We start from the raw sequence: 57,671 nt of genomic DNA, 5'->3' as shown, positions 1-57,671 counted from the left end.
TAGATCCCCAGATATCGGAGGTGGCAAATACTTCCCGGTAATTATCCATGATCCATTTCGTGGGAAGCGACAAGGTGAAGGAGGCCGCCTCCCCCTGGGTCTTGAATGAATTCAGAACCACGATGCAGACCGGAACCAGGATCAATAGGCTCAGCAGGAAAATACACAGATTCAATACTCCGGCTTTCACTGTCTTTTTCAATTGTAATCCACCTCTTTCCTCTTGAGCAGAACAATCACGCCGATGCAGATCAGCAGGATCAGCACTGTTAGCACCAGGTTATACGCGGTTCCCACACCCCACAGACCGTTACCGAACATTTTATAGATCATGGTGCTCACTACCTGGGTCGCGTTACCCGGTCCGCCGTTTGTTAATATGTATACCTGGTCGAAGACTTTCAGCCCGTTGATGATGGCGAAGATCAGGTTGATGGTGATTCCCTGTGTGATCAGCGGCAGAATGATATGGCGCAGACGCTGAAAATATCCGGCTCCGTCCACTTTTGCCGCCTCGAAATAATCCGCAGGAATCGATTTTAGCGCGGCCAGATAGATAATCATGTGGAAACCGGCCGTTCTCCACACCTCCACCAGACAAACCGAGCCCATGGCCACTTTCCGGTTATTGAGCCAGTCCATCCCCTGTATGCCGAAGACCGACAGCAATGCGTTTAACGGTCCGGTGGGATACAGGATCGCGGTAAACATCACGCCGATGATTACCATATTTAAAAAGTTGGGCAGGTAAAAGATTCCTCTCATGTATCCGCCGGATAACATGCTGTTATTGCTGGCCAGCAGCGCAAGCGCGAGTCCCACCACATTTTTCAGCACTACGGTGACAACGGCAAAGAAAAATGTATTCCACAACGCCAGCTTTAGATTTGGATCGCTGAATATCTTTTTGAAATTTTCAATTCCCACAAACTGATAAGTATGTATGCTTCTGGAGTTCCAATCCGTAAATGCATAGAACATCCCGCTTAAAGACGGCAGAATAAAGAAGATAAAATAGATGATCAGTGCAGGGAGGACGAAATATAAAGGATAAATCTTTTTCTTATTCTTTAACATGGAAATCCTCTCTCTTTCTCAAATTTTCTTGCTATATGAATTTGGGCAGAAACAGGGCTGTAAAAGGTTGTTGGAATGAAACCTTCTACAGCCCCGTATGTCTTTAGAATCCTTCCATACCCTTGGCTTTTGCCTGATCCGCGAAGGATACGTCCCATTTCTCCATAACTTCTTTCGCTGTAATGCTTCCGGTCAGCATCTCCTGCTGATAACTCCAGAAATCATTCAAATCGATACCGGTCAGCAGGCTGTTGGTCTCAACCGCGGTATTCCCGGTGGTCATGTAGCCGTCGTTTAATTCCTGCTGCCATGCGGGCAGTTCCATCTTCTGGTCTTTGAACAGCGGGTATTCTCCCCACCCTGCCAGGAAGATGTCCATGTGTTCCGGCTGGGACATCCAGTCCAGGAACTTCTCAGCCGCTTTTGCATTCTTGGAATTCTTAAAGATCGAGAACTGTCCGGGGCCTTTGCTGACAGCCAGGATATCCTTCTCATAAGGAAGAACGGCCATACGGATGTCCACGTCGGGATTGATCTTCTGGATATCACCGATGGCGAACTGGCCGGATACATACATGGCCGCCTCGCCGTTGGCCATAGCCGCCTGCGCGCTGTCATAGGTTGCCGCCATAAAGTCGGCGTTGGTGTAACCTTTTTCTCTCAATTCACCCATTTTTGCGATAACGTCTTCAAATTCCGGTACATCGGTCCATTTTAGTTCGCCGCTCATGAGCTTCGCGAAAGTTTCCTCCGGCACTACCTGGGGAGCCGCACCGGTAAACCAAACCTGCGTCGTCCAGGTGTCTTTGTCGGATGCGTATACCGGAGTAATCCCTTTTTCCTTGAATACTTCGCAGGCTTCGTATAATTCCGCAGTATTGGAAGGAACTTTTACATTGTTTTCATCAAATAATTTCTTGTTGTAGAGCAGGCCGACTGCCGTGTCCCCGCTGGCCGGCATACCGTATAATTTTCCGTCGATCATCTTCGGCTCCATCTGGCTTTCGATGGCCCGGCTGTACCAGGGCTGTTCCTCTGTCATTTCCAAAAAGTTATCTTCTCCAACTTCCAGCATCAGGCTCTTGTCGATACGGATGATATCGGGAGTCTCCTCCACCGCCACTTTGGTCTTGACCAGATCGATCCACTGGTTGTCCGGAATCGCCTGGACATCGATTTTGTAACCCGGATTCTCTTCCTCGAATTGAGCGGTCAGCTCTTTTACAAAATCTTTGTAATGGGTCTGGGGAAGCATAAAGGAGAGTGTTACTTCCTCCCCGCTTTCCGGCGCCGCTTCTTTTTCTTCCTGGGGCGCCGCCGTTACCTCGGCGCTTCCGGCCTCATTTTCTGCCGGGGCCTGCGCCTTGCCGCATCCTGTCATCATTCCGGCTGCCATCATCACGGCCAGAGCCGCTGCGAATGTCTTTTTCCACATAACTGATTCCCTCTTTCTTTGTTTTGATGTACCTAAATCGTACACCTCCATCCCCCCCGGGTAAATGTAAGATCATAAACCGGGAAGATGTAAAATACTTAACTGCCGGCTGTTTTCACGGCTTACGTCCGCCCTGTCCCCATGCTATAATAATCTTGGGAGGGGTACTTATGAAAATCAAATCCAAAGCGCGGGCAAAGCAGCATCCGCACAACTATCAGACCAAATTATTCTATACCTATTCTACCTTAATATTTATCATTCTGCTGATCCTGGCAGTCCTGATCTTTACTTTATTTTACCGCTATAATTATGAAAAAGCCATCGACAGCCAGAACCAGATCGCGGAAAAGTCCTCTCAGCAGCTGGACACTCTGTTGTCTTCCATGGACAAGCTGGCCAACGGACTGTTGTTCAACCAGGATTTTATGAATATGATCCGTGATGACACTGCGGCCCGGACTCAGTATAATGAAAATAATAAAAAAATATTATCCATGATCGTCAGCCTGGACGCGCCGCTCATCGAGACATACCGGGTGATGGTCTCCACGCCGCAGGCCTATTACACCTTTGTTAAGTCCGGAGAGGACCAGACTTATATCGCCCAGGCCCTCAAAGACTATCCCTATCAGGATCTGCTCGATCAGGTAAAAGGCCGCAAAATTATCCTTCCCACTCATCCGGACACGTTCAGCCCAAAGGATATCCCTGTCATCTCCGTTCTGCGGAACATCACGGATTATACCGGCCGCAAATACGGCATGGTGGAAGTCCAGAACGAATATGAAAAAGTGGAGGATATCTGTACCATCGAGTCCAGTATCGGGGAAATGGCCGTATTTTCCGAAAACGGACAGCTCATCTACCCCTGGGGTACAGAGGATGCGGATACCGGATTTTTGAATTCCCTCTTTCCGTCCTTGAACGCCAGAGAGGAGGAAGCCGGTAATTACCGTTTTGACCGGTGCGAGGTTGCTTACTCCCGTTCCCATTACAGTGGATGGACTACCGTGATCTACCAGCCGGCCAACCGGATCGTATCATTTTCCAACTATATCTTTCTGGCCATATTTCTCACCTTTCTGGCCATTACCTTTGTGACGCTGGTCCTGGTGAAGAAACTGACCGTACGGCTGACGCAGCCCCTGACAGAGCTGAATGAGTCGCTTCATGAGGTATCCCTTGATCATCTGGCGGTTACCCTGTCCCAGTCCTACGACATTGCGGAAATCGACCAGATCAACGGTTCTTTCCACACCATGTTCTTAAAGCTCAAAGAATCCATCGCCCAGACCGTGGAGTCCAGGGCGAATGAGGAGCGCGCCAATTACCTGGCGCTCCAGTCCCAGATGAACCCGCACACGATCTACAATACGATCGCCATGATCGAATCCATCAGTTACATGCACGGGGATAAGGAAATCGCGGAGCTCTGTGTCTATTTTTCCAGAATGCTGCGTTATATCTCTGATTATACCAGGCATCACTATACCGTCAAAGACGAAGTGGGACATTTGGAAAACTATTCGAACCTGATGAAAAAGCGCTATGAGGGGCAGCTGCAGGTGACCATCGACGCTGACCCGGCCTTGTATCAAAAGGAGTTACCCAAATTCACCCTTCAGCCCCTGTTTGAGAATTCCATCAAGTATGGTTTTTATGAGGCTGACCAGCTTCTGCTGATCGAGGTTCACATCAAACCTTTGCCGGGTGGGTGGTACATTCTGATCGAAGACAGCGGAAGCGGGATTACGCCGGATAAGGTCCGGGAGATTTACCGTCAGTTTAGCCACTGTGACAAGCGTCTGAAAGCCAACGACGAGGTGATCAACATGAAGATCGGCAATCTTTCCCTGAGTAATCTCTATATCCGGATGCGAATTCTATATGGGGAAGGGTTCTCTTTCCAGATCGGGAACCAGCCGCAGGGAGGCTGCCGTATTTACATAGAAATACCGGATTCGCCAAATGAGAAAAAAGAGTCCTAGAAGACTGGTATCGCGAAGAACAAGAGGAAGGACGGAATATATGAAACTGTTATTAGTAGAAGATGAAATCCATGTATTAAAAAGTCTGGAACAGAAAATTCTGGATCTGAACCAGGATTACGAGATTATCGGAACCGCGTCCAACGGGACCAAAGCATTGGAATTGATCCGGAAACAGCCTCCCGATATCGTGTTGACGGATATTCGGATGCCGGGAATGGATGGCCTTTCGCTGATCCGGGAGATGACGGATCTCTGTCCTGACGCCATAGCGGTCATCATCAGCGGTTATCAGGAATTTGAATATGCCAAGCAGGCGATGTCTATGGGCGTCCTGGATTACCTCCTTAAGCCCATCGACATCCGGGAACTGGACGAATGTCTGGCCCACTGCCGGGAACGGCACAAAGAACAACAGGCGAAAAAACGGACAAATATGGTTTCTGTCATGATGAATGAAGAAAAAATGCCTGTTCCCCTGCGCGCGGACGGCACTTACGTCATCCTCTATCTGATCATCGGCAATCCGCTTCAGAGCGCGGATCATATTATTCATCCGTCCGTACCCTATCTCCCATCCGAGGCGGTAGAGGAACGGATACACCGGGTGTTCGCCACCGCCGGCGAATGCTACTGCTTTGACGGGATCTTTACCAATGAAAAAGCGGTGCTCCTGCATTTTTCCCGTTTCCATCCGGATTCCTTCCGCCTCCGCCTGCAGGGACTGCCTCAGGCGCTGGCCGCAGAATTATCCTTTACGGTGACGGTCTACGCCGACTTCCGGGATCAGATCGACAATCTCGGAAACGCCCTGAAAAAATGCCGGGCGGAAGCCGCCCAGAGTGTATTGCTCCAAAAATCCACAGCCCGTTTCGCACAGGATGGTTTCCTGCCGTCCAATAGCAAGTCCATCACCAACGAAGTGATCAGCCGCTATCATCTGCTGTTGGATCAGAAGCAGTTCGATATTCTAAAAAACAGCGTTCATCAGCTGTTTGAGCAGTGGCAGGAGATTACCCGTCCGGTCTGGTTTATGGAGCAGGATCTGGTCTATCTGCTGGATTCCCTGAAATATGCCATGTCCTCCGGCACTGTATTTGAATTTAACAGCCAGTTTTACATAGAAGATATCATCAGCACCGCTTTGGACTATGAGAACCTGGAGGAACATTTTTACCGTCTGCTCCTGGATCTGTTTGAAACATCCGCTCCGGTGAAGGAGACATCCGCGGACCGTCTGCTCCAGACGGTAGTGGAATATTTTGAACGGAATATTTCCTCCAATATCTCTTTACAAATGTTAAGCGAGCGGATGAATGTGTCCCAGGTATATCTGTGCCGAATCTTCAAAAAACAGACCGATCTGACTCCGATCGATTATTTTGTGCGGCTGAAGATCGAAAAAGCCAAAGATATGATCCGGAATTACCCGAATATGCCTTTAAAAGAGATCTCGGAGACGTTAGGCTTTAGTGATTCTTATTATTTCAGTAAAGTCTTCAAAAAGATCATGGGGGTTACCCCCTCCGGCTACAAGAAATCCCTCGGACCGTTCTAACGTTCACGGTCGATGAATCCGGCTGTCCGGAGCATCCCGGCCCTGAACAGCGGGCATACCCAAACCCGGGGAAGAACCGCAGGACCGGGACACCGGCTGTCAATTGGCCAGCCGTGTCCCGGTCCTGCTTTTCATTCCCAAACATTTAAACTTTTCTGTTCACACTCTTATAGCTCTTGCCTGTTTCTGTTGATCTTTCTCCGGATGACCAGTATCCCCGCAGCCGCAGCCAGGATCACCAGAATCACCATACCCGCGATCGGAGCGGTGTCACCGGTAGCCACGGACGCCGTCTGGCTGTCGCCGTCTGATTTCCCGGAACCGCCGGAATGACCCGAGCCTCCGGAATTCCCGTCATTCTTCGACGGATCTCCGTTATTCTCCTGCTTTTTCGCTTCATCCTTATAAGCAATGGCGAACAGGGAATACCGGCTGTTCTCAAATGTAATCGTTCCATCCTCCCGGTCCAGATCCGGCAGCACCTCCGCCTGTCCGTTGTGAACCCGAATGATGGAGAAGGTCCGCTCAACATCCGCGTTCCCGCTTAACTCTCGGGGCACATCCAGTATCAGGCGTACCGGCGAATGGGTTTCGGTTATATTCACATTCTGTCCATCTAGGGATTTGAACAGGGAAATATCCAGCAACGCTCCCAGTGTCTGTCCGTTCAAAGCCGCGTTTACCGCCTCGATGTCCTTCGCGTATTTACCTGTATCAGCCGCCTGTATCTGAAGAATAATACCGATTTCTTTTCCGTCCTGCAGCTGATTGAATTCTTCGTCCGTCAGTACTGCATGGAGCACACTGTTGTTATCTCCGAAGCGGATATTCGGCATCCCTTCTTTGATCTGCACGTCGACCGAGATATCCTTAACCGTTACCAAACCATCGCAGGCCGCTTTCAGTATGCGGTATGCTTCGTCCACCTGTTCCTGGGCCGCCTCCGCATCTTCCAGTATGGTATCCGCACGTTTAAGCGCCGCCGCAAGCACAGCCCAGCTGCTCTGTGTATAATGTTCCTTTTTCCATGTCGACGCTTCCGCCGCCAGTTCCCTCAGGGCATCTTTTTGTACCGGAACCGGCTTCTCTTCCTCTTTTGGTTCTAAACCGTCCACCGCTGACTTAAGCGCATCAAAGGCTTCGTCGATCTGGGCCTTTGTCCCTTCCGGCTTCAACGCCTCCTTCGCCTGATTCAGCGCTTTTACAAAGGCTCCCCAGCTTTCCTCCGTATAGAGGTCTTCCTGCCGGTCTTTATTCTGCTCGTATAAGGTCTCCAGCGCTTCCCTGCTATCGGTCTGTGCCTGAGTGAGATCTTCCACTAAAAGGTTATCCAGAATCAACGGGGTGGGATCCACGGATACGCTGTAGGTCTGCTGCACCCTGTATATTCCGATCCAGTTCTGATCCGAATCCGCCGTAAATTGATAGACAAATTGTTTGGTTTTCGAGGTGGGCTCCAGTATGGACTGGCTCACCAGATTGGCCGGTTTTGACGCATCGCTGCCGGTATCCTTGCCGTCCCCGACCACGAACGCGTAATCCGCTGCCGGCTGAACCTGGTACAGGAAGCTTACCCGGTACTGATGCCCTTTCTCGAACCGGACCGTCTGCGGCGTGGTCTGAATCGCGATACCTCTCTGGGTTCCCAGCACTTTCAGCGAGCGCTCCTGGTCCAGAGTGTCGTCTACCTTCGCCGTATTCGGATCCCAGGGTGAGTCCGCCCCGTTATCCGTATAAGGGCTGTGCCGCATCTGGATCGATATCCTCGTCTCGTGGATTCCGTTGGAACCGCCCAGATTGAACGGATAGTAGCCCTCGTATGTGGCCTTGTAACGGTCATTTCCCGTTACACCATCTCTTTCGGCGATCTCAAAATCCTGGTACAGCACGACTCCCTGGGCGTCATCCGGGGCTTTTGGCGTGGTTGTATCATAGATACGCACATTATCAAATCTTACTTTTCCCTCTCCCGCTTCTGCCAGGAGCCGGATCACCGCCTCATTCGTTCCTTCCGGTACGGTAAAGGTGGTGCGCATGCGCAGCATGTAGGTCCCGATCTTGGAATCATATTCATCGTAATCCAACAGAATGGATTTTGTAGTATAATTCTTCGAAGTCTTTCCCGCACAGTCGACCAGAACCGCCGCTTCCCGCTCTTTGCCCTGCTGCACCTCCACCATGACGGACGCCGCATACTCGCCGGGCGTAAGGCCGGTGATCTTCTGGCTCACCTGGGTTTCCTCTTCGGAATCGATGATCAATTCATAATTTCTCTGTTCTCCATAAGGGGCGTTTCTTCCCCATCCCGGCGTATTGGGATCGTCAAACTCCGTATCATTCTTTTTCACGGAAGCTTCACCCTTGTCCACGGTCCAGCACCTTAAGTCCCCGTAATTAAAGCCGGGATCCTGTACATATCCGCCTTCTCCATAGTCCACGTCCGGTTCTTTGGCCGCCTCGCCTTTATATACGACATAGGCGGTTTTCGCTTTGATATTTTCAAGCGTTACTTTGCCATTTTGTACCGGGACCTGGGTTTTTCCGGTTTTGCCCTGATCCGTAAGCTCGTACAGGTATACCGTGGCTAATCCGTCCCAGCTGTCCGGGAGATCCCATGTGCTGGTCCCGCCGTTTTCATTCCAGTGATAGAGCTTTACTTCTTTATCTTCCCCTTCCGGATTCCCCATCAGTCCCTCATCCCAGGGTATCAGATAGCTGTCCTGATTATAGATGACTTTTCCGTCTTTCTCGATCATGCGTTTTCCGGTACTTTCATCCTTGTACACTTCCACCTGATCCTCAAACCAGATATGGCTGGCCCATCCGTCCGCGTCCTTTTCCATACGCAGGATCGGGAAATGCTGCATATATTTGGTCGGCAGATTATTGTCAAAGACAACCCTTATCGCCTGATTAAAACTGTTATTGGTGGTTTTCTGGGGCCATCCCTCATAGGTGGTGGTGTCGGCTCCCATAAGCAGGTTACAGCTGTTGGGATAACGTCCGTCTACATCCGCGTTATTATCCCAGCGGTCTTTGGTGTGGTTGAAAATGAATCTGGCGATATCGCTTGCATAAGCTTTCAGATTCGGCGGGCTGTATACCTTTTCCACCGCCCAGTGTGACCATACCGCCTCTTCTTCGTTCTGGTACGGCCATTCCACAAAATAGCTGAGACCTGCCGCTTTATAATCTTCCGCCAGACGGCGTCCTTTCCATCCTCCGCCGGAAAAGACATCGCTGTAAATGAAGCCCAGGTCCGGCACTTCATTTTTAAAGCCCACCAGACGATTCTGGCGTTCCAGACTTAAAGCCTCAAAGGTGATATCCGGCGTATATACCTGCTCCAGCCAATATCCATAGGCCTGGTAGCCTCCGTTTTTCGGCGTGATACCGTCGTCCTGCATCAGGATGCTTTCCGGACGGAATTCTCCCGCCTTTGCGAATATCTCCGTATAATTGGTGTGTACTCCAACCCATGAGTTATATAGGTTTGTAGCGTCGCTTACGTATTTATTAAAATCTCTCAAACCGCCCAGGCGGTCATCATATACCGTAAAGTCTCCCCATACCCCCGTATTGTGAAACTTGTTTAATACCAGCTGGCCCAGGCCGTCCGTATTTAAGTAGACCCGTTTCGTCTCATCCAGCGAAGCCACATAGGGATAGTTGCCCTCCCCGGACTGGGGGAAAACCAGCCGCTGTACCACGGCATCGGGAATCTCTTCCATGCCCTGGGCTGTCGGCATGATTTTACGGAATTCCACAGCCGCGTCCTGCCAGTCCACATTTCCGGAACCGTTGACGTCTTCCGCCAGAACCACATACAGCAGCGGAAGCTGCTCCGTATAGTCTGCCTCGTAGGTCTTTGTAACTACTTCCCCGGCCGCGCCGTAATCCCCACGCATATCCTGGAATTTCTTCGTGTAGTCATCCGCCCGGTACCTCCAGGTCCCGTTCCACAGACTGGTCCGGTAACCGCTTCCGTCCTGTACCGTCTGCTTATATACCTTCGTATCCATCCCGTTGCTTCGGATTCCGGCGGCCACCTTTTCATTGTTCAGGAAACCATAAGCGTATTCATCCGGTGTCACGTCCGTACTGTTTGTCTTCGTCAGATCCAGAAAACGGTCTCCCGTTTTGGTGATATCAGACTCCACTTTTGATCCGGCGAACGCCGCGCCCGCCTCATTACTGCCGACAGAGATAATATTGAGGTCCGGAATTTCAAAAGTAAAAATTCTCTTTGCCTTATCTTCGCTTTCCTCAATCCCGGTCACATCCAGTTTCAGGATATTGTCTTCCAGACGTACCGTCATGGTAATCGTGGCTTCCAGCTCCGGTACGGTCAGTTTATATTCCGCCCCGGCTCCTTCTTTTACATAACGGACTTGCGGCGTATACAGCTTACCGTTCAGTTTTATCTGTGTCAGCGCCTTGGAGTTTCCTCCCATAACGGCACCGCTTGCCATGCGGTACTCGATGACTCTTGGAAATGTCTTGTCAATCATTACCGTCATCGTATCATTGGTGAGCGTATCTAAATTTTCATTTTGTACTGCGTGAATCTGTACGCTGTCCGTTATAGATGGATTATAAACCGAAACTGCCGTGACCACGGCGTCTCCGGTCCCGTTTGCCCGGATCGTTCCCTGATCCACAGAAACCATCTCTTCCCCACTGCTGGCCCATCGGATATCTTTTGCATCCGCCGCCTCAGGCGTCAGGGTTACTGGAATATCCAAGCTCTCCTTCTCATTGATCGTTAAAGACTCCGGAAGTTCGATTCCTCTGGCAGGAATTGTCACCTTCTTCGTTAGCCGGATATAATCCAGGCGCAGTAATCCTGCGTCCTGATCCTTTTTGCTGACCTGAATGCTGACCTCGTCGTCCGGTTTCAGGTTCAGTGTCAGGGCGTCGGATTCCTGATAATCGGAATATCCGGTATGCGGCAGCAACGTAATCGCCCCTTTTCTCTCTCCATTGACAAATACCGACATGGTATCGGTTTGAATCAGATAAGAATCTCTTGCATAGCATACGGAGATATCGTACTGGTCCTCAGACGGTATGGCCGGCTTAAACAGGACCCCGGCCCCATTACCGCTGTCGTAGAATCCGTCCACGCTTTTCTCTTGGGAAGCCTTCGCGTCACTGCGCACAAAGACCTGTTTGGCCGTGTTTTCGCCCTGGAGAAGGGTTCCCTCTTCCGCTTCCATCGTCATGGTTTCCGGAACCAGTTCGGATTCCTTATCCACCACTTTTACCTGATACACTACTTCAAACCCGGGATCTGCCGTCCCGGTTCCACGAATCCGGGCCGTTCCCGCCGAGATACCGGTAATCTCACCGGTTATCGCGTCCACAGCCGCGATCTCCTGATGATCCGATTCATAACTTAACACCTCGCCGTCAGGCAGATGCTCCACCGGAACCGTAATCTTGTCCTGGGGCATAATCATAAAATTTTGTTTTCCGTTCACAACCGTATCCGGCTCATCCGGTTCATCGGACTTTTCCGTCACATTCAGATAATCGATCCTCAGCATACCCTGGTCGTTGTCCGCGGCATCCACCTGAATACTGATCGTATCACCCGCTTTTAACTCCAGCTCGAAGGGATCCGAGACGATCGTATCATCCACATTAGACCCCTGGGATACCAGATTGAGATGATGCCGCTTGACCCCATTTACATAGACACTGATGGTATCCGCTTTTTCATAATAATATCTGGCATATCCCAATTTCAGAACGTAAACGCCGTCTTTTTCAATCATCTGCGGATAACAGATGCCGGAGCCGTCACCGCTCTCCTGGAACCCATCCACATATTTTCCGCCGGACGCATTTGCCAGATCCACCGCTTTTACTTCCGTCGCCTGGGGTTCATAGTTATCTCCCTGGATCAGCACCGCGTCTTCCGCCTCATAATTCCCGGTCTGGGACAGTCCGGTTTCCCTCCCGGTCACCCGTATGTAATCCAGTGTTATGGGCTGGTCCCCTTCGTCATACTGCACACGGATCTGCGCATTTTCCGGTATCTGCGCCTGGAATACCTTTTCCCGGAACGTATCGGATGCCGGAAGCTCTATATCCGTCCGGGTTCCGTTAATATACAGGCCGATCCTCCCGTCCCCCTCGCTCGTATAAGAAACCGCAATCTTACCGGCAGCCGGAATATGGGAAAAAGCAACGTTCCCTCCAGGCGTCTGAAGCGGCCCAACCGCTCGGCCTCCTGATGCATGTTCAAGCTCTATTTGGGATGCATCGCTTAATCTGCCGCCCTCGGCCTCGTATTTTATCATATATGGGTCCGCGGTCGCTTCCGGCTCCTCATCCCACAGATTCAACTCATAGACACTGGTTCCCCACTGTCCGTGAGAATCGATCAGAAGCTTTATGTAACGGCCGGTTCCGTTTACCTCGAATTCTTCCACCGACTGAGCCGGCGCCTGTTCGGATACATACAGATCGGTGTAACTGCCGTCTGTACCGTCGGCAGACGCCTGTATCCGATAAGCCTTTGGATAGGTTCCTGTATCTGATCCCCAATTAAGGCGGACTTTCCTGATCTCTTTTACTTCCTCCAGGTCGATCAGCAGCCAGTTACCGTCATTGGTATTGTCCCCGTCATACCACCGGGTGGCGTCGTCCCCGTCATTTGCGTAAGACGCGGTATTCCCCTGGCTGTCCTTGCTGGCCGTCGTCGGCTTCCCCGTTCCGATGCCGTAATCCTGGGCAGCTTTCGCAATGCCCGCGCTGCCTGGGAGCGGCACGGCCGTCAATACACAGGCCGCTGCCAGAAACAGGCCCAGCCACTTTCTGGTTCTTCTGTTGAACATAATAAATAACCCTCCTCCTTTTTCTTCTTATTTTAGAAGACGGGAGAAGGGTCGTAAATGTAATATCATAAACCTCTGAACTGTAAAATAATTAACCTGGCCGCCAGATGCTTCTGGATTTGACCGGCTTTTTAATCTCTATACAAAATTACTCCCACTCATTCTTTAAATTGGAGGGAAGATGGCATCATAGCGGCCTTGTTACTCCAAGGCCGCTATGATTGTAACAATTTCATACGGATTTACTTTTAATATTATCTTGTTATCCGCAATGGACATTTCTTCAATGGTCCGCCCGTCCAGCCGTATTTTACGCACTGCCCGCAGATTTTTATAGAATTGGATTTCTGCCTCCACCACCTCGCTTTGGGGCAGATAGAAGCGAAGCTCAATCTCCTTTTTACCTTCATATGGCTTAAGGGCAGACAATATCAGTTCCCCGCTGCTGCATTTTACAAAGGTTTGGCATACCGGAAGACCGGCATTCGGAGCAGATTTGTTTTGCCCGGTCAGAAGTCCTGACAGATAACCCTGCGCCGTACGTTTGATTTCCCCTCTTAAGGCCTGGGGCGCCGGGAAATAGAGCGCATAGGTACAGTGGTTCTCTCCTTTGCACTGGGCGCCTGAAAATTCGGGATTTTTCCCTCCGGCCCATGCGTACAGGCTACCCTGGCTTCGCAGCAGCGTGACCGCCAGGTAGTTTTGTTCTCTTTGGTCTAACTGATATTGGTGCAGTCCTTTGCCCAGAAATACGAATCTGTTCTTTTCTTCTCCCACGCTTACAAAACTGCTGAACGGATGCAGCGACGGGAATTGATTCCATGGACGATCTTCGATGGAAAATGGGACATCCGAAACGGCGCTGCCGATACCTGCGTCTACCGGGAATAATACGCGGATCCGGTGATCCTCCGACTGATTGCGGATGACGGTATCGAAATGAAGCTGCCTGCTGCCTGCATATAGGGAAACTTCGTAAGTAATCTGGTTGTCTATTTTATCCGAAGCCCCGGCAGAAGCCCGGGCCGCGCCGTTATCCGGGAATGACGCTGCTATCCTTACGCTCAGCCGGTAACTGCATTTTAACGGTCCCTGCTGTATACAGCGTCTGCTCCAACTGCATGATCTGCTGTCCACGACCGTAGGGCGTTTGGGACTGATATGCTCGTATACATCGCCTTCAGAGCTTTCATCTTCAAAGAAATGGAGGCCTTCGTAGTATTGTCCTGTCTCTTTGTCCCATATGTTAAGCGTGCCGTCGGATGGTATCTCCACTTTGAGATATTCGTTTTCCATACCTTCTGCCGTACAGGTAACGGGATGCAGATAGGGCCAAGGCTCTGACTTTGCCGGAGGTTGGCAGGCTGAGCCGGAATCCGTCTGGGATTCCTTGAGCAAGGCTTCGTTTTGGAAAATGATCCGGTAGGAAGCATATCCTATTCCCGGCGTCAAAGGAGCCGGCAGCACGATCTTCCAGCAGATTTCGTGGTACATGCGCTGTACTGCGTCAATATCTGAATCGATCCTGGTTTCTGCTCTTCGGTCCAGAATCTGATAGGGGATTTCCCGGTCTTTGTCATCGTAAATGGAGAAACCGTTATAATTCAGCCGCTGTTCGGCGCGGATCTCACACTCCAGCATGGCGTCGGGTTCGCCGCCGCTGCTGTTTAGTATACATAGGGTGTACTCATTTTCCCTCCGGCGGTCCCAGGATATATTCCGGCTGATATGTTCCATCCCTCTGCGGATCATCCAATTGCAGATCTGTCCTGCCTTGTGATAGCGGCTCATCATTTCTTCTTCGACAGAGTCCTGGCTGCACCCGCAGATACTGTCATGGGCATGATTTGCCAGCAGATATTTCCAAGCCTGTTCCAGGAAACCAAGGGGCAGTTCATATCCCATAGTCCGAAGAAGGGCGGCCAGCGGCTCCGCTTTTCGAATGAGGGCTTCCTGCTGCATTACATTTTCCCTTTTCAGCGTGTTTCTGGCGGCGGCCACATCTTTCAGAATCCTAATATCTTCCCCTTCCCGCAGTTCTCCTGTGACCGTCCGCAGATCTGGGGCCGTCCAGTCAATGGTCTGAAAATATTCTGCCAGATTTCCAACCCTGATCTTATATCCACGTTCCCTCATCACACGGATCATCCGGCCGAACTGCCGGGGCGGAGCCAGATGGTCGCCTCCATATGTGATCAGGAGATAATCCGACCGGGTCGGACAAGTTTCCTGCCGGTCATACCTGTTCCATCTCTCTGCCAGCTCCTCCGGGGTATCCAGAATGGAAACACCATTTTCCATATGCCGCTGGTCGATGCGGCAGCAGTTATTATATTCGTTCTGGATCGTTTTTACCATACTGCCGTCCGGCGACTTCCAGAGAAATTCCTGCGGCTGCCGCTTATCCACTCCCCGCATCAGAAATGCCTCTGTGATGCCGAATCCGTTCAGGATCTGCGGCATCTGGGCGATGTGCCCAAAGGAGTCCGGCAGATAGCCCAGATTCAGACAGGGGCCATACCGGCGCGCCAGCGCCATGCCCATCCGCAGGTTACGGATATGGCTCTCCCCGTCCACCAGATATTCATCCGGCTGGAAAAGCCAGGGTCCCAGAATCAGTTGTCCGGTTCCCGCCAGGCTTTTGATCAATTCTTCCTTTTCCGGGCAGATCTTAAGATAATCTTCCAGCACGCTCATCTGACCGTCCACCATAAACACCCGGAATTCCGGGTCCTGCGCCAGAAGGTCCAAAACCCGGTCGAATATCTGTGAAATCTGGATCCGGAACTCTTCAAATGACCAGTACCACTCCCGGTCCAGATGAGATTGCAAAACCATAAATATCTTCTTCATAGTTTCCTCCAGTGCTGCATTTACTGCAGCTATGTTCAGGTATGGTGTAACCGTTTCCTCCAGCGCTGCATTTACTGCAGCTTATTTTGTCGCTCCCGCGGTCAGGCCGCTGACGATCTGCTTGGAGCCGATAAAGAACACGATAATGATCGGCAGCGTGGTGATAAACAAAGCCGCAAACAGCAGCGGCCACCTGGCCTGGTTTCCCGCATAGAAGTTAGCCAGAGCCAGCGGAAGCGTCCGCTTATCATTATCATAAATCATAATCAGCGATATAAAATAATCATTCCAGACATTGATCGCCGTGATCGTCATCAGGGTACCCAGAATCGGTCTCGCCATAGGCATCATGATTTTCCAGAAAATGCGGAATTCTCCGGCGCCGTCGATCTTGGCCGCCTCATGCACTTCATGGGGCAGGGTTTTGAAAAATCCGGCCAATATGAATACGCTGAAAGACAAGGTCGTCGCCGTGAAGATCACCACCAGGCCCCGGAAGTTATCCACCAGGCCCAGATTACGCGCTACGAGGAACAGCGGGATAATCATAATGGTGGCCGGAAACATCATTCCCAGCAGAAAAAAAGAATTCACCTTTTTGTTAAATTTAAACTTGTATCTGGACAATCCATACGCGGTCAGGGAGGCGATCACCAGAATGGAAAGGGTGGCGCATACGGTTACGACAATACTATTTATGTAATATTTATAAAACTCCGCTGCCTTCCACACCTGTATGATATTTTCAAGGGTCCACTGTCTTGGCAGACCCAGCAGGTTCTGGAAGAATTCCTTGTTGGACTTAAATGGATTGATCAGCGCGTAAGACAAGAATATCAGGGAGCCGATACAGTACAGATACATGGGCAGCGAGAGCAGCAGCGTTACAAATTTTTTCCCGGCGTTATTTCTCTTTCTCAATTTTTCTTCCCCTTTCTCACTCAGGATTTGAACGGTCCGGTTCCTGTTGTTGAAATCGTCCCATCCCAGCATCCTAGTATTCCGTCTCATTGCGCTTTAACAGTGAAATCTGGATCACTGAGACCGTGACCATGATCAGGAACTGGATCACCGCGATCGCCGTCGCCAGCCCCATGTTATTGGTCAGATATTTCGATCCGAAGGCCACCCGGTAAAACATCGTTCCGAGGGTATCAATGGCCCCGGACGGTCCTCCGTTCATACCTCCCAGAAGATAGGGGATATCAAACGTAGCGATTCCATTGATAAAGATCAATACAATAATATTGGTCAGGGCCGGCTTTAACAAAGGCAGCGTGATATACCGGAACTTGTTCCACTCGTTGGCGCCGTCTAACGCTGCGGCCTCCTCATACTCCGCCGGAATCGACTGCATATTGGCGATCAGGAGCATCATGGGTATCCCGATCCCCTTCCACGTCAGGATCACCGCCACCACCAGCTTAAGTATGACCGGGTCGCCCAGCCATCCCCTGGCCCAGCTTCCAAGCCCAATGGCCCGCAGCCCATTGTTGACCACGCCGAAATTCGGGTCCAGGAATAGCAGCACCAGCAGGCCCACCGCCACCTGGGATATCACCTGGGGCATAAAGATCAAAAGCTGGCAGGTCTTTGACAAAAACACTTTCCGGTTGATGACATAGGCAAAATAAAAGGCCAGCGGAACCTGAATGATATAGCACAGGACAACAAAAATAAAACTGTTCTTGAGGGCATTCAGGAACTGGGGCGCGTAGATCGGGTCCGTAAACAGCATTTTAAAATTTGATAATCCGATAAACAGCTTCTCACCGATTCCGTCCCACTGGCAGAAGCTGTTGACGAAGGTGCTGAACATCGGATAAATGATCAATACCAGATACAAAAGGGCACCGGGTGCGATAAAGAAGAGAAACGGGCGCTGCTTTACCATATTCAGTATTTTCTTCAATAAAATCTCTCCTTTTCTTAAAATAAGGGGAACACATGATGTGGAATAAGGGCCGCAGCTTCGCTGCTGTCCTGCTGCGGCCCGCAATCCTTATTTCTGGAAAAGTTTCGCGTATGCGGCCGGATCCCAGGACTTATCCATCAGCTCTGCCAGGGCATTGACATCGATCTTTCCGCTCATGACATCCAGGTAATTGTTCGTAAACACATCCTGGGGATTGGTACTGTTGGTTCCGGCGATATTTAGCGCGATATTGGGAAATGCCGCATAGTCCGGCGCTTTGGCCACCTCCTGCATCACTTCATTATCGCAGGTGACCCCGTCCGTTACCGGTATTCCGTCTACTGCGTCCACCATGGTCTGCATGGCTTCCGCCGTACAGGTATAGTTCAGGAAATCAATAGCTGCATCTTTATTCTGGCTTCCCGTATTCACAGAGAGACCGGAAGCCACAGAACGCACGCCATAGGTTTTTTCCGGCCCGGGGAAAGCGAAAGCGCCTATATTGATCTCTTCATTCTGCTGCATCACCTCGGCGTATCCCCAAGAACCGGTAAGCGTCATGGCCGCATTGCCTGTGGCGAACAGCAGGGTCTGGGCGGTATACGTGGTTCCGTCATAGTTATCTTCATAATAACCGGCTTCTCCCCACTCCTTCATCGCGTTCATAGCCTTTGTGAATCTTTCATCTGTAAATGTGGACACTTTTCCGGAACGGATATCTTCAAAATAATCCGGCGCCAGGGCCTGGCAGCTGACCAGCCACGCGAACATATAGGGAGTCGCTTCCTGCCCGCCCATGGCGATAGGCGTGATGCCTTTTGCCTTAAGGGTATCACAGGCCTTCAGGAATTCATCGTACGTGGCGGGGACCGTTACGCCTGCCTGCTCAAACAGGTCTTTGTTATAGAATACGGTCAGGTACTGGGCGTAAGCTCCGGGCGCACCGTAGAGGCTGCCGTTGATGGTTTCCACCTCCAAAGCGTCGCTTGAAAAAGCGGTGACGTCAAGCTTACCATCCAGATTCTCAGCGTGTCCCGAGTCCACAAAGGTTTGCAAATTGTTCCATCCTGTTGTAAAATAGATATCAGGTCCGATTCCCGCGGAGAGAGCTGATTTCAGTTTCGAATAGTAGTCAGTTTCCGGATAAGAGTAAAATTCGATTTCCACTTCCGGATGCGCGGTCGTGTATGCGTCGATAATCGCCTCGTAACCTTTATCCACGCCGTCAACGGTCACATTCCAAAGTGCCAGCTTCGTCTTTTCTCCCTGGGCAGCGCTCTCGCCAGCGCTTTCCTGAGTGCCGGTCTGTCCGGTTTCCGTCTGCGGGTCGGACTGCTTCGTTTCTTTTTGGGTCCCGCATCCTGTCATCGCCATCATGACTGCCAATACCGGCGCCATCCATTGAATCATTCTTCGTTTCATAAAAATCCTCCTTTTGATGATATGTATTTTTAACGCAGTTATCTGCATTAAATACTGTTTTGCCGTCCCCCGGGGTGATCTCAAAATCAACCTGCTCCCGGTCCTTCAGCCGAATGTAAGCATAGCTCCCTATCTTTCTCTGCCTTTCGCTTTTGCTCTTTCCATACCGGACATCATAGTTTCCGCCCTCCAGAGCCGGTAACAGAATATGCAAGGTGGTATCCTTCGGGCTGCTGCCGGTGAGCCAGAACTTCTCACCCTCACGCCGGATGTCACAGCTTACGTACCCGCCCGGTACAGGCACCCGGACATGGATCTCATGAAGCGTAAACAGATCCGGCTTTAAAAGCGTATCCCGGTATCCCGGTGTCAGCGGCCGTATCCCCGCCACACTGCCTGCCAGCAGGTTAAGAGGCGCCGACGCCCAGCCATGGCACAGGCTTACGTTAGGTATCCCCGGTCTCTTTTCATCAAATATCTCCCACCAAGTCCCGGCGCACCGCTGCGCCATCCGGGTCCAGTATTGGAAACCCTCCCAAAACTTCTCACGCATCCCCAAAATCCGGTAAGTAAGCATTTCATAATTCTTGAAATACCCGGTAATCACTTCTTGGCCCCGGAAATTTTGTAAAAAGTTTCTGACCGCCTGCTTCTCCTCATTGCCCGCTACGCCGGTAAGAACCGCAATGCAATTCGTCTGAATGCTGAACCGGCCCTGCTCCTTTTTCTTCTCATCTGCCAAATCCGGATTGGCCGGAGTGATCAGACAGTCTATAAATGCGCCTTTCTCCGGCCGGTACAGATATTTGCGGATGTTCTCCCGCAGCCTTGCCGCTTTCTGTAAATATCCGTCCCGGTCACTTATTCCGCCGCACACAGAGGATAGTTTGGCCGCAGTCAGTAACGCCCGGTAATAGAGGCATTGAAGCGCGGTTACCGTATCTCTTTTATCCAGATCCGCCCAGTCTATGAATATCCACCAGTCCGGCCTGTTGGTCAGGAATCCTCTGTCATCTTCCTGATCCTTAAGCCATCGCAGTGTACCGGCTGCGGCCGGGTACAGCGCCCGCAGCGTTTCCCTGTCTCCGGTAAAAAGGTAGTAGTCCTTGAGCGTCATTATGTAAAGCGGTAGATAATCCACGATGTTATGGCCGGTACTGCCCGGCGCGATGCTCTGCATCCAGCCATCCGTTCCCTGGGCCTGGGCAAACTGTATCAGCGCTTTTTTGATCAGCTTCGTATCTCCGAACGCGTAGTAGTTCATAACCGCCTCAGTCTTGATATCTCCCAGATACTGCGCTTTCTCCCGCAGAGGACAATCCTCGTAATTCTCCTTCATGCACAGGTCTAACGTCTTTTTACTGATCTTATAAATCTCGTTGAGCCGTTCGTCATCACACCGGAAGTCCCCTTCCTTTTCAAACGGATAATACAGTTGTCTGATACCCACCTTATCTAGCTGCACCGCCTTCTCACGGCATCCCACCGTGATCTGCATATACCGGAAAGCCCTTCTGCCAAACATTTCCCAGCGGTGTTCCCCGCTTCCATAGCGGATCGTATCCGCCTGCCGGATTCCCTGTCTCGTCGGGTCAACTCTTCCTTCCCCGTTCAGGCATTCGCTGTACCCCACATATAGAATTCCCGAATCCGCAGTCTCGAATTCCAGACAGGGATAGCCGACCGCCTCCGCGCCAAAGTCAAAGGTCAGGTATACCGGCTCCTTCCCCGGCGGCACCCGGATCGTGCCCTTCCCCTTCTCATTCTTATATAATGAGTGAACTTCATTTTCGGAAAACCTTCTGTGTCCCTCTTCCAGCATGCGGTCCGCTGCATTGCAAAATGTGAATATAGGGCCGTCTGTGATACAATACCCGGCATCGATCAGTTTCTCCGCGCACACCTCCCGCTCGCTTAGAAGCGGTATGGAGCGCTTGGTTAGACAGATTCCTTTCCCCTGATCCATCGAGACGCGAACCGCTTTCTCCCAGTTTTTTCCCTGATGTCCGGAAGGATCACTTCCGTCATCCGGGCCGGGCTTAAGCAGGTTACGCATATCTTCCTCGAACGCCGTTAGCTCCACTTCCTCCTGATAGCCAATGGTCCAGAACATCTGCGGCGCCCCCTGGTTCCACCACTCCGGCACTTTGGTATCCCAGGTCTCATCCGTCTGAATGATCTGTGTCCCTTCCGCCCCCTCGATCCTGGCCTCCAGCGCGAAACCGCCTCCCGTGCTTTCCCTTCCGTGCTGCCCCACTCCCGAGTTATGGGCGACTACACAGATGCAGTTCTTCTTTTTCAGCAGATCTTTTACCTCGGTTGTGATACAGAATTCCTCGTAATAAAAATTCCCGTGGTTGGAGGGAATGCTCCCCCTTCCCAGAAAGGTTCCGTTCCAATACAGCCTGTATTCCGTACCTGCGCTCCGAATGCGCACTGCGGTCACGTTCTCCGGCGCATTCACTGCAAAAGTCTTGCAAAACAGAATATAACAATTCGCAGTATATTGGTGGTGCGCCGCCCATATCCAGCCGGCGTCCCATAGCTCCTGTTCTCTCTCCATCGTATTCCCCCTCTCTATGTCCGTGCTGCGGCTTTGCCTGTAGATTCCCTTTCGATCAGCTCCACCTCCAGCAGTTCTCGAATGATCCCGGGTTCCTGCTCCCGCCTCGCCTGCTGCCCTTGTTCCTCCTGATCCTCCTGTTCCCTATGCTCTTCCTGATCCTTCTGGTGCTCTTCCTGATCTTTCTGCTGCTCTTCCTGCTCTTCTTGTATCTTCCTGAAGAGAAATTCCGCGGAAAGCCGGCCTAACTTTTCATTCGGGTATCTCACGGCGGTCACCTTCGGTATGTAGTATTCAAATGCCAGCTCATCCTGTATGACGCTCAACGAGAGATCCTGCGGAATCCGCTTTCCCTCCTCATAGAATTTTCTCAGCATTCCCGGCACCACCATGTCCGAACAGCTGATCAGAGCCGTGGGTTCCTGCTCCAGCTTAAGCACCCTTCCCGCCGTCTCATATCCGTCCGCCGGCGTCACTTTGCAGGTAAGGATTAGTTCCTCGTCATAAGGAATTCCGTATTCGGAAAGCGCGGACTGATATCCTTCCAGCCAATACCGGTATGGGTAAATATCCTTATCCCCGTGGATCGCCAGCGCGATTCTTGTATGCCCCTGGCTGATCAGGTGAACCGTGGCTTTATAGGTCGCGGAAAAGTCGTCAAAGGTAATATAATCAATATCCATTCCTTCCAGACGTCCCAATACCAAAAAGGGGATATCCGTATTTTTCAGATAATCTACGAATTCCGTCTCCTCATAAGTGGGAGCGATAATAATTCCGGCCACCCGCATTTGGTGCAGCCTGCAGATCGCTTCCATCTCCCTGTCCGGATCGTAATCGCTGGAAGAAACCACAACCCGGTATCCATACCGGTCCGCCACCCGCTCTACCATTCTCACCATCTCCGCGAACAGGGGAATCGATATGTCTGTGACCACGATACCGATCACATTGGTGGTCTTAAGCGCCAGGTTGCTGGCGTTCGTATTTAACGTATAGTTGTTCTCCTTGGCAATCTGCAGGATTTTCTCCCGCAGCTGCGGACTGATCTTCGGTTTGTTGTGCAGGGCTTTCAGGACTGTCGTATGGGAAACACCCGCAATTCTGGCAATATCTTTTATGGTAACGGACATATTGTTTCCTCTTTTCTGTAAGTTTTGGAATGAGGGTTCACGTGAATCCTTGTCGTTAAATTAATTATATTCCTAACTCTGTTCACTTGTCAAGTTATTTGTAATAACATCAAGGCCGTCCTGGAACCGCCTCCAGAAAATATAATTATAGGCGTTCACGCTCTTTGTTGAAAATGGACATAAAAAAAAGCACCTACCCCGGAGGTAGATGCTCCTTTTCCAAGAAGATTAATGTCTAACATAAAGTTTCTCGGAATTATGATACATTATTCAGCAATCAGCCAATCAATAAGATTGAGCGACTTAATGCCCTCGTATGACGAATCCATTCCTGTATTCATTGAAAGCACAAACTCTTTGAAAAATCAAGTTTTTGCTTTTAATTGCACAAACTTTCCATTTTCAATTCTTTCTGTACTTTATATCCTCACCGTCATTACCGATTTATACAAACAAAATCTCTCTTTTCTCATTAACGCTCTCCGTAGAAACATTTCCTCAACGAATAGCTCTTACAAGTGCTATGATAGTCGCAATCCCGCAGACAATTTATAAATTATAGATAGCAGTAACTCTGCGGACAAATCTTCGTCCCGTCCGGTAATTCTTTTTCCTCTTTGGATCGGTTGATATACAACCTCCTTCTTTCATATATAACGCCGAGCACCTCCTCATCCAACGCGCATATACGGCAAATCCTGCCCTTCCCATCGTCAGACGCCAGGCTCACCGCATCGCGGATTGCTTCCTTCATTTCCTTTGGCGCTGTCCCGCTATTCCAGGGGTAGCATCTGCGGTTATCCGGATCATAGCCGCCGGTCATTCCGATTTCGTCCCCATAGTAGACAGACAATTGGCCCCCCAGAGCCGCAGTAAGAATATAACACAAATCCCTTTTTTTCCGATCCTCTCCGCAATGCCACAGAATCCTGGGCGTATCGTGTGTTGAACAGAAAGTAAACATACCGCAGCGCCGAACCGGGGGATTTGCCATCAGACATTGGGTCAGGAGTTTCGCACACGGAAACGCGCTGATTTTCTCTTTGGCTAGGAAATCCCTTACGATAAAATACAGCGGATAATTCATTGCCCCGTCAAAGGTTTCGCCGTCAAGCCACTTGACCGCATTGCCCCAGAATTCCCCCACGATGTAGATATCCGGGTTCCGTGTTTTGATACGTCTCCGAAACGCCCGCAGAAATTCAATATTCACTTCATCCGGCACATCCAGCCGCCAGGCGTCGATCCCACATTTTTTTGTCCAATATTCGGCTGCCCCGATCAGATAATCCATCACCTGCGGATTACAGGTATTAAACTTCGGCATAGACGGGACAAACGCAAATGTTTCATAGACAGGCGATACCCGGAACTGTGCATCCGCTCCGGTTTTCACATCCATTTTCTTAAGGCGGTCCGTATCATAAACGATAAACCAATCATAATAGCGTGAATGCTCTCCCTTATTTATCACATCCTGAAATTGGGGCGACAGATACGAACAGTGGTTGAACACACCATCCATCATGATCCGAATGCCATTGCTATGACATTTTTCACATAATTCCACAAAGTCTTCTTCCGTTCCAAGGATTGGATCTATTTTGAGATAATCAATGATATCATACCGGTGGATGGAGCCGGCCTGAAAAATCGGATTCAAATAAATCCCTTTGGTTCCCAGTTGTTTGAGATAGGGGATCTTAGAGGTAATGCCTTTGAGCGTTCCGCCGCATACCAGATCTTTATCTGTGATTTTTCCCGATTGCCAGCCACGAGTTTGATCCGAATCTTCTTTCGCAAATCGGTCCGGAAATATCTGATACCACACCATGCCGTTACACCACTTCGGCACTCCCCCGCACCGGTCGGAATATGTGTACGCAACAAAAAACGGCCGGATATAAAGCTCTTCCTTATCCTCCGACAGGCCCGACTCATCGTATAGATACGTGTGGCCCAGCACGGATATGCTGAAATGATACCGCAGCTTATGAGTGTTCATTGGTATATGCAATGTAAAATACTGTATTCCCGGCCCTTCCATTTCGCAGCGCATTTCGTACGTGAAAAGTCTGGGCCTATCTTCCCCAAACACCCCTTTATCAGTGTCACACGGGTCGCACGCCAGACATTTTATGGATATGGGCCCCGCTCCTTTCACGCAGATCATAAGATGCAGCACCTGATCCGAATCCACATACTGCCAGGGATAAACCGTCGAATGAAATACGGAAAATTGATTATTCTGTAACATGATTCTACTCCTTTAAAGTCCCGTCCAGAGCGCCGCCCTTTATGAGGTTTTTTTGAAATGCGATATAAATAATCAGAATAGGAACGATCGCGATCAGCGAGGCCGCGAATATCAGGCTCCAGTTATTGACATGCTGCCCTTCAAATAACTTAATGGCGATGGGCAGGGTCCTCTTATCAGGCGTTTTAATCAGGGTCAAAGCCAACAGGAATTCATCCCATGTATTTGAAAATGCCAAAATTCCAAAGGTAGCGATAGCCGGTTTGCTTAAGGGCAGCACAAGATGACGAAAAATTGTCCAGTTCGTCCCTCCGTCCATAATCATGGCTTCCTCCAGCTCATGGGGCAGGCCCAGGAAAAAACTCCTCAGAAAATAAGTGTTTGACGCAATCCCAATCCCCACATAGATAAGAATCAAACCGGTATATTTGTCTACCAAGTGCATCGATTGGAGCAGGGTGAATTGTGCAACCAAATTTGTGAGGGTCGGTACCATCATACTAAACAAAAACAGATTAAAAAGCAAATCGCGCCCCGGAAACTTCATTCTGGCAAATGCGTAGGCGCACATACAGGAAACAATCACAATCAGCAGGGTAGCGATAACGGTTACAAAAACACTGTTAGCAAAATATGCCCCGAAGTTATTAGAATTCCACGCAATTTTAAAATTCTCCAGGTAGAAGCTGTCCGGAATCAAAATCGGCGGATACGGCATGGAATAAGATTGGGGAGTCATGGCCGTAGCCAGCATATACAGAAACACGACCAGGGCGGAAACGCTAAACAGGCTTAAGCCGATATAAACCGGAAGTTTTCTCAAACTGCGGCTTTTACTGTGGCTTTTACTGTGGCTTTTGCTTTGGCTTGTACTATGGCCCGTACTATATCTTATTTGGTTTGTTTTCATTCTAATTCACCGTCTCCTTTGATAGTTTTCTTTGTACAAGAGAGATCAGGAATACGATTACTCCTATTACAACAGCCTGCGCCGCGGCATAAGAAAAATCATAATTTGTAAACGCGGTATTATACATATAATTCATCAGCTCCTGGGTCCGGCCAAGCGGAGCCCCGTTTGTAATCATCATAACATGAATATATGCTCCGAACGCACCGATCGTCAGGACGGTGAGCAAATATAGCGTGGTGTTTTTTACCGAAGGTATCGTTATTCTGAAAAACTTGGCGATACTTCCCGCTCCGTCTATGGACGCCGCTTCATATATAGTCTGGGAAACACCCTGAAGGGCTGCCAGATATATAATCATAGTCCAGCCGGTCCCTTTCCATATTCCGAAGATCCATAAAACAACGTTTGCCGTCCATTCATTTTGCAGCCATGCCACAGGCGTTTCGATAAAATGAAGCTGCATGAAAATATAATTAATCAAGCCTCCGTTCCCCGACGCAAAAATATATTTGAATACCAGGGAAGCAACCACCCAGGAAGTGATGACCGGCAGATAAGTTATTACTTTGAACATCGTTTTCGCTTTGGTAACGGAGTTTATAAGGACTGCCAGCAGCAACCCAAAAAACATCTGGCCCGGAACCGTAACCAACGCGTACAATAATGTGTTTCTCAGCGAACGGAGCCAGTCCGGATCTAAAAACATACGGATATAATTTTGAATCCCCAGAAATCCGCCGGTTTTATTCGCAATAATATTATAGTCCGAGACACTAATCTGAATATTCCGAACCAAGGGATAAATGGTAAACATCCCCATCAAAATCAACCCTGCCACAATAAAGGGCAGCGCGGCAAGCCATTGTTGGAAGCCGATCTTGATCCTTTGTCCGAAAGGCAATCTTTTTCCCATACAAACCTCCATACATAAATCAGAACTACCATTGACAGGGGAAACCATCGTTTGGCTTATGCTAAGCATAGGGGAGCTTTGACTCCCCCATGCTCAAGCTCCGACAGCTGCATTATTTCAGCAAACCATCTATTTGCGCAGCCGCGTCATCCAAGGCCGGCTTTGCTTCTACTTCACCCCGAATTACCTGTTCAAAAGCCTTTCCCAAAATGGTGTCAATTTCACCCCAGTTAGCGCTTGGAGTACGGACTTTCGCTGTCTTTAGCTGTGTCAGATAGGTGTCCAGATAGGGAGCGGCGCTGGTATCCATTTTATCTGTTGCCGTTTTGGTCGTCGGAATCACCCCGGCTTCCGCCATAGCCAGCTGGGACTCGTCGCTAAGCATATATTGCATAAACTTCCAGGCCGCGTCCTTCTTATCACTGTTCTGGAACATTACAATATTTTCGCCGCCCACGATGGAAATACTGCCACCCTCGCCTTCCGGCATAAGCGTCGTCTCGGTTTTAAATGAACTGTCATTGGAACTGAAAAACCACGGACCTTCTGAAATCATCCCATACTTTCCTCCGGTCATCCCGCCCCATGCGTCCGGCTGCTCCCCGATAATCGCATGGCTGATTATTCCGTCGCTGTACCACTCTCTCATGGTATCAAGAGCTGCCACGGACTGATCACTGTTCAGGTAACCGCTGGCCACATTAAAGTTCTCATCCGTAAGCTCGCCGCCCAGAGTCCAAAACCACGGCAGCATCGCCCAGGTATAAGTCCCGGCAACCGTAAACAGCCACTTTTCATTGGCGGGGTCATTATACTTTTTCGCCAGATCTACAAGTCCGTCTATCGTATCCGGAGGCGTTGTAATTCCGAATTCATTCAGCAGATCCATATTCCAGATAGAAACCGTAGTCGTGCTGTTCAGAGGCAGACCGTAATAGCCATTATTGTAATAGTTGGTGTTCATAGGCCCCTCCAACGAATTCTCTTTCAGATCGGAAAATCCATCAAAAGCAGATACATCCTGCAGCGCGCCCAGTTTTGCGAATTCCGCCACCCAGGTCAGGTCCATTCGCATCACATCCGGGGCCGCGTCGCCCGACGCGCCTGCGATTACCTGCTGCTGTAATCCATCGACAGGCATTCTGACCGCTTCTATCTTAATTCCCGGGTTTTCCTCTTCAAAGCCTTTCACCACTTGATCCAGGAAAACCGCCTCTTCTCCTTCGCTATATGTATGCCAAAAGGTCAAATTCACAGTATCTGCCGTTGTATCTTTTGTTTCTTGCGCAGCATTGGATTTTTCCGCGGAATCTTCCTTTGCGGCTGGTACTGCCGATGAAGGACTATCAGACGGTTTACCGGAACAACCCATTGCGCAAGACAACATGAAAATGCCTGCAAGTGTAAACGATACGATTTTTTTTGCTTTCATAAATGATTCCCTCCTGTTTAAGATTTACATTCTACCTTTACTTGTACCATATTGTAACCGTTTACAATTAGTTTTAAAAAAATTCACTCAATTATACATTGAAATCTCCTTCCTATTTTTATTTATAACTGGCTTAAAAAGTCCGTATTATTCGCATTCTCCAGGTTTTACCCCCTGGAATATCCGTCAGCTTTTCAGTGCAAAATCTTTTAATATTTTACATTTTTTATTGTAAACGGTTACAATTTTCAGTATAAAATATTCATAACGTAGACCCCCTTTCTATGAGTCGAACCCCTAAAAGTTCATGCCGCGCCTGCGGTTCGTAATTTTTATCCAAACGATACAGATTATCCAGCAAAAACCTTGCCGCGTGCACACCCAGCATAGTTACATCGATATCAACAACCGTGATTCCCGGCTCCGACACTTCCGAAAGGAGCTGATTATCAAACGCTACTATTTGCACATCCTTGGGAACCGAATAACCGCTGTTCTTCAGCGCTTTTATAAAATGATAAGCGATATAGCTATCCGAAACCACATAAGCGTCACAAACGGGTTTTTCACATTCCTTTAAAAATTTTATCTGATCCTGATAGGTGTTTAATCCGGCAGCGACCCATGTTTCGGCATATTCCAGTCCCGCTTCCATCATAGCTTTTTGAAAACCCTCGAATCTTTCTTTTACAAACCGCTTTTGAAAGCTGTTGGTAATAAAACCGATCTTTTCCAAACCACAGCCGATCAATTTATTGGCGGCCACATATCCGCCCAAAACATTGTCAATATCAACCCACGCCGCATTTTTGTATTCTCCGCGTCCGGCGATCACAAATGGAACCTCCATTTCGTTCAGCAAATGAATAACGGAGGGTTCGGCCATTTCATTCAGAAGCACGATTCCATCTACCCGGCCTTCTAATATAATTTTTTTAATCAGGCCCGGCGCTTCCCCGGCGCTCGCAATGTTCACCAGCATTAAATAATATCCATGCCTGGAAAACTCACGCTCAAGTCCGACTTGGATTTTCAAGAAAAACTCATTTCCATAAATTTCTTCATGGGAATAATCCACTACCAGGGCAATCGTTTCTGTATTTTGTTTCACCAAGCCCCGGGCCATCATATTCGGACGATAGTTTAACGCATCGATCGCAGTTCGTACCTTATCCCTGGAAACCGGAGCAATCAGACTGCTGTTATTTAAATATCTGGATACCGTTGCGACAGAAACACCAGCTCTATTAGCAACATCGCGTATCGTCGGTTTCATCCATCCACCTTCTTTGTAACCGTTTACAATTTTGATTTCATAAAATGTTCTTTAAAACCAAAATATCATTCTTTCTATCAAATGTCAAATTTCAATTTATTATAGTTTGTGTCAAGTAAACGTTGGCACTTTTATAGCTATGAGCACGAAAGTGCCCATATTTTGGGCACTAAGTGCTCTGCATGAAAAACTAGTCGGTGAGGCTTTTTCAAGCGCTACTAATTATTATACAGGTGTTATTCCATCGTCGTCATATAATTCATAGAATGCGCCAGGGTAGCCGACATATTCCAAGGTTACACCGGAGATTTCTTCTATGGTTTCTACCGCAGCCCCCACAGGAATGGATTTTCCCTTGCGGATAAACAAAGGCACCTCGTTAAGAGCAATCTCCACATAGTGATGACCTTTTTCCAGGATTTCTTCCCGAATATTTCCATCAGGCAGGAACTTGATGAACTTCATCTCTTCCGGCAGGTATACATACCGGCCGGTCGCATTTTGTGTATAGACCGGGGCGATCATGATCTCATTGCCGACCAGGAGCTGATCCTCCACCTGGCAGGCCATAGAATCCTGCGGATATTCAAAGGCCAAAGGTTTAAACATCATCTCATCGTTCAGCGCGGCCTTCATATATTCGCTGTACAGATAAGGGATCAGGCGGTAGCGCACCCCGATGACATGGCGGAAATCCTCCAGTTCTTCGAAACGGTAGCATTCCTGAAGCCTGGTGCCAAGGGCGGCATGATTGCGCATGAGAGGCGTAAATACGCCCAGGGCCAGCCAGCGCAGCAGTAAATCTCTGGTGGTATCGCAGCCAAATCCGCCAAGATCCGCCCCCACATACAGGAACCCGCACATGTTCAGGGAGGGCAGCATCTTTAAATTCAGCAGGATATGGGACCACCAGGATTTATTGTCTCCGGTCCAGATCCCGCCATAGCGATGCATGCCGATATAGGAGGAACGGGAGAACAGCAGAATTCTCTTGTCCGGCGACAATTTTTCAAATGCCTCTCCCGCCGCTCTGGTCATATTATAGCCGAATAGGTTGTGAACCTTGTCGTGGCGGACCTTCTGCCCGTTCACCTCATGATAAAAACGTTTATAATCCTTTGGATTGTTCGCAAGGCTCTGGGCCATATCGGTGATGGCAAAGGGTGAAAACTGTTCGCTGTCCTGAAGGAATTCTTTCATAAATTCCTTCGCCTCGCAAAGCCCCTCTTCGGAATAGAAAATGGCCGGCTCGTTCATATCGTTCCAGAAACCGTCAATTCCCTGGGAAAGCAAAAGCTGATATTTATTTCCGAACCATTCCCTTGCCTCCGGATTCAGCACATCCGGAAAATGCGTCCAGCCCGGCCACACGGCGGCGGTAAATTCGGAGCCGTCCTCTTTTTTGCAGAAATATCCTTTTTCCAGCCCCTCTTCGTAGACCGCATAACCTTTCTCAACCTTCACGCCCGCGTCGATGATCGGCACCAGGTGGATCTGAACGTCTTTCATATCGCTTACAAACTGAGTGAAATCCGGAAAACTCTCTTTGTTCACCGTAAAATCCTTGAAACGCTCCATATAATCGATGTCCATGTATAATAAATCCATCGGTATATGATTTTCCCGGTATTCCCGGGCTACGCTGCGAAAATCCTCTTCCGTGGTATAGCCCCAGCGGCTCTGTCCGAATCCAAACGCGAATTTCGGCGGAATATAGCTGCGCCCGATCATCCGGCGGAACTGTTTCACAATATCATAGATGGAATCCCCCCGGATCAGGTACAGATAAAGATTGGCCTCCTCACAGGTAATCTCCAGCCGGTTCCTTTCCGAATAGCCAACGTCAAAGGTTAATCGGGAGGGATAGTCTATGAACATCCCAAATGTATCCTTACCGCTCACAATCAGAAAATTGTGGGCGCCATACATGGATACTGCGTCCTCTGTATGTTCAGGATTGTCCGTACAGTCGCTGATGTACCGGAAGCCTCTTTTGTTGATGCCTCTGTTGGCTTCTCCCAGGCCATATATTTTATCTTCGCAATCCATACGATAAGTATAGCGGAAGCCATTTTCCGTGGAAATACACCCGTATGCAGGGTCTCCGTTTACAGCCGGAATGTCTTTTACTACTGCTTCTGTCTCAAAAGGAGTACCAAAAACATATTTTTGAATCATACGAATTCCTCCATGTATCATTTTTTACATTATAAGAAAAAATTCTTGAAATTTCTTGCATTATTTAATAAAATAATAGCACAATATTGACATTCTGAGTTTTTTATACTATGTCATTTCGGGACTGTAAAAGCGGAGGTACGGGAGGAAAGGACGGAACCGGTATGAACAAAGAATATTCTCTTGAGGAAAATGTGCAGCACGGCACAAAAGAAAGGCCTTTGACAATCATGAATTTTTGTACCGGAAAGGGAACTTCTTATCCGGACCATTTTTTTGTGGAGCGGCATTGGCATTACAACACCGAAATATTGAAGATACGGAAAGGCCGCTATAAAGCAGAGATTAATCTGGAGACTCTGTACCTGCAAGAAGGGGATATCTGCATGATTAACAGCGGGGAGCTTCATTTATTGGAAGGGATAGGCTCACACACGCTGCATGACGCGCTGATATACAACCAGTCCATTTTAAGATTTTCATATGAAGATGAAATGCAGGAAAAACTGATTCATCCTCTGTTAAGCCATAAATTGGTTCTGCCAAGGATTATCCATCCTTCGGATACCGGATACAAACAGCTCAATCACCGTGTGGAACATCTGATTGAGCTGGGTGAAAAAAAGACGGACGATTGGTATTTTCAGCTAAAGCTGGAAATACTCCAGTTTCTTATTGATTTAAACAGATACGGGTTGTTCATTTCCAGTGCGGATACGGCGACCGCTTTTGAAAAAGAACGGATCGACCGCTATAAACGTATCGTCTCATTGATCGAAGATAATTATACATCGGCGCTGACGCTTCAAATGCTTGCTCAGGCCGCTGGCTGCAATCCTCAATATCTCTGCCGTTTTTTCAAAGAGATCGCGGGGATTTCCCCCATCCAATACCTGATTCGATACCGGATTCAACAAGCGGAACGGTTATTGGGTAATACAACCAAAACCATCTTGGAGATCAGTCTGGATAGCGGCTTCGACAATGTGAGTTATTTCATCCGGCAGTTTAAAAAGCAAAACGGGCTGACGCCTAATGAATACCGTAAAAGGTGTCATCTTGATTTGTTTCAATAAAGTTATCACATATTTTGTGGAGGGAGCCGCGCAGGTATGTCTGGATGATTGACAGGATGAATATGATAGGATAATATAAGATATACTTTATAATATCATATTTTTAAAAAAGGGGAGGACCATCATGAAATACATTGACCGCACACTCGAGCGAAAATTCCTGCACATGAGCAGTTTTTTCAAGGCTGTGTTGGTAACAGGCGCGCATCAGGTAGGAAAGACGACCATGCTCAAGCATCTGGCCGAGGGGCAGAAGCGCACTTATGTTACTCTTGACAACTCAATGGTGAGAATGTTGGCGCAGACCGACCCCGTGCTATTCTTTCAGACCTACAAGCCCCCAATTATAATCGACGAAGTTCAGAAAGCGCCGCAGCTCTTTGAACAGATCAAAATCATGTGTGACGAAAGCGAAGAAACCGGTAACTTTTGGCTGACAGGTTCCCAACAGTTTAGCTTGATGAAAAATATCCGTGAAACCCTGGCAGGCAGAATTGGTATTTTGGAGCTATACAGCCTATCCAAAAATGAGATCGAGGGTATCACGTTTCCGGGTGAACTTGATTATTCCCTGCCCTGTCTGTTGGAGCGGCAAAAGTTGGTGGCAAAAAATAATATTGTAGAAGTATTTGAACACATCTGGCGCGGTGGCATGCCACAGGTGCTAACGGCGGATGCAGAACAGAGGCAGGAATATTATAACTCCTATGTGGATACCTACCTGATGAGAGATGTTGCCGAGGCGGGCGGCATCACTGACACGGTACGCTTCCGTAAATTCTTGAACGCCTGCGCTGCGCTGACCTCAGAACAAATCAACTACAAAACGCTGGCAGACGCTGCGGAGATCTCCCAGCCCACAGCAAAAGAGTGGGTGCGGGTGCTTCAAGGGCTGGGAATTCTCTACCTCCTGCCTCCCTTCGCTAACAACGCGTTAAAACGTCTCGCAAAAACGCCGAAGATGTATTTTTGCGATACCGGCCTTTGCGCCTATCTTTCCATGTGGCTGACACGCGATACCCTAATGAACGGTGCGGCCAGCGGGCACTACTTCGAAAACTATGTAGTGATGGAACTGGTTAAAAACTACGCTTACGCTAAGGCCAAGGCCAATCTGACCTACTATCGGGATTCCAATGCCAAAGAAATCGACATCTTTGCGGAAGAAAACAATCAGATACACCCGCTGGAGATCAAAAAATCCGCAAATCCGGATCGGCGCGAAGTAAAGAAATACGAGCTGCTTGACAAAGCGGCTTTGGCAAGAGGCAGCGGCGGCATTATCTGTATGTGCGAGGAGGTTCTGCCGATTGACAGTAAAAATTGTTTTATCCCCTGCAATCTCATTTAGATGCCAACACAAGCATATTGATCAAATAAGGATTCTGCAACTGCAGTTTTCCCCAACTAAGCAGACTTTTTAATGTAAAAATAACAGCGGCCTAATGCATGGCTGCTGTTTTACTGTATAACCGTTTTTTTTACCGACGCAATTCATCACATCTTTTAGCTATGTTCCGTTTACTACTCTTACAAAAAGGATTTCTAATTGGATCAGTTCTTCCTCGGGTTTGGGTATGCCCGCTGCTTAAGTGCCGGGGTGCGTGCCGGTGTCCCGGGATGCTCCGGGCAGCCGGATTCTTTTGTGTCTCACCGGGAGTGCATAGGGCGGCTGTGCTGCCGCTTAGTGGAATCGAAAAGCCGGGTTCAGGATGCCCGGCGGACTTCACGTCCGACGGGCAAGAGCCTCTGAACCGGGAACACATCACGTGTTCCTGGTGAATAGGCTCGGTTCCTGAACCCGGCTTTTCGATTTCACTTAGCGGGGGCCAGCGCAAGCCCTTCGCGCTCCCGGGGAGACACAAAAGGATTCGGCTGCCCGGAACATCCCGGGACACCGGCACGCACCCCGGCCCTTAAGCAGCGGGCATACCCAAACCCGAGGAAGATCCATTTGATCTATGCCTTCTTTTTTATCATGACAACTCTGTCATCCATCGGATTCCAAAAATCATAATGTACTTCTCCGCCATCCGTATGTAGCCGGATTTTAAACTCTTTAATTTTTAGTATGAAAGAAAATACATCTTTTATAGGAAGTTGCAAACTTTCGGCCTTTGTAATGGTAGTGCTGCCAAGCCACTTCAATGGTTGACCGGAATACATGGTCGCGGAACATAGCTCATTGTCCAAAATTCCGTTTATGGTTTTAACCATCTCATTGTAGCCATCACAATCGGGATAAAAATGCTCATGGTATACTCCATAGGAAAGCGTAAATTCCTCCTCTAAATCAATATACATTTTATTTTCTGAATATGGATTGAGGATTGTAATGCATACACTTCCTTCCTCTAAATACTCATATTCACAATCATCACGATAATGCAGCTCGTATTTGTAATTACTTAATAAATCAAATAATTCTTGCAATTTATCTAGTGTATTATCAAATTCTTCTTCCATAGCTCCTCCCGACTTTCTTAATCATTAGCACTTCCATAATTTGTTTTTCCTCGTCTCGTCATAAACAGTATACCTATAGAGCGAGTCCGCACTCAAAGGCAAGCACCATGTATTTCTCTGCATCAGTAAGACCATAAGAACTTAAATCTCTGATATCCCATGTATCAGAACTAAGATTATCCGCTCCGTACAAAAACTGGACAAAAGGGATTTCCCTGTATTTTGAAACAGCCAGCATAGAAGCACATTCCATTTCTACAGCAAGACACCCATCTTCCCGGCGTTCTTGAATAGCAGAAAGTGTTTCCCTGTAAATAGCGTCAGAAGTCCATGTCTTGCCCTTTATGTAGGAGTAGCCACAGTCTGCCAGAACATTTTCCAAGGTCCGGACAGAATGCTCCTCTGCTTTAATTTCCACTGAGGGCGCTATATAATGGTAACTTGTACCCTCATCCCGAACCGCAGAAACAGGGATAATAATATTTCCGTCTACCTTATTATCGTCTAATACACCGCAAGAGCCGAACAAAACAAACTTTTTGGCGCCCATAGCAATGATTTCTTCAAAACAGGAAACACAGGCAGGCGCGCCCACCATGGAACGGTAAAAAGCAATCGCCGTATTTTTGTAATTAATTTGATAAACGGGCAGTGTACCATTTGCAGAGTATAGTTCTGCTATCTTTTCTACGTGATCCAAAGAAGAAAATTTTTGAATGATATTATCCGAGAAAGTAGAAATACAAATTTCAGGGAAATTTTCTATTCTTTTTCTTGTGTCAGTCGGGCTGAACAAAGTCGGTTCTGCAATTTCTGTTCTTTGAAATATTGTATACAATTTACACACCTCATTCCTTTTTATTTTTGGGGATATATTGCACTAGCCGCTTTCGAATATGATTAAAGGGTATATTGCTTTCGCAATATACCCTCACGCATAATCATTTTACTTAAAACACATTTCCAGACTTTATTTAATCTCAGATTAATTTCCCATCTGCTTTGCAACTTCCTCAGCAAAATTCTCTTCCTTCTTCTCCAGGCCTTCACCGGTCTCGAAACGAATGAATTTCTTGATACTCAGGGAAGCGCCGGCTGCTTTTGCAGCCTGATCTACATATTTGCCGACAGTCAGGTCGCCGTCTTTTACGTAAACCTGGTCTAACAGGCAGACTTCTTTTAACTCTTTGTTTAGACGTCCGATGATCATTTTTTCTATGATATTCTCCGGCTTATCCGGGTTCTCGTTTTTCGCCTGAGCAAGCAGAATCTCTTTCTCATGATCCAGATAGTCCTGAGAAACCTCATCCTTGGATACATATTTCGGAGACATTGCCGCTACCTGCATCGCAACATTCATCAGGATTTCTTTCACCGCGTCATTTACAACATCGGTATCAGCCTGTACCAGAACGCCAATTCTGCCGCCGCCGTGGATATAAGATACCACACAGCCATTGGAAGCGTCGATTTTCTCAAATCTGCGGATGCTTAATTTCTCACCGATCGTAGCGATCTTCTCTACCAACTGATCGTTCACTGTCTTGGAAGCATCTTTTAAGCTCGCTTCTTTTAACAGCTCTTCTACATTCACCGCATTGCCGTTTAAGATCTGATCTGCAACGTCAGCTACAAATTCCTGGAACTGCTCGTTTTTTGCAACGAAGTCTGTCTCGGAATTTACCTCTACGATTGCTGCGTATTTGTCGTCTTTGATTACCGTTTTTACAATACCTTCCGCTGCGATTCTGCCGGCTTTCTTTTCTGCTTTCGCCTGGCCGTTCTTTCTTAAGAACTCAACCGCTGCGTCCATATCACCGTTGGTCTCAGCAAGGGCTTTCTTACAATCCATCATGCCAACTCCGGTGATCTCCCTTAACTCTTTTACCATTGCTGCTGTGATAGCCATTATGCTTGTACCTCCTCGGCTGCTTCTACTGCGGGTGCTTCCTCAAAATATTCTTCGGAGTAGTCCCCTTCCAGTTCTTCCGCATAATCCTGTACGCCCTGGTTTCCTTCGATTACAGCGTCTGCCATCTTGGAAACGATCAGTTTTACGGCGCGGATTGCATCATCGTTACCAGGGATTACATAATCCAGTTCTTCCGGATCACAGTTGGTATCAGCGATACCGATCAGCGGAATACCCAGAGTGTGTGCTTCCTGTACGCAGATTCTCTCTTTCTTCGGATCTACAACGAAGATTGCATCGGGAAGACGGTTCATATTCTTAATACCGCCTAAGTTTCTCTCTAATTTATCCTGCTCTTTCTTAAGAGCGATTACTTCTTTCTTCGGAAGAACGTCGAATGTTCCGTCTTCTTCCATGGTTTCGATGGATTTCAGTCTGTCGATACGGCTTCTGATCGTTTTGAAGTTCGTCAGCATACCGCCTAACCATCTCTCATTTACGTAGAACATACCGCAGCGGTCTGCTTCTGTCTTGATCGCATCCTGGGCCTGTTTCTTGGTTCCCACGAACAGGATCGTTCCGCCGTTGGCTACGATATCCGCTACTGCCTGATATGCAGTGTCAACCATTCCTACGGATTTCTGCAGGTCGATGATGTAGATACCGTTTCTCTCGGTGTAGATGTACTCCGCCATTTTGGGGTTCCATCTTCTGGTCTGGTGTCCAAAGTGAACACCTGCTTCTAACAGCTGTTTCATAGAAATTACACTCATGTTTTTACCTCCATTGGTTTGATCATCCATATGCTTCCAATTTCCGGAACCGGTAAGTGTAAGCCGGCACCATCCGGAAAATCCGCATACGTGTCTAATTTGCCTTTAGAATTATAGCACAACGGTGCCTGGTGTGCAAGGACTTTTTTATTAGTAATAGATAATAATAGCAAATAAATAAATTACAAATATCAAACTGAAAAAAGAGTATGGATCCATGTAATATTTCCTTTTGGAAAGACAATTGAACCGCAAGTCTGTTGTCTTCAAAAAGCATTACAAAACCAACCATACTCTTCTTTCAACTATTATACTATTCGTATGTTTTATCAAATCAAGTTCGTATTCCGGGATCTGCGTAGTAATTTATTTTGGACTGCCATTGTTTCACGTCCTCTTCCGTACTACCAGTACTTCTCAATAATCTCATCTGTTTTCGCATCGGCCCAGGATAAACAGTTTTTTACTTTATCCTTTACCTCTTCTTTGGATAACCCCATCTCCTTTAGTGTGGATATCATAACCTGGAGGCCCGTTTCCATGCCTTTTTCCATGCCCTTTTCCATACCTTGTTCCAGACCTTTTTCCAGACCTTCTTCATACGCCCCATCCAGCCCGGATTTATGGTCCATGATTGCCATTTCCCTCCGGAATGCCCGATAACGCTCCTCATCATCCAGATCAAAATCTTCAAACGCGTCGACTGTTTCTTTCATGTACTCATCCCCCTGTGCTACAGCCCGCATCTCCTGTATACTCCGGGCCGATATCAGCTTCGCCCAGCGATAGACTTCCTCCTTTTTTTCCTCGTCCGTCGCCTGGTCCAATTTTTTTAATTCTACCACATGAAAGGACAGCTTGTCACTATATATCTTACCGGTCTGCATATTGGTTATCTTATGTACCGAGTAAAATTCCCTCTGGTCCGGAAACAGGTCAAAATCCAAAATTCCAATATGTACACAATGTTTCATCGTCCGGTAAAGTTCTCCCTTTCTCACTGAATTTACCAGCATTTTGCAATTATAATACATCGAGCGGTCAACCCAGTATCGTACATGATACAACTGCATTTCAATATTAATCTGTTTCTCCCCGGCACACTTAAGCCTCAGATCCAGGATACCTTCCTTGTCTTCTCCATACTCCTGCTCCAGATGGCTGTCAATCACTTCCAGATCGATCATCTGTTCCGGCGGAATCTCCAGCAGAGCGCCAAGCAGCCCTTTCAGTCCTTTTCTGCATTTGCGGAAAACATTCCGGAAAACCACATCATTTTTCAGCGTTAAAACTAATCCCTCCGGGACTTCCAAACGCTCGCTCTCCGGGACGAAAATCTCCCCTTTTTCCTGTTGTACTGCCATTTTTGCCATAGGCATCTTCTCCTTTTCATTTTTCTTTAAACATTGGAAATTATCGGCGAACCGCCTGATATTAATTGGCCGGTAGAACCCGGCCGGATATATTAAACTATACCATAAAAGAATGGACCTCACAAGACAAATTCCGGTATCTATTATTTTTACCTTTATTTTTATTATTCGTTCATTAACCACAGTAAATATCCATCTGATATCCCTGACCACATGACAGCCATTCTACCCACGTATAATGCGGCTTTGTCTCCTTGTTCCCCCTTCTTCCCATTGTTATACTTATTATATATATCAAAATCCGAAGGACTACCAAATGCAAAAGGGGGATTACCAATGTCAGACCAATTACTGGACCAAATCTGTGAAATCGTACGCCAAGCCGGCAGCATCGTCCTGTCAGCGGCAGCCGACAAAGAGATCAAAGCCAAAGAAGGCGCCGCCAACTACGTAACCAAATACGACTCCAAAGTCCAAAAATATCTGGTAACCGAGCTTACCCGCCTGCTTCCCGATGCTACTTTTCTAGGTGAAGAGGACGGCTTTTCTTCCCACAAAATAAGCAGCGGTTACACCTTCATTATCGATCCCATTGACGGAACAACGAATTTCATCTGCGATTTCATGTGCAGCGGGATCTGCGTCGGTCTCGCCCTGCACGGCGTGATGGAAATCGGAGTCGTCTATAACCCCTTCCGGGACGAACTCTTCTCGGCCCGCCGCGGACAGGGCAGTTATCTGAACGGCACCCTCCTCCGCATCCATAATCGCCCCTTGAGCGAGGGCGTAGTGAACATAGACATTGCCCCCTATAACCCCGAGCTCCGGGAACGGGCCTTTGCCGTAAGCACCGCTATCTCCTATGAAACCATGGACATACGCGATATCGGTTCCGCCGCCCTGGGCATCTGCTATGTCGCCTGCAACCGCTGTGTGGCCTATATATCCCATCTTCTCTCCACCTGGGACTACGCAGCCGCCTCCCTGATCCTGACGGAAGCCGGCGGGGTATTTACCGACCTCCAGGGTCACGCTTTGCCCTTAAAAGCCAAAACCTCTCTTCTGGCCTCCACCGAAACCGGCCTTCATCAGACCTTAGAACTCATCTGCCCTATACTTTCCCAAGATTAACTCTTTCCCAAAAAATGGACGAATCAGGCAGCCCTATCACATAATGGCTCTTTCTGATTCGTCCTTCTTTTTATCCATTTCTTATAACCGATTCAAAATATGGTTCTGGGTTAATTGATAACCGTTTTTAAACTCCATCGGTTTTATCCCTACGATTTTGCGGAAAACCTTGCTGAAATATTTGGCATCCCCATAACCGATCGCATAGGCGATCTCATACACCTTCAGATCGGTATTTTTCAACAGATCCACCGCCCCCTTGATCCGGTATAGGGTTAAAACCTCCAGGAACGTATAACTGGTCTTGGTTTTAAATAATTTCCCCAAATAGCTGTCGCTGATATTCAGTTCGTCCGCCACATTCTTGAGTGTTAAGTCCTCCTGGTAACGGCTGCGGATGATCTCGCAGGCTCTGGCCAGATATTTGTCCTGCAGGTTTCCGAAGTCAACAGCCTTCTGTTCTTCCGTAAATTCCTTGCCCAGTTTTTCCGACAGGCTCTTATATACGGCCTGTTTTTCCCTGATGCTTTTGATGGTGCTTGACAAGACCTCCTCCAGCTCCGTATCGTCGATCGGTTTGAGCAGATACCCGCGCACGCCCATCCGCATCGCCCTTTTCGCGTAAGCAAACTCATCATATCCCGAGAGGATTATGTATTCGCAGGATATCTCATCCTGCAGGCTCTCGATCATTTCCAGTCCGTTTAACTTCGGCATTTTTATATCTGTTATAACAAGATCCGGCTTTAATCGGAGTATCATCTCCCGGCCCTCCTGACCGTCAGCCGCTTCTCCGATAATCTCACACCCAAAATCCGACCAGGTGGTGGTCAGTTTAAGCCCCTGCCGGATCAGATCTTCATCTTCTACTAACAAAACTTTTATCATCTTTCCCTCCATGCGTGCGTATTCCAGCACAATCGGTATGGGTAAACAGCTGCGTCATAAATACTGGTTCGGGTCGGCGCTTTGTTCAACCGTTCCTCCCGTGACGGATGGTTTTTCTTTATCAATATGTTTAATCCGCAGGGTAATCTGTGTTCCCTTTCCCGGAACACTGACTGCGGATATCCCACAATTCTCGTCGCCAAATAACCTGGCTCTTCTTTGTACATTGTTCAACCCGATATGATGGGTCCCTTCCTGCCGGAAATCTAACAGCGAATGAAGCGTCTCCTGATCCATACCATTTCCGTTGTCTTCCACACGGAAAATGAGATATTCCCCATCGAATCTGCCGTCCAGACAGATCCGGCACTCTCCCGACTTACCGGAAAATCCGTGCACGATCGCGTTCTCCACCATGGGCTGTAAGATCAGCTTGGGAATGAGCTCCTCTTCCATATTGCTTTGCAGCTCTGCCTCCATATGCAGCCGGTCCCCATAATGCTTTTTCTGTATTTCCAGAAATGACCGGATAATCTCCATCTCGTAAGAAACGGTGACCAGATCGGCCTTCGTATTCATCACGCGCCGCAGAAGGCGCCCCAGCTGCACGGTAATATCAGAGATCTCGTTTGTGCGGTTTAATTTTGCATTCCATTTGATCAGATCCAGCGTGTTATACAGAAAATGGGGATTCATCTGGAGACTTAAGGATCGGGTCTCCGCAATCCACAGGCTGTGCTTCTCCTCATCGATATTGGCCATCAGTTCTCCGATTTGCTCCGTCATGGCATTAAACGACTCTCCCAGCTGCCCGATCTCATCCTTCCGGTCTACGATCACTCTTGCAGTCAGATCCCCGTGTTTCACCTTGGCCATGGATTCCCGGATTCTTTGTATCGGTGCCGATATGGACCGGGCCAGCATTCCCGAGAGCCCTAAACCCAGTACCGCTATGATCATCAGTCCCGGTATCATAGCTTTTAAGATAGCGTTCATAATTTTGTTCATCACATCGGACGGCATCTCCTTAATATAGAGAAGGCCATAGCTATCGCTTCGGCTGTAGGCAAAGGTATCGTCTGTGATACCGGTCGTCCTGTCCGACCAGTTATTGTCAAAACCGTATTCCTCAGCTTTGCCCAGCCCCTCATAGTCCAGCCCGGAGGTGTGATAAATGATGGCTCCGCTTTGATTCAATATCATAAACATCGTTTTATACTGTTCCGCGTACTCATTTACAATCACGTCTATGGTGCTTCTTGGTATCTCCACAAGTACATATCCAAGCACCTGATCCTTTTCATCCCGGTAGGCTTTGGCCATACAGATCCGGTCCGCTTCATTGAGCATCGCGTCCCGGGCGATGGCGTAGACCGCTACATCCTCTCCCTCATTCGCCTTTCGGAATACGCCCCAGTTTTCAAATGAGGCATGCGTGGATTTCATCACCTGTTCGGAGGTCGACAGCCACTGGGTCGGATTCATCTTTACGATACTGATGGCGGCCTTTTGATTATTGCCATTTTTTAATATGTAAAGAGAGCGCAGCACCGTATTTGCATTTTCCGCGTCAGGATCGGTAAAAAAAGCCCGCACTTCCTCATCCTCAGTCAGGTTACGGATCACTTCTTTATAATTTTCTATCTCATTGTCGATTGCGTTACGGACTTTTTCTGCGGTGCCAATACTCTGCTGCCTTAAATTGGATAGATAGATGCGATAGAAGGCGAAGCTGATGATTCCGCTCAGGATCACGGCAAACACCAGACAAGATACGAAAAAGGCGGAAAATATACGGCAAAAATAGCTCTCCGAAATCTTTTTCAGCATGTTTTCCTCCAAGCGTGCATTTTTCTGCACATTTAGGTATCGATGAATATGTCTTATTTTACCTGAAAATATAGGGAAAAGAAAGTCATGAGGGCAGAACATTTCCCTCATAACTTTCTATTTCCTCCATTTCCTGCTTTTTCAAGCGTTCTATTTTATCACACTGAGCGCTTAAGCCGCTATATTCAGACTACACTCTTTCCGCCTGATACTTTATTAAAGATCAGCAGACATACGACCGTAGCCAAAGTCAGAATGGTCGACAGCGCGGCCGCCTGACCGTAAGCGTCATTATTGACACAGTTGAAAATTGCCACGGATATCGTGATCGTCTTCCCTGTATACAAAATCAGCGTGGCGCTTAATGTATTCATTACGCTGATCAGGCTTAAGACAGCCCCCGACATCAGGCCGGGCAGCATCAGGTGCACCGTCGTTTTAAAGAAGGTTTTCATTGCCGGAACGCCCAGGCTTATGGATGCTTCTTCCACCGAATTGTCGATTTGGTAGAGGATCCCCACACTGGACCTCATAGTATAAGGAAGCTTTCGTATGACGAAGGATATAATGATCGCCCACATGGTTCCGGTCAGCACGATCGCCCCCTGGTTAAAGGCCACCGTCAGACAGATACCAAGAACAGCTCCCGGGATGACATAGGGGAACATTAACAGCATGTCGATCAGGTTGGATACGAAGCTCTTCCGCCTGACGATCAGGTAGGAACCGATCAGCCCCAGCAGTACAATGATGGCCAGCGCGATAAACGAATATAAAAAGGTATTGGTAATACTGCGCCCCAGCTTATTGGCCACCTGCCGGTAGCTGTCCAGGCTGAAGCCGGCTACGAACAGCGGGCCGTTGGTCTTTAGGAAGGACTGGATCGTAACGGTGATCTGCGGCAATACCGACAGGAAGGATACGAAGAATACCACTGCCGTCGCCAGAAGCTTTTTTCCGCGGGTCAGCTCGATAACCGCCGGCGGCCGAAGGCTGGTCATATTATAACTCTTTCTGTCCACGAACCGCTTCTGGACGAAGAGCACCACCAGGGCAATGATGATGATGATGACGCTCAGTGCGCTTGCAAAGCCCGTGTCCGTTCCCACCTCATTCAGGAATTCCTTGTAAATGATAACCGGCAGCGTGCTGTAGCCTTCCCCGATCAATCTGGGAGTACCGAAGTCAGCCAGAGCCGTCATGAATACCATCAGCGCCGATGACAATATGGTCGGCAGGATGACCGGGAACGTAATCTTCAGAATCCTGCGGATACCGGAGATTCCCAGATTCTCACTGGCTTCCTCCAGGGAGGAATCGATGCTCCCAAGCGCGCCTGACACATAGAGGTAGACCATGGGATAGAGCTTCAGGGTAAATACCAGGACGATCCCCTTAAAACCGTAGATCTCTCCCATTTCGATTCCGATCATGGACAGCAGTTTTGTGATAAATCCCGCGCGGCCTAGCAGGGTGATCCAGGCATAGGCGCCGATAAACGGCGGCGACAGCATGGAGAGAACCACCATTACATTGATCAGCCTTTTCCAGTACAGATTAAAGCGGGAACCGATGTATGCCAGCGGCACTCCAAGCAGGGTGGCCAGGATCGTCACTACCGTACTGATCAGAAGACTGTGCCCCAGCGCTTCCTGATAGTATTTCTTCTGGAAAAACTTCAGGTAATTACTCATGGTAAATGCATTGGTATCCGGATTCTGGAAGCTCTGGACAATTAGCTTCAGGAACGGATAGACAATGAAGATCAGGCACAAAATCAGAATCACCAGACTCATGATCGTCCAGAAATTAAATTTGTCCATGTGGAGCTTTTCATAAATTTTCTTTTTTGGTTTTGTATTTTCTTTCATAACGCCCCTCCTTTTAACCGCCGTCAATCGCGCATGATCGTTTTTTCCGTCTCCGCGTCAAACACGCAGATCCGGCCGGACATCAGTTCCAGGCTTACCCGGTCATTCATTTTCCGGGAAATATCCATCTCGTCCGTGTACTCGTTGACTTCGATTAATGGGCCGTTGTCAATCTGGATTTCATAATTCATAAAATCCCCAAGGAAGGTGCTCATGGTAATGGTTCCCTGAATCTCCCCCTCTTTTGGCGCGCCCAGATGAACGTATTCGGGGCGGACGGAAACCTTTACTTTTCCTTTATATTCCTTGTCAATATTCAATTCCAGCTCTTTCACTCCCAGGATCTTCACGACCCCGCCGCTCGCTTCGCCGTCCAGGAAGCAGGAGGTTCCGATAAAGTTTGCCACGAACATATTCGCCGGTTTGGTATAGATCTCCATCGGTTCTCCCAGCTGCTCCACCTGTCCGTCATGAATAATGGCGATCCGGTCCGAAATGGACAGGGCCTCCTCCTGGTCATGGGTGACGTATATGGTAGTAATATTCAGCTGCTTTTGGATTTTCTTGATACTGGTGCGCATGGTCACACGAAGTTTGGCATCCAGGTTGCACAGCGGTTCATCCATCAGCAGGACATCCGGATGGATGACCACCGCTCTGGCCAGCGCCACACGCTGCTGCTGGCCGCCGGAGAGCTGGCTGGGCATACGGTCCTTTAAATTATCGATCTGCATCATCTTCATGGCTTCCATGGCCCGGTCTGTCAGTTCTTTTCCTTTGATCTTCCGGGCCTTCAGCCCATATTCTACATTTCCCTGTACGGTCATGTGCGGAAATATGGCGTAGTTTTGGAATACCATGCCGATGTTTCTCTTATCCGCCGGGATATGATTGATTTCTTTGTCGTTAAAATATATTTTACCTTCATCGATCGGATTAAATCCGGCGATCATACGCAAAAGCGTCGTCTTGCCACAGCCGGAAGGTCCCAAAAGAGTAAAAAACTCACCTTCTTTTATGTCCAGACTGATATGGTCGCAAGCTTTGAAGTCTCCATAAACCTTCGTCGCGCCGTCGATCTTCACCCTTTGACTGCTCATAATCCTCTTCCTCCATCTCTTCATTTTAAAGGAGGAAGGATGGCTTTTGCTGCATTCTCATCCTTCCTCCTGGTTTATCCGAACCGCTTCCGTAGTTAACGGGAGATCAAATCATTCCACATATCGTTAAACTCCTGGGTATGGCTGGAAGTCCAGTCGATGTCCATATTTACGAAGGTGATTTTATCCCATGCTTCCATGGTATCCGGATCTGAGACATCGGAACGTACCGAGCGGCGGTTTAAGTCGCCCAACTGCTCCTGAACCTCTTTGCTGCTGAGATAGTCAATGAACTTCTGAGCGTTTTTCAGATTCTGGCAGTCCTTTACGATCGCCATGCCGGAAGGACTGGAAGAAGTACCCTCGCTGGGGTATACGATCGCGATATTCGCGCCTGACTGGATATAGCGCAGCGCCGCTTCTTCATAAGTCAAACCAACCATGTATTCCCCATCGGCAACTCCCTTGTAAACGCCGGAGGAGGAATCCAGGATCTTTCCGTCCAGATTATCTACCAATTTTTCGATAAATTCATAACCTTTGCCGTCATCGGTTCCATATGCCAGAATAATAGACATCATACAGGCAAAAGAAGACGATGCGGAAGTAGGGTCTGCGCAGGCGATCTGGCCTTTATATTTTTCATCCAGCAGATCCGCCCAGGAAGTAGGCGCGCCGGCTGCATCCACCAGTTCCGTATTATAGATCATAACCATCGGCCCCATGTCGAATCCGGTATAATAGCCGTTGGCATCCTTTGCTGCGTCTTTGAGGGCGTCCACATTGGAAGAGGTATACTGCTGAAGCATATCCTGATTCGCCCGGTAGGTATCGATGACTCCGCCCCATACCACATCTGCCTGCGGATTGCCCGCTTCGGCTTTGATACGCGCGAACAGGGAAGAAGTTCCATCCTGTACCAGATCCACCTTGATGCCCGTCTGGTCTTCGAATTCCTGTATAATGGGATCCGCCCAGTCCGTGGAATTCGAATAATAAAGTGTCATGCTCTTTGTTTCTTTCGGTTCCTCCGCAGGCGCTTCTTTTGAATCTCCTGTCCCGGTGGAAGCCGCGGGCGCTTCCTCTTTTTTGGAGCCACAGCCGGCCAGAAGGCCAAAGCACAAGGTAACCGTCAATAAAACTGCTAATTTTCTTTTCATGAATAATCCCCCTTTAATCTCTGTTCACTTTTACTTTTTTTGACGCTGTCTCAGTAACTCTTTCTATTAAATTTTAATTTCTCTTCTCCTTTCATCATTTTTTGTCTGGCACTTTACTTACTATTTACGTTAATATTATAGTTTTGTTGTGCATTTCGCAATAAGACAAATCGGCAAAAAAGGGTTGCATAATCGCACAATTCAAAAAAAATATGTTTCCCCCTCGACAAAATCTCCCCCGCTTTTCTTGTTTTCCATTTTTCCGTATGCTATAGTAATCCGCAATATTATGGATCAAATCCCGCGAAAAAAGGATTGTTCCATTGGAAACGCAATCGTTCAAATGGAAGAGGAGGTTCCCAACTACCTATGAATAGCCGTTATTTTCTGCCGCTTCTGCTGACCGCGCTCAGCCTGTCCCTCTGTCTGACCGGATGTGCCCTGCACAATCCGAAGGCCCAGATCAAAGAACAACTGGAAGCCATCCAACACCCGAATACAGACCAGGACCTTTTAAATACCATACATCAGCTGGACCAGAACAAATCCCTTTTGTTCCTGGACGACGGCCATGGAGTTTTGGCATCCCGTCTTCTGGAAATTTATGACTACCAGATCCAGTCCTCAAAGATCACCGGCGAAAAAGCAGAGGTTACAATCAAACTGACCACCCGCAACATGGAACAGCTGATGGACGCCTACCGTTCTGAGATCCTGGACCGCTATATCTCATCAGGGCCCATGGGACAGGCGTCCGTATTGGACTATGCCGGTATCCTGTCCGACATCCTGAACTCATCCGCTGAAACCCAGACCCGCAAGATTACCTTGTCCATGGTGCGCAGTGAGGACGGCTGGGCCTATGAATCCCCCTCCACCGTTTTGGATCAGCTCACCGGAGGCCTGATCACCAGCATTGGAAAGTCCGGTCTCACCTCGCCGTCCGCCATGGCCCAGGCTTACCTGGACCGTATCAAACAGATGGACCCGGAAGCCCTGCGGCAATACTTGTCCATCCGCCATTTTTTCTCCGACCAGGAACCCCAGGCCTCCTCCCAGGATCTGGCCTACGCGGTACAGATCCACAAAAACCTGGATTACCAGATTCTCTCCTGGGAACAGACCGACACTTCCGCTCTGGTTAACCTGTCTGTGAACCTGACCACCGCGGATCTGCCCCAGCTCTTCACGGCTTACAAAGACCGGCTCAACACCCTGAAAAACGATCCCGCTATGCTTAAGCTGCCCGATGAGGAATTCCTCCTAAAGTCCTCCGACCTGCTTTTAAACCTCCTGGAGGAAAACATGACTTCCATAACTATAGAGACTTCCCTTCCCATGTCCCGGATGAACGGGATCTGGCTTCCCCGGATCGAGACGAACGCCTTCCCCGACGCCCTGCTGGGAAATTATCCGGAGGCTATCTCGGTATTGCAGAATTAGTAAGAAGGCAGCAGTACCGTGACCCAGATCTGATCGTCCGGCACACAGGGCAGGAGATGTTAACATGCCTGAGAGCAGATATTAAAAATCCGTGTAAAAAAGACAAGAACCTTGCAGTTTCGAAACGATACCCGCCGGATGGCAAGTAGTGTCCCGGAACTGTGAATCAAAGGTCCTTGTCTTTTCTTATTCAGCTATTCTTATGTCTGCCATCGGGCTTATATGCCGCTCGGAGAACTATTGAACGTAAAGGTTTGTATAGCCCATGAGGCTTTCGTCGACTTCCCGAGCTGCCTCCCGGCCTTCCCGGATCGCCCATACCACCAGGGACTGCCCGCGGTGCATGTCGCCGGCGGTAAAGACATTTTCCACATTGGTCCGGTATCTGCCGGGGGCGGTGTCTACATTGGTGCGTTCATTTAGTTTCACTTTAAAGGCGTCCGCTACGGATTTCTGGGCTCCCAGGAATCCGGCGGCAATGAGAACCAGGTCTACCTCCCGAAGCGTCTCGCTTCCAGGGACTTCTGCCATAACCATGCGGCCGGTCTTCCCGTCTTTTTTGGGTTCCAGGCTGACCAGCCTGGCTTTGCATACATTTCCGTTTTTATCTTTCAGGAATTCTTTCACCGTGGTCTGGTAGACTCTGGGGTCCTGGCCGAACCGGGCGATGGCTTCTTCCTGCCCGTAATCGGTTTTGCAGACCTTCGGCCACTCGGGCCAGGTGTTGTCCTCAGAGCGCTCATCCGGCAGCTTTGGCATCATTTCCAGCTGGATTACAGATCCGGCGCCATGGCGGATGGCCGTGCCCACGCAGTCGTTCCCGGTATCTCCGCCTCCTATGACCATGACTTTCTTGCCTTTGGCCGAGATGTAATTGCCGTCGGCCAGACCGGAATCTAACAGGCTTTTTGTGGTGGATCTCAGAAAGTCTACGGCAAAATGGATGCCTTTCGCATCCCGGCCGGGTACTTTTAAGTCCCTGGGGTTAGAGGCGCCGCAGGCCAGAATGACCCGGTCATACTGCTTCATTATGTCGGCGGCCTTTATTGCGCCGGCTTTGGTATCCGCAGATTTCGGACCGGCTCCCACATCGGCGTTTGTTATGAATTCCACGCCCTCTTCCCGCATGATCCTGATTTTGCGCTCGATGATCTTTTTATCCAGCTTCATGTTGGGGATTCCGTACATCAGCAGGCCTCCCACACGGTCGCTGCGTTCGAATACGGTTACCTGATGGCCCCGTTTGTTCAGCTGGTCTGCTGCCGCCAGACCGGCGGGCCCGCTGCCGATGACAGCCACTTTTTTGCCGGTCCGAACTCTGGGTGGATTAGCGGCGGCATAGCCGGCTGCGTAGGCGTGTTCCACAATTCCGTATTCGTTTTCCTTGATGGCCACCGGGCTGTCATTCAGGCCGCAGGTGCAGGCCGCCTCGCAGGGAGCCGGGCACACCCGGGCCGTGAATTCCGGAAAATTGTTGGTCTTCGTAAGACGTCTGTATGCCTGCTCCCAGTTCCCGGTGTAGACCAGATCGTTCCACTCGGGAATCAAATTGTGCAGGGGACATCCGGTGACCATTCCATTTAAAACCACGCCTGACTGACAGAACGGTACGCCGCAGGCCATGCATCTGGCGCCCTGCTGCCGCTGTTTTTCTTCGGAGAGCGGTGTGTGGAATTCATCGAAATTCCCGATACGGCTTTTGGGGTCCTGCACGCCGCTCACTTCTCTTTTATATTCCATAAAACCGGTAGGTTTTCCCATGATCCGTCCTCCTATTTATTCTGATTCGCGTAAAATGCTTCGATGGCTGCCTGTTCACTGCTCAGTCCCTTTTCCTCCATCTGCACGATGGTGAGCTGCATCCGGTTATAGTCGTAAGGGATGATCTTTTTAAATTTGGGCAGATAGGCTCCAAAATCCGCCAGTATTTTCTTGCCCTTCTCTGAATTGGTGTAAGCCACATGTTCCCGGATCATGTCTTTTAACTCCAGAACGTCGTATTTGGATGTGATCTCACTTACGGATACCATTTCCTTGTTCAGCTTTTTATAGAGATCGCTGTCCTCGTCCAGCACATAGGCGATACCGCCGCTCATGCCGGCCGCGAAGTTTTTCCCGGTCTTTCCAAGGACTACGGCCCGTCCGCCGGTCATATATTCGCAGCCATGGTCGCCTACGCCCTCCACGACCGCTACCGCTCCGGAATTCCGTACGCAGAACCGCTCACCGGCTACGCCGTTGATGTAGGCTTTTCCACTTGTGGCTCCGTAGAGGGCCACATTTCCAATAATGATATTCTCATCCTGGGCGAATTTGGCTCCCTGGGGAGGGTAGACGATCAGCTTTCCTCCCGACAATCCTTTTCCGAAATAGTCGTTGCTGTCGCCGATGAGTTCCAGGGTCAGGCCCTTGGGAATGAAGGCGCCGAAGCTCTGTCCGCCGGAACCTTTGCATTTTACCGTAAAGGTGTCCTCCTCAAGGGTATCCTGGTACATTCTGGTGATCTCGGCTCCGAACATCGTCCCGAAAGTCCGGTTAATGTTTGTGACATCCACCTCGATGCTTCTTTTCTGCCGGTTCACTAACGCCGGTTTTAATTTCTTCATTAATATTTTCTCATCCGCGGTATCTTCCAGATGAAAATCATAGACCTGGCCGGGATCAAAACCGTGCTTTTGGCCGTCCCTCGCAAAGGGATTGTTCAGGATTCCGGACAGGTCCACTTTGGAAGCTTTTTCAGAAAGCGGCCCCTCTTTTTTACAGAGCAGATCACTTCTTCCCACCAGCTCATCCACCGTTCTCACCCCCAGCATCGCCATGTATTCCCTGAGTTCCTGGGCAATAAAGCGCATAAAATTGATCACGTATTCCGGCCTGCCCCGGAAGCGCTTTCGTAGCTCCGGGTTCTGGGTGGCGATTCCCACCGGGCAGGTGTCCAGATTACAGACACGCATCATTACGCAGCCCAAAGTCACCAGCGGCGCGGTGGCGAATCCGAACTCTTCGGCTCCCAGCATCGCCGCGATGGCCACGTCCCGGCCGCTCATCAGCTTGCCGTCGGTCTCGATCACCACTTTGTTCCGAAGGCCGTTTCGGATCAGGGTCTGGTGCGTCTCCGCCACGCCCAGCTCCCAGGGAAGTCCCGCATTGTGGATGGAACTTCTCGGCGCTGCGCCTGTACCGCCGTCATAACCCGATACCAGGATCACCTGCGCGCCCGCTTTGGCCACACCGGCCGCCACGGTTCCGACTCCTGCCTCGGATACCAGCTTGACAGAGATTCTGGCGTCCCTGTTGGCATTCTTTAAGTCATAGATCAGCTGCGCCAGGTCTTCGATAGAATAGATATCGTGGTGAGGCGGCGGTGAGATCAGACCGACACCGGGCGTGGAATGTCTGGTCTTCGCCACCCACGGGTATACCTTTGCCCCGGGCAGATGTCCCCCTTCGCCGGGCTTAGCTCCCTGCGCCATCTTAATCTGGATCTCTTTGGCGCTGACCAGGTAGCGGCTGGTAACGCCGAACCGGCCGGATGCCACCTGCTTAATCGCGGAACAGCGGTTCTCGCCGTCCGGGCCGATGGTCAGACGCTCCAGACTCTCGCCTCCCTCCCCGCTGTTGGACTTTCCATGCAGGCGGTTCATGGCGACAGCCAGTGTCTCATGTGCCTCCTGGGAAATAGATCCGTAGCTCATGGCCCCCGTCTTGAATCGGCGGACGATGGAGTCCACAGATTCCACCTCTTCTATGGGCACGCCCTTTTTAGGATAGCGGAAATCCATCAGTCCCCGCAGTGTGCCGGTATTGGACTGGGCGTTAATGAGCGACGTGTATTCTTTAAACATACCGTACTCTTCCCTCTTCACGGACTCCTGCAGAAGATGGATGGTTTGGGGATTATACAGATGTTCCTCCCCGCCGCTTCTGGCCTTATGACGGCCGACGCTGTCCAGCGTCAGATCCACCGACAGCCCCAGCGGATCAAAGGCGGCGTCATGCAGCTCTTCCACCTCTCTTTGTATGTCTTCCAGGGTAATTCCCCCGATCCGGCTGGTCGTGCCGGTAAAATATTTTTCAACGACGCTTCCGTCGATACCGATGGCCTCAAAGATCTGCGATCCCTGATAGGACTGAATGGTGGAAATTCCCATCTTCGACGCGATCTTCACTATCCCGTGCAGAACTGCATTGTTATAATCCGTAACCGCCGCGTAATAATCTTTATCAAGCATCCGCTCATCGATCAGCTGCTTCACGCTTTCCTGGGCCAGATACGGGTTGATGGCGCATGCGCCGTAGCCTAACAGTGTTGCGAAGTGATGAACCTCCCTGGGTTCCCCGCTCTCCAGGATCATAGCCACCGACGTACGCTTCTTGGTCTTGACCAGATGCTGCTGGAGCGCGGACACAGCCAGCAGGGACGGGATCGCCACGTGGTTCTCATCCAATCCCCGGTCCGAGAGGATCAGGATGTTCGCCCCATCCCGGTACGCCCGGTCCACTTCCACGAACAGGCGCTCTATGGCCCGCTCCAGCCTGGTATTTGTATAATAAGTGATCGGAATCACTTCCACCCGGAAGCCTTCCACCTGCATATTCTTAATCTTCAGCAGATCCGTGTTGGTCAAAATCGGATTGTTCACCTTTAGCACATGACAGTTGGCCGCCTTTTCTTCCAGCAGGTTCCCGTCCTCACCGATATAGACTGTCGTGCTGGTAACGATCTCCTCGCGGATCGCGTCGATGGGGGGATTCGTCACCTGCGCGAACAGCTGTTTAAAATAATGGAACAGGGGCTGATGCTGGTTCGACAGTACCGGCAGCGGGGTATCGACTCCCATGGCGGCGATTCCTTCCGCTCCGTTTCCGGCCATCTGCAGAATCGAGGTCTTCAGCTCCTCGTAGCTGTATCCGAAAGCTTTCTGTAATCTGGACCGCTCCTCCTGCGTATATTCCGGGACTCTCCGGTTCGGGATTTTCAGATTCTTAAGCTCCACCAGATTCCGGTCCAGCCATTCTCCGTAAGGCTGCCGGTTCGAATAGCGTTCCTTCAGCTCGTCGTCGGAAATCACTTTTCCTTCCACCGTATCCACCAGAAGCATTTTCCCCGGATGCAGACGTTCCTTGACCAGAATATGCGACGGTTCCAGATCCAGTACTCCCACCTCGGAGGACAGGATCAGCGTATCATTATCGCAGATATAGTATCTGGACGGACGCAGGCCGTTCCGGTCCAGCACCGCCCCCATGATATCCCCGTCGGAGAACAGGATCGAGGCCGGCCCGTCCCAGGGCTCCATCATCGTCGCGTAATACTGGTAAAAATCTCTTTTGTTCTGGCTCATGGCTCTATTGTTGGCCCAGGGCTCGGGAATCGTGATCATCACAGCCAGCGGCAGCTCCATACCGCTCATAACCAGGAATTCCAGCGTATTATCCAGCATGGCCGAATCCGATCCCGCCGTATTCACCACCGGCAGCACCTTATGAAGCTCGCTTTTCAGATAGCCGGATTCCATGGTTTCTTCCCTGGCCAGCATTTTATCCGCATTTCCCTTTATCGTATTAATCTCCCCGTTGTGCACGATATAACGGTTGGGATGCGCTCTCTCCCAACTGGGATTGGTGTTCGTGCTGAACCGGGAATGCACGATGGCAATGGCGGATTCATAAGTCTCGCACTGCAGGTCCTTGAAGAAAAGACGCAGCTGTCCCACCAGGAACATTCCCTTATACACGATAGTGCGGCTGGAGAGGGATACCACGTAAGTATCCTCATTGCTCTGTTCAAAAACCCGGCGTACCACATAGAGGCGCCTGTCAAAATCCAGCCCCTTTTCCACACTCTCCGGTTTTTTCACAAACCCCTGCATGATGCAGGGCATGCACTCCACCGCCTTATGTCCCAGCACATCCGGACTGGTGGGAACCTCCCGCCAGCCAAGGAATTCCATGCCTTCCTTTTCCACTATGATCTCGAACATCTTCTTCGCCTGATTGCGTTTCAGTTCATCCTGGGGGAAGAAAAACATGCCGATCCCATATTCTCTTTCCCCATTTAAAAAGATGCCGAGAGGTTTGACCGCTTCTACGAAGAATTTGTGGGAAATCTGTAAAAGAATTCCAACTCCGTCGCCTGTCTTACCTTCGGCATCTTTGCCCGCTCTATGTTCTAAATTTTCTACAATCTTCAGCGCCTGTTCCACTGTCCCGTGGCTTCTGGCCCCCTTAATGTTCACCACCGCGCCGATTCCGCAGTTGTCGTGTTCGTATTTGGGATCATACAGGCCGTTGGCTGTGTGTCCCACCGCTTGCTCGTACCGCATCCTATACCCCTTTCCGGCTGTCCCTTTTTAATTTGTTTCCAACTATACAACAATTTTTTTAAATTGTAAATAGAAAATTTTTGCAAAATTATCAGTTTGTTTGACTTTTTTCTATATTTTCAACAATTTTCAGTCTATTTCAAATAAAACCTAATCTTCCCCACCCTATCAGCCTTTTTCCATCCGCCAGGTGCTCTTCAAACACGATTCGTCCTTTTATAATTGCCGCCTCCACACCCCCATTACTGCTCTTCTCCCACAACGATAAAAGCATAGCGCAGTATCTCAATTCTATTTCCCATGTTATTCCAGGACCAGCGGAAGCACTGCCATTGCAAGTCCGACAATTCCAAACATGACCCCTCCAAATTTGGTACTGATAATATAAAAATCTGACGGTTCATCAGCCCGATAAGACTTCCATTGCTCCGTAAGTTTCCATAATACATCCGGTTTCACAAAAATAAAAACTCCAAAAGCTGCAATCAAAATACCACCAAAAACAGACCAGAACATATAAGCCCTCCCCCTACATTGACAAATTTCAGAGCCATTCCGAAGGCCTGATCAAATGTTTCGGAATCCGGGTATTAAGGTTACCTCTTGCCGCATTGATCTGTCCCTGTGTCAAAAAGATGCTCTCGCTCAAATCCGCGTTTTTAATATTAGTATCCCGCATATCCGAACCAAGAAAATTACAACCCTTCAAATCGCATTCCTCTAAATTTGCCGCTATCAGAAATGTTGAACGAAAATCACAACCAATCAGCTTAGATTTTTTGAAATTATGCCCCATAAAATCTTTTTTCTTGGCAAAGTTTTTAGAATTACCAACCTGCTTCTTTACCATGATCCAAGTCTTATCCAGCAATACATTCCCTTTCGCTCCAAATGATTCGGTATCGAATTCCAAAATATCCCGTGGCGAAGATTTCAAAAGTACATGTAACTCCTTAATACAAGCCTCCGCTTCTTCCCAAAGCTCCTTCGCAGGCCACAACGTCAAAACTTCCGACATATACCACAAAAGCTGTTGCAGATAAAATGTTTTCACAAACACATCGAACATTTCCTGAGCCCTGTACGGATCAGACTTCCAGTTTACCTCTCCATAAAGGGAAGTTACTATCTGTCCCGCTCCACAACAATCGTAGGCCAAACATCCTTTCATACTTTTAGAATGCAATTCCTTATGAATGGAGCAGCGAAAACAATCATCCAAATTGCGGCACGGCACCCCGGCCTCTTTGTCAGCCGGAAAGCCGTCATACTTAGAAAAATATAACGCCGTACAGCAAAGACCGCTGCACGCATGACATCCGATCCGAAACTCCTTAAAACCATCATTCTTATACTGATGAAGTTCCAACTAGAGCCTCCTCCCTGTATCCCCAATGATACGCCTCACTAACATTGCTTTTCCACTTTAGTATAATAGGTGCAAAATATATCGTCAATCGCTTTTGCTGGGGGGACGGGAAGAAAGCTGGGGGGCGGGGCGGAAACTTCGGATTCGGGACCCGGGGCGGCGTCTGGCCTTTGACGGGCGACGGGCTGTTTGCTGGCATCTGCTAATGAAAGCCGGGCGGCAGATTCAGGAACCGGGCCAATTCACCAGGAACGCATGATGCGTTCCCGGTTCAGTGGCCCTTGCCCGTCGGACGTGAAGTCCGCCGTGCATCCTGAATCTGCCGCCCGGCTTTCACTAAGCAGCTGCACAGCCGCCCTATGCCCGCCAAAGGCCAGGCGCCGCCCCGGGTCCCGAATCCGAAGTTTCCGCCCCGCCCCCCAGCTTTCTTCCCTGTTTGGTGAAGGCTCAGATGGTTATTTTCGGAATAATTGCTATTTTATATGCTGTTTGCTGTGATTAGCTCTCAAGCTCTTCTCTCTTCGTCGTCACACAAGTCATCACTATGTACTATGTAAGATATATAAAATACTTTTTTTCTATGGAGCATATTCTAAAGAGCATGGAAATTCGCCAGATATAAAGCCGGGATGAGAGGGAAGGCCGTGGGCTTTCGGATACGGGCGGTTGGCTACTGTGGGGGCTGATTTCTTGGCGCCGGGCTTTCGAGTGGGTATCTGGGATGGCGGGTGCGCCTCGTGGGTAAGGGCGGTTCTTCCCCGGGGATGGGATTGCCTGATGCTTAGGGACGGGGACCGCGACCGGTATTCGGGGATGCTCCCGGGGCCGGGTTCTTTTGTGTCTCCCTGGGAGCGCATAGGGCGGCTGTGTCTTTGCTTAGTGAAATCGGAATGCCGGATTCAGGATGCACGGCGGACTTTACGTCCGAGGGCAAGAGCCTCTGAACCGGGAGCTGTCGCACTCACTTAGCATTCTTCCTGGGGGCTTCGTATGATCGCTGCTTACGGCTTGGAACCGCGGGCGGTATCCGGGAACGCACCGGGCGGCCGGATTCTTTTGTATCTCCCTGGGAGCGCATAGGGCGGCTGAGCTCCCGCTTAGTGAAATCGAAAAGCCGGGTTCAGGATGCACGGCGGACTTCACGTCCGACGGGCAAGAGCCTCTGAACCGGGAACACATCACGTGTTCCTGG

General features: G+C 49.2%; 36 protein-coding genes (1 of these 36 running past the window's edge). 6 read left to right on the top strand and 30 right to left on the bottom strand.

What is annotated here, in order from left to right; genetic code table 11:
- The 3 genes from KTH89_RS12320 to KTH89_RS12310 all read right to left on the bottom strand — a co-directional run.
- Positions 1-202 carry the 5' end (the start) of a carbohydrate ABC transporter permease gene (locus KTH89_RS12320; protein ID WP_238721915.1) on the bottom strand. The gene continues 617 nt to the left of window position 1, outside the view, so the window shows 202 of its 819 coding nt (coding positions 1-202); the start codon lies at positions 200-202; its stop codon lies beyond the left edge, outside the window.
- Entirely contained in the window at positions 199-1,077 is an 879-nt protein-coding gene (locus KTH89_RS12315; protein ID WP_158342473.1) for a carbohydrate ABC transporter permease, read from the bottom strand. Before KTH89_RS12315 ends, KTH89_RS12320 begins: the two co-directional genes overlap by 4 nt.
- A gap of 103 nt (positions 1,078-1,180) precedes the next feature.
- The gene (locus KTH89_RS12310) at positions 1,181-2,512 is read right to left on the bottom strand and encodes an ABC transporter substrate-binding protein (protein WP_238721914.1); all 1,332 of its coding nucleotides are present in this window, start codon (positions 2,510-2,512) and stop codon (positions 1,181-1,183) included.
- 170 nt (positions 2,513-2,682) lie between these two features.
- Here KTH89_RS12310 and KTH89_RS12305 point away from each other — a divergent pair, with 170 nt between their 5' ends.
- Together KTH89_RS12305 and KTH89_RS12300 are read left to right on the top strand one after the other, a co-directional pair.
- Positions 2,683-4,503 carry a cache domain-containing sensor histidine kinase gene (locus KTH89_RS12305; protein ID WP_238721913.1) on the top strand — a complete coding sequence of 607 codons (1,821 nt, stop codon included), beginning with the start codon at positions 2,683-2,685 and terminating at the stop codon, positions 4,501-4,503.
- A 40-nt stretch (positions 4,504-4,543) separates the two neighbouring features.
- Positions 4,544-6,061 carry a response regulator gene (locus KTH89_RS12300; protein ID WP_238721912.1) on the top strand — a complete coding sequence of 506 codons (1,518 nt, stop codon included), beginning with the start codon at positions 4,544-4,546 and terminating at the stop codon, positions 6,059-6,061.
- 167 nt (positions 6,062-6,228) lie between these two features.
- Here the strand turns inward: KTH89_RS12300 and KTH89_RS12295 are convergent, their stop codons facing one another.
- From KTH89_RS12295 to KTH89_RS12235, 13 genes are all read right to left on the bottom strand, one after another.
- On the bottom strand, positions 6,229-12,906 hold the full coding sequence (locus KTH89_RS12295) for an endo-alpha-N-acetylgalactosaminidase family protein (protein WP_238721911.1): 6,678 nt from the start codon (positions 12,904-12,906) through the stop codon (positions 6,229-6,231).
- A gap of 201 nt (positions 12,907-13,107) precedes the next feature.
- Positions 13,108-15,759 (bottom strand): glycoside hydrolase family 38 N-terminal domain-containing protein, encoded by a 2,652-nt coding sequence (locus KTH89_RS12290; RefSeq protein ID WP_238721910.1) that lies wholly within the window; start codon positions 15,757-15,759, stop codon positions 13,108-13,110.
- Between the two features lie 81 nt (positions 15,760-15,840).
- Positions 15,841-16,680, bottom strand: a complete 840-nt coding sequence (locus tag KTH89_RS12285) for a carbohydrate ABC transporter permease (protein WP_238721909.1) — start codon at positions 16,678-16,680, stop codon at positions 15,841-15,843.
- A gap of 73 nt (positions 16,681-16,753) precedes the next feature.
- Positions 16,754-17,671 (bottom strand): carbohydrate ABC transporter permease, encoded by a 918-nt coding sequence (locus tag KTH89_RS12280; RefSeq protein ID WP_158342480.1) that lies wholly within the window; start codon positions 17,669-17,671, stop codon positions 16,754-16,756.
- A gap of 90 nt (positions 17,672-17,761) precedes the next feature.
- Positions 17,762-18,895: an ABC transporter substrate-binding protein gene (locus KTH89_RS12275; RefSeq protein WP_330656688.1), complete on the bottom strand. Its 1,134-nt coding sequence runs from the start codon at positions 18,893-18,895 to the stop codon at positions 17,762-17,764.
- A 4-nt stretch (positions 18,896-18,899) separates the two neighbouring features.
- Entirely contained in the window at positions 18,900-21,659 is a 2,760-nt protein-coding gene (locus KTH89_RS12270) for a family 78 glycoside hydrolase catalytic domain (protein ID WP_238721908.1), read from the bottom strand.
- Positions 21,660-21,673: 14 nt separating this feature from the next.
- The gene (locus KTH89_RS12265; protein WP_238721907.1) at positions 21,674-22,792 is read right to left on the bottom strand and encodes a LacI family DNA-binding transcriptional regulator; all 1,119 of its coding nucleotides are present in this window, start codon (positions 22,790-22,792) and stop codon (positions 21,674-21,676) included.
- Between the two features lie 556 nt (positions 22,793-23,348).
- Positions 23,349-25,049 (bottom strand): glycoside hydrolase family 13 protein, encoded by a 1,701-nt coding sequence (locus KTH89_RS12260; protein ID WP_238721906.1) that lies wholly within the window; start codon positions 25,047-25,049, stop codon positions 23,349-23,351.
- A gap of 4 nt (positions 25,050-25,053) precedes the next feature.
- Positions 25,054-25,959 (bottom strand): carbohydrate ABC transporter permease, encoded by a 906-nt coding sequence (locus KTH89_RS12255; protein ID WP_238721905.1) that lies wholly within the window; start codon positions 25,957-25,959, stop codon positions 25,054-25,056.
- 1 nt (position 25,960) lies between these two features.
- On the bottom strand, positions 25,961-26,875 hold the full coding sequence (locus tag KTH89_RS12250) for a carbohydrate ABC transporter permease (RefSeq protein ID WP_238721904.1): 915 nt from the start codon (positions 26,873-26,875) through the stop codon (positions 25,961-25,963).
- A 112-nt stretch (positions 26,876-26,987) separates the two neighbouring features.
- Complete coding sequence (locus KTH89_RS12245; protein WP_238721903.1) at positions 26,988-28,307, bottom strand: extracellular solute-binding protein; 1,320 nt, start codon at positions 28,305-28,307, stop codon at positions 26,988-26,990.
- Positions 28,308-28,569: 262 nt separating this feature from the next.
- Complete coding sequence (locus KTH89_RS12240) at positions 28,570-29,583, bottom strand: LacI family DNA-binding transcriptional regulator (protein ID WP_238721902.1); 1,014 nt, start codon at positions 29,581-29,583, stop codon at positions 28,570-28,572.
- A 225-nt stretch (positions 29,584-29,808) separates the two neighbouring features.
- The gene (locus tag KTH89_RS12235) at positions 29,809-31,761 is read right to left on the bottom strand and encodes a glycoside hydrolase family 31 protein (RefSeq protein ID WP_238721901.1); all 1,953 of its coding nucleotides are present in this window, start codon (positions 31,759-31,761) and stop codon (positions 29,809-29,811) included.
- A 164-nt stretch (positions 31,762-31,925) separates the two neighbouring features.
- Here KTH89_RS12235 and KTH89_RS12230 point away from each other — a divergent pair, with 164 nt between their 5' ends.
- Together KTH89_RS12230 and KTH89_RS12225 are read left to right on the top strand one after the other, a co-directional pair.
- Positions 31,926-32,837: a helix-turn-helix domain-containing protein gene (locus tag KTH89_RS12230; RefSeq protein WP_238721900.1), complete on the top strand. Its 912-nt coding sequence runs from the start codon at positions 31,926-31,928 to the stop codon at positions 32,835-32,837.
- 124 nt (positions 32,838-32,961) lie between these two features.
- Positions 32,962-34,188, top strand: a complete 1,227-nt coding sequence (locus KTH89_RS12225) for an ATP-binding protein (RefSeq protein WP_238721899.1) — start codon at positions 32,962-32,964, stop codon at positions 34,186-34,188.
- Between the two features lie 608 nt (positions 34,189-34,796).
- Here the strand turns inward: KTH89_RS12225 and KTH89_RS12220 are convergent.
- The 5 genes from KTH89_RS12220 to KTH89_RS12200 all read right to left on the bottom strand — a co-directional run bounded on the left by KTH89_RS12220 (position 34,797) and on the right by KTH89_RS12200 (position 39,361).
- Complete coding sequence (locus KTH89_RS12220) at positions 34,797-35,303, bottom strand: hypothetical protein (RefSeq protein ID WP_238721898.1); 507 nt, start codon at positions 35,301-35,303, stop codon at positions 34,797-34,799.
- Positions 35,304-35,376: 73 nt separating this feature from the next.
- Complete coding sequence (locus tag KTH89_RS12215) at positions 35,377-36,141, bottom strand: nucleoside phosphorylase (RefSeq protein ID WP_238721897.1); 765 nt, start codon at positions 36,139-36,141, stop codon at positions 35,377-35,379.
- A gap of 147 nt (positions 36,142-36,288) precedes the next feature.
- Positions 36,289-37,212: a translation elongation factor Ts gene (gene tsf / locus KTH89_RS12210; RefSeq protein WP_158342494.1), complete on the bottom strand. Its 924-nt coding sequence runs from the start codon at positions 37,210-37,212 to the stop codon at positions 36,289-36,291.
- Complete coding sequence (gene rpsB, locus KTH89_RS12205) at positions 37,212-37,988, bottom strand: 30S ribosomal protein S2 (RefSeq protein ID WP_158342640.1); 777 nt, start codon at positions 37,986-37,988, stop codon at positions 37,212-37,214. The genes tsf and rpsB overlap by 1 nt, the downstream gene beginning before the upstream one ends.
- Before the next feature lie 404 nt (positions 37,989-38,392).
- Entirely contained in the window at positions 38,393-39,361 is a 969-nt protein-coding gene (locus KTH89_RS12200; RefSeq protein ID WP_238721896.1) for an Rpn family recombination-promoting nuclease/putative transposase, read from the bottom strand.
- Positions 39,362-39,697: 336 nt separating this feature from the next.
- On the opposite strand from KTH89_RS12200, the gene KTH89_RS12195 reads away from it, so the two are divergent.
- Positions 39,698-40,492 (top strand): inositol monophosphatase family protein, encoded by a 795-nt coding sequence (locus tag KTH89_RS12195; protein WP_238721895.1) that lies wholly within the window; start codon positions 39,698-39,700, stop codon positions 40,490-40,492.
- An 81-nt stretch (positions 40,493-40,573) separates the two neighbouring features.
- Here KTH89_RS12195 and KTH89_RS12190 read toward each other — a convergent pair whose 3' ends face one another.
- From KTH89_RS12190 to KTH89_RS12170, 5 genes are all read right to left on the bottom strand, one after another.
- Entirely contained in the window at positions 40,574-41,380 is an 807-nt protein-coding gene (locus KTH89_RS12190; protein ID WP_238721894.1) for a response regulator transcription factor, read from the bottom strand.
- A 54-nt stretch (positions 41,381-41,434) separates the two neighbouring features.
- Positions 41,435-43,210 carry a sensor histidine kinase gene (locus KTH89_RS12185; protein ID WP_238721893.1) on the bottom strand — a complete coding sequence of 592 codons (1,776 nt, stop codon included), beginning with the start codon at positions 43,208-43,210 and terminating at the stop codon, positions 41,435-41,437.
- Between the two features lie 185 nt (positions 43,211-43,395).
- The gene (locus tag KTH89_RS12180; protein ID WP_238721892.1) at positions 43,396-45,081 is read right to left on the bottom strand and encodes an ABC transporter permease; all 1,686 of its coding nucleotides are present in this window, start codon (positions 45,079-45,081) and stop codon (positions 43,396-43,398) included.
- Between the two features lie 23 nt (positions 45,082-45,104).
- Complete coding sequence (locus KTH89_RS12175; RefSeq protein ID WP_238721891.1) at positions 45,105-46,181, bottom strand: ABC transporter ATP-binding protein; 1,077 nt, start codon at positions 46,179-46,181, stop codon at positions 45,105-45,107.
- A gap of 95 nt (positions 46,182-46,276) precedes the next feature.
- Positions 46,277-47,341 carry an ABC transporter substrate-binding protein gene (locus tag KTH89_RS12170; protein ID WP_238721890.1) on the bottom strand — a complete coding sequence of 355 codons (1,065 nt, stop codon included), beginning with the start codon at positions 47,339-47,341 and terminating at the stop codon, positions 46,277-46,279.
- A gap of 369 nt (positions 47,342-47,710) precedes the next feature.
- Between KTH89_RS12170 and KTH89_RS12165 the strand changes: the two genes are divergently transcribed.
- Complete coding sequence (locus KTH89_RS12165; protein WP_238721889.1) at positions 47,711-48,784, top strand: hypothetical protein; 1,074 nt, start codon at positions 47,711-47,713, stop codon at positions 48,782-48,784.
- Between the two features lie 237 nt (positions 48,785-49,021).
- Here KTH89_RS12165 and KTH89_RS12160 read toward each other — a convergent pair whose 3' ends face one another.
- The 4 genes from KTH89_RS12160 to KTH89_RS12145 form a co-directional block, all read right to left on the bottom strand.
- The gene (locus KTH89_RS12160) at positions 49,022-50,545 is read right to left on the bottom strand and encodes a glutamate synthase subunit beta (RefSeq protein ID WP_238721888.1); all 1,524 of its coding nucleotides are present in this window, start codon (positions 50,543-50,545) and stop codon (positions 49,022-49,024) included.
- Positions 50,546-50,556: 11 nt separating this feature from the next.
- Complete coding sequence (gene gltB / locus KTH89_RS12155) at positions 50,557-55,110, bottom strand: glutamate synthase large subunit (RefSeq protein WP_238721887.1); 4,554 nt, start codon at positions 55,108-55,110, stop codon at positions 50,557-50,559.
- Between the two features lie 303 nt (positions 55,111-55,413).
- The gene (locus tag KTH89_RS12150) at positions 55,414-55,626 is read right to left on the bottom strand and encodes a DUF6199 family natural product biosynthesis protein (protein ID WP_158342504.1); all 213 of its coding nucleotides are present in this window, start codon (positions 55,624-55,626) and stop codon (positions 55,414-55,416) included.
- Positions 55,627-55,654: 28 nt separating this feature from the next.
- The gene (locus KTH89_RS12145; RefSeq protein ID WP_238721886.1) at positions 55,655-56,281 is read right to left on the bottom strand and encodes a pentapeptide repeat-containing protein; all 627 of its coding nucleotides are present in this window, start codon (positions 56,279-56,281) and stop codon (positions 55,655-55,657) included.
- Positions 56,282-57,671: the final 1,390 nt, after the last annotated feature.

Source organism: Diplocloster agilis, from assembly GCF_019042275.1.
Taxonomy (GTDB): Bacteria; Bacillota; Clostridia; order Lachnospirales; family Lachnospiraceae; genus Diplocloster; species Diplocloster agilis.
This window is presented reverse-complemented; position numbering and strand designations above follow the sequence as displayed.

Bases quoted from the DNA above. Each gene is read 5' to 3' on its own strand.
- KTH89_RS12315 (WP_158342473.1), bottom strand. From the start codon at position 1,077: ATGTTAAAGAATAAGAAAAAGATTTATCCTTTATATTTCGTCCTCCCT.
- KTH89_RS12310 (WP_238721914.1), bottom strand. From the start codon at position 2,512: ATGTGGAAAAAGACATTCGCAGCGGCTCTGGCCGTGATGATGGCAGCC.
- KTH89_RS12305 (WP_238721913.1), top strand. From the start codon at position 2,683: ATGAAAATCAAATCCAAAGCGCGGGCAAAGCAGCATCCGCACAACTAT.
- KTH89_RS12300 (WP_238721912.1), top strand. From the start codon at position 4,544: ATGAAACTGTTATTAGTAGAAGATGAAATCCATGTATTAAAAAGTCTG.
- KTH89_RS12295 (WP_238721911.1), bottom strand. From the start codon at position 12,906: ATGTTCAACAGAAGAACCAGAAAGTGGCTGGGCCTGTTTCTGGCAGCG.
- KTH89_RS12290 (WP_238721910.1), bottom strand. From the start codon at position 15,759: ATGAAGAAGATATTTATGGTTTTGCAATCTCATCTGGACCGGGAGTGG.
- KTH89_RS12270 (WP_238721908.1), bottom strand. From the start codon at position 21,659: ATGGAGAGAGAACAGGAGCTATGGGACGCCGGCTGGATATGGGCGGCG.
- KTH89_RS12265 (WP_238721907.1), bottom strand. From the start codon at position 22,792: ATGTCCGTTACCATAAAAGATATTGCCAGAATTGCGGGTGTTTCCCAT.
- KTH89_RS12260 (WP_238721906.1), bottom strand. From the start codon at position 25,049: ATGTTACAGAATAATCAATTTTCCGTATTTCATTCGACGGTTTATCCC.
- KTH89_RS12255 (WP_238721905.1), bottom strand. From the start codon at position 25,959: ATGAAAACAAACCAAATAAGATATAGTACGGGCCATAGTACAAGCCAA.
- KTH89_RS12250 (WP_238721904.1), bottom strand. From the start codon at position 26,875: ATGGGAAAAAGATTGCCTTTCGGACAAAGGATCAAGATCGGCTTCCAA.
- KTH89_RS12245 (WP_238721903.1), bottom strand. From the start codon at position 28,307: ATGAAAGCAAAAAAAATCGTATCGTTTACACTTGCAGGCATTTTCATG.
- KTH89_RS12240 (WP_238721902.1), bottom strand. From the start codon at position 29,583: ATGAAACCGACGATACGCGATGTTGCTAATAGAGCTGGTGTTTCTGTC.
- KTH89_RS12235 (WP_238721901.1), bottom strand. From the start codon at position 31,761: ATGATTCAAAAATATGTTTTTGGTACTCCTTTTGAGACAGAAGCAGTA.
- KTH89_RS12230 (WP_238721900.1), top strand. From the start codon at position 31,926: ATGAACAAAGAATATTCTCTTGAGGAAAATGTGCAGCACGGCACAAAA.
- KTH89_RS12225 (WP_238721899.1), top strand. From the start codon at position 32,962: ATGAAATACATTGACCGCACACTCGAGCGAAAATTCCTGCACATGAGC.
- KTH89_RS12220 (WP_238721898.1), bottom strand. From the start codon at position 35,303: ATGGAAGAAGAATTTGATAATACACTAGATAAATTGCAAGAATTATTT.
- tsf (WP_158342494.1), bottom strand. From the start codon at position 37,212: ATGGCTATCACAGCAGCAATGGTAAAAGAGTTAAGGGAGATCACCGGA.
- rpsB (WP_158342640.1), bottom strand. From the start codon at position 37,988: ATGAGTGTAATTTCTATGAAACAGCTGTTAGAAGCAGGTGTTCACTTT.
- KTH89_RS12200 (WP_238721896.1), bottom strand. From the start codon at position 39,361: ATGGCAAAAATGGCAGTACAACAGGAAAAAGGGGAGATTTTCGTCCCG.
- KTH89_RS12195 (WP_238721895.1), top strand. From the start codon at position 39,698: ATGTCAGACCAATTACTGGACCAAATCTGTGAAATCGTACGCCAAGCC.
- KTH89_RS12190 (WP_238721894.1), bottom strand. From the start codon at position 41,380: ATGATAAAAGTTTTGTTAGTAGAAGATGAAGATCTGATCCGGCAGGGG.
- KTH89_RS12185 (WP_238721893.1), bottom strand. From the start codon at position 43,210: ATGCTGAAAAAGATTTCGGAGAGCTATTTTTGCCGTATATTTTCCGCC.
- KTH89_RS12180 (WP_238721892.1), bottom strand. From the start codon at position 45,081: ATGAAAGAAAATACAAAACCAAAAAAGAAAATTTATGAAAAGCTCCAC.
- KTH89_RS12175 (WP_238721891.1), bottom strand. From the start codon at position 46,181: ATGAGCAGTCAAAGGGTGAAGATCGACGGCGCGACGAAGGTTTATGGA.
- KTH89_RS12170 (WP_238721890.1), bottom strand. From the start codon at position 47,341: ATGAAAAGAAAATTAGCAGTTTTATTGACGGTTACCTTGTGCTTTGGC.
- KTH89_RS12165 (WP_238721889.1), top strand. From the start codon at position 47,711: ATGAATAGCCGTTATTTTCTGCCGCTTCTGCTGACCGCGCTCAGCCTG.
- KTH89_RS12160 (WP_238721888.1), bottom strand. From the start codon at position 50,545: ATGGGAAAACCTACCGGTTTTATGGAATATAAAAGAGAAGTGAGCGGC.
- gltB (WP_238721887.1), bottom strand. From the start codon at position 55,110: ATGCGGTACGAGCAAGCGGTGGGACACACAGCCAACGGCCTGTATGAT.
- KTH89_RS12150 (WP_158342504.1), bottom strand. From the start codon at position 55,626: ATGTTCTGGTCTGTTTTTGGTGGTATTTTGATTGCAGCTTTTGGAGTT.
- KTH89_RS12145 (WP_238721886.1), bottom strand. From the start codon at position 56,281: ATGAAAGGATGTTTGGCCTACGATTGTTGTGGAGCGGGACAGATAGTA.